The organism is Clostridiales bacterium (assembly GCA_015243575.1).
Lineage (GTDB): Bacteria > Bacillota > Clostridia > Peptostreptococcales > Anaerovoracaceae > Anoxybacterium > Anoxybacterium hadale.
Genome location: CP042469.1, coordinates 1730146 through 1787816 on the forward strand (window position 1 = coordinate 1730146; position 57671 = coordinate 1787816).

The window sequence follows — 57671 nt, forward strand, 5'->3', positions numbered from 1 at the left end:
GGTATATTCCCAATCCCGCTCCGGAATCGGATTCAGCCAGATATGTTTTGGATATTTCTTTTTAAAACGACTCAGCCATTCGATCCCCGGAATCTCGTTGTAAAGCCCCACGTAGCAATTTCCTCCCTTACTCATCAGTTCAGAGGGTGCCATAGATGCATCGCCGATGATGATGACCTTGTACTCACTGCTAAGGTTTGAAAGAACCCACTCCGTGTCGATCCACTCCCCTCTTCTGCAATGAGGTGTTGTGTATAAGTGCTCATAAACACAATTATGAAAATAATACACCTTGAGATCTTTGAAATGATTTGATTTGCTCACCGCCTGAAAGAGCTGACTGCACATGTTGCTATAGGGCATCATAGAGCCGTCAGAGTCAAATAGAAGCAGTAGTTTCACCGTATTCTTTCTCGGTCGTTCCCAAACCAGTTTCAGATTGCCTGCATTGTCGCAGGTTTCATCAATGGTTCCCTCAATATCCAGTTCGGTTTTCGCCCCATCGAGCCTTGAGGAAAACTGGCGCAGCTTACGAAACGCCATCTGGAACTGGCGGATGTCCAGAATATTATCCTGCCTGAAATCCTTGAAGTTTCTCTCACCGGCGACCTGCACCGCATTTTTATGACGGCTTTCACCCCCTACGCGGATTCCTCTTTCGTGATAACCGTTATACCCCATGGTGGAGGTTCCTCCGGTACCGATCCAGTAGTTTCCGCCGTCATGCTTCTCCTTCTGTTCTGCAATCCGCTCCTTTAGACGCCGCTGCAGCTCTTCAAGCTCCAGGACAAATTCATCGAGCATATTCTTATCATTGATGTCTTTTGTTTTAATGTCTTCACTCAGCCATTTCCATATTTCTTCAGGGATATCCTCCGGGGTAACAATTCCTTTAAAGAATTCTGCAAAGGCCAGATCAAACCGGTCATAATCCGTTTCGCTTTTCACCAGAATGCTTCTGCAAAGGTGGTAAAAATTAAGGAGGCTGGATCCGCAAAGGCCCTTATCCAGCGCTTCTATAAGAGAAAGCCATTCATTGAGGGACACAGAAAGACCCCTGGCTCTGAGTAAATAAAAGAATGAAATAAACATATTACAACCATCTCTTTAAGGAGTAACCCTTTTCCTTGATCTCATACATGGTGTCGATGTCTTGGTTCTTTTTCAGCAGAACTCCGGCATACGGAATTTCAGCTTTGATCCGGTCGATGGAAATTCCACTGATCATCAAAGCCTGCAGCCAGTCAAGAAGCTCAGAAGTGCTTGGCTTCTTTTGAATTTCTTTCATTTCCCGAATCCAGTAGAAGGTTTCCATGGCTTGCGTAAGCAGTTTCTGCTCCACATCACCAAAATGCACTCTTACAATTTCCTCCATCTTTTCCTGGTTTGGAAATTCAATATAGTGGAAGATACACCTGCGAAGGAACGCATCGGGCAGTTCTTTCTCTGCATTGGATGTTATGATGACGATGGGTCTGTGCTTGGTGCGAATGGTTTCTTTTGTCTCATTGATATAGAATTCCATCTTGTCCAGCTCCCAAAGCAAATCGTTGGGGAATTCCAGGTCTGCTTTGTCGATCTCATCGATCAGAAGCACTACCTGCTCGTCTGCAGCGAAGGCTTCCCCGAGTTTTCCAAGTTTAATATACTTTTTAATTTCAGCTACATCGCCTTCACCGAATTGACTATCATAGAGTCTCTGTACTGTATCATACACATAAAGGCCATCCTGAGCCTTAGTTGTGGACTTGATATTCCATATAATCAAATCCTTTTTCAGCGCCTCGGAAATGGATTCTGCAAGCATAGTCTTGCCCGTTCCCGGTTCTCCTTTGATCAGCAGCGGCTTTTGAAGCGCAATGGCCACATTGACCGCATGCATCAGTTCATCGGTTACGACATAATCATTACTACCTTGAAATTGGTTCATTTTATTCGACATTCTTAATTCTCCTCATTTTTTCTATCTATGTTCGGCAGACAGATACGGCGAGCATTTAGAGCACGCTGATTTTATCTTTTGCCGTTTTTAGTCGTTATAATTCTACTCTTCTACACTCTTGTTTAGAATTTCGATGATCGCTCTTGCAGCAGCCAAAGCATAGTTTTCTCGAAACTCATCTGTCATCATCAACTTAAGATCTTCTGTGTTGGAGAGGAACGCCCCTTCTATGATGATAGCCGGCATCTTAGTCTTATTCAGTACCGCATAGGCTGGTTCACTCTTTACCCTTCTGTCAACAGTACCCAAATTTGCGACCATATATTTTTGAACAAGCTCCGCCAGTTCCTTGCTGTATATATTATAATCGCTTTCGCCTGTTTTGGAATAGTAATAAGTTTCTGTTCCTTTTGCGCTGGGATTTTTATCAGTAGAATTATTATGTACTGAAACGTATAAGTCAGCATTTACCCCATTTGCCATGGCAGGACGATCATACAGGGTGACCGTTGTGTCAGTTTCTCGCAGCATGTAGGTGCTTACTCCCGCCGCTTTCAGCATGCGGTTTAGTCGAAGTGCAATATCAAGATTAACATCCTTCTCATTCAGAATCTCCACACCATCACGCTTTGCCTGAGATCCGGTATCACTTCCTCCATGGCCGGAATCGATGAACACTATCTTTTTTGCGGCACGCCAGTCAACAACGTTTAGCCCATCAATGGTAACATCCCCCAAATCACCGGAATTCTGCTGCTGATTTTTATCAAAGTCTATATACATTTTTGTTCCATTGTCAGAGAAACTCACTTTCCCTGCAACCTTTTCTTTAAGTTCGACAACAACTCTGGCTGTTTCAGGAGCAAATTGGTCATAACGAACTGTTTTAATCAGATCATTGTTTTCCTTGATTTCACCATCACCATCACCCAGAGCCATATTTTTCAGATCGACGCCAAAGCGCTGCGGATTATCATACACAAAGGTATTATAGGCTTCGATTCCGTTCTCAGCCTCGATGATAACGCGATAATAATCAGATTTTTCTTGTATTTTAACAGAGGTAATTTTATTAAATTCACGAGTTACAGGAGACTGTATCGAGACTGTACGGGTCAAATCATCCCAACCAATTCCGCAATTCAATGACTCTGCCACAAAACGAAGAGGAATCATGGTTCTATCGTTTATGATCAACGCAGGTACATCCATTGCAGCTTGATTGCCATTCACAAAAGCGGCTTCCCGATCAATGTCCAGCTGTACAGAAGAAGAGCCCAAGGCAACTGCTGCAATCCGCGCTTGATCATTCCAGGTAACCTGTGCCCCCATGCTTTCAAAAACCGCCCGAAGCGGAATTAAGGTTCTCTCTTTAATGATGACCGGAGGCACATCCGAGTTTACAGACTTCCCATCGATTTGAAGCGCTACCGGAAATTCTTTGCAAATTGCAATTCCTTCATCGATATCCTTCTGCGAAATATTAGTATTTTCCCCATAAACCGCTGTTCCCATCATTAGGATTACCATCAGCGGCAAAAACATTAATCTCAGTTTTCGTCTCATAGCCCCCCACCCTTTTCATGCGTATAACAATTGCAAAGCGTCAATTTTCGACTTATTTATTATAATATATTTCACTATGCAAATGGAATTTTTTATTTTTTGTAATAGAAATGTAAAAGACAGTCGATTTAATGACTCTTGACCTTTTCAAGAAAAAAACATAAAATGAGCGGGCAAGGATAAAAACACAGCTCCGGTTGGTAGTCCGGACGCGGCATTTTTGCTGTCAGTAACCTGCCTCCTTTGGTTGTCCCTTCTTTGCATTATGCCGCAGTTCTGCAAAGGATCTGCCGCATGCCGCTATAAAGGAGGGAAAAACAATGTCCAAAATCAGAGCACAGCTAACAGTTTATTTCGAAGACCCTTTTTGGGTTGGAATTTACGAACGGTCAGAAGACAATAAGATGCAAGCATGCAGAATCCTTTTCGGATCTGAACCCAAGGACTATGAGATTTATGCATTTTTTAACCGGAATTGGAACCAGCTTTGCTTCAGTCCGCCAGTACCGGGGTCAGACTTTGAAGATCACCGAGTCAACCCAAAACGATTGCAGCGCCAAATCGCAAGGCAGCTTACCATACCGGGAGTCGGTACAAAGGCACAGCAAGCGATAAAAGCACTGCAGGAAAATCAGAAAGCGGAACGAAAATTGAAAGCAAGGATGAAAAAAGAGCAGGAAACAGACCGTAAGTATGCGCTGCGAAAAGAGAAACAAAAACAAAAGCACAAGGGCAGATAACTGCCCTTGTTTCCTGTTATCGCTGTTCTTTTACTCTTATTAATTCTTTGTCCTACCTTAAAATCTGGAGCTTATGTTGATTTATTTCACCTATTTTGTTTCAGCTGATCCAGAAGCTGATAAAATTTCTTCTCTGAGAGGATTTCATTGGTCATGAAGCTGCCGTTATAAAATAAGCTGTATGTTGTAAAAGGAGTGGGCGCGTTCTGCGCTTCCTCTGTGCTCTCAATTTTAATCATATTTATCGCCCATCCCCTTTCTGCCGCACATTCCTTGATCAGACATGCATACTTTTCCGCATGGGGGCATTGGTTCGTAAAATAAAGCACCAATCCCAAGCGATCGGTTTTTCCATGTTTTGCACAATCCCGAAATGCCGGCTTGCTGCTGTCGTTTTCGTCGAAATTCTGATAAAGCAGTTCGAAATAGGGCTCTGCCCTGTCCGCTACCTGGAAGCCTTTATACTTCAGATACTTGGGATCGGAAAGAAACGGCATCTTCTTTGCAGATGAGAGAATTACAATTCCTCTGGCGCCCATCTTTTTCGCATCATCAAAACACTGTTTCAGCAGCCTGTCTGCCCAGCCCTGACCCTTAAACTGTCCAGATACCCAAAAGCAATTGATGAAAAAATATTCATTGGCATGGATGGGACACCAAGCCTTCTCTGCAGGGAGGTACTCCACAAATACCTTTCCTCTCACGTTCAGTTTCTGAAAGATCAGGCCATCATCAAACCGCTTTTTGAGCCATTCCTTCTTTAAGGAAGTGCTTCGATCGCCTTTCATCTCTGATATGGCACAGCAAATGTGTTCCGTATCAATATTATCCCTATTAACTTCTATAATCTCCATTGTTATTTTCCCCGTTTCCTTTCAAAATCACTTCAGTTTCCTAACACCAGTCCCGATTCCGTGTCAAAGCCTTTCCAGCTCTGTTCAAATCATATGATACACTATGAAACACGACATCGTCATGTCATATTTTGTATGTTTCATAATGTTAGAACCACAGGCGTTATAGAACCAGTTGTGCATAGGTTTTACGGAGGACTCCAATGAAAAAAGCGTCCGAAGGGTCTCGGGTTTGGTTTGAGACAGTCAGTGTTACGATCAAACTGACTGTCCCAAACACAATTCCGAGCGCCCTTTCAGACACCTTTATTATGGCATTTCAAGAAACGCTGATATACTTCGCGCGCACATCAAATTGACCAATTTAAGCCAGTGCTTTTCCCAGTTCCCTGCAGGATTCCTTTGCATCTTCATCCGGCTCTTCGTTGGCCATGACACAATCATAAGCCAGATTCGCTCCTTCATCTGTGCAGGTTTTCTCCCAATTTCGCATCCACTCACCATCTCCCCAGCCGTAGGATCCAAACAGTGCGATCTTCTTTCCCTTCAGCTTCGGCTGGCAGGATTCAAACATCGGATCAAATTCCGCTTCCTCCAGTACCTCTGCTCCCATGGAAGGGCAGCCAAATGCCACCGCATCAAACTGATCCATCATACCTGCGGAAAAATCTGCGGGAGTATAGACCGAAACCTCTGCCCCTGCAGCTTCAGCTCCTGCTGCTACCTCTTGGGCCATAATCTTGGTATTGCCAGTTCCACTCCAATAAACGACTGCTACTTTACTCATACGAAACACCTCATTTCAATTTTTTCCTTATATCAGGCAGCTACTGTGAGCTGCACGATTGACCTTCCTACAGAGAATAACTGCGCATAAATATCCTTGCATTTCTGGAATTTACGGAATAGTCTTTCTGCTTCTCCTTCATTGTGATAAACCTTCCAGCAACCTGTGAATTTGCTGTTTTTACCGCTATTTTTGATAAACCCCACCACATCCTCAAGCGGATAGCCTGCAAAGATCCCTATTTCATGAGGAAACTCCCCTTTATCACTGAAACGGCTTTTTAAGCGGTGGATGCAGTATTCCACAGACTGATTGGTATAGCCATACTCCGCAAGAAACTCGGCGACCCCAGCTTTCTCAAGCTGTGCTTGCAGCAAGCGCTTCCGATAAACCAAAATCAATGCACTGCTGCCTGTTTCTCTCAATATCGTGAAATACAGCCCCTTGCAATTTAGCTTACTGTTCAAAAGCTCCAGCTGCTGGTTTAATTCTAAAGAGGAAGAAATAAAGCAGCGAAATAGATTAGCGGCTTTCAATCCCGCCAGCGTAGGTGAACAGTGTTCGACAAGAATATGATCTAACATTTTCCTCCTCCTTCCATTGTTAGTTGCAACTAACCATCGTTTTAAAAAAAAGTGGGTATCACCCTGATTCTTACATTGAGTTAGATGCGTCTAACCCTTTATTGAAATATACCACACCCTCTTTATGTTGTCAACGACTCGAAGATAAAAAATGCAATGGTTTTGAAATGATTCTGTAAATTGAAACAGATTGACTATTCTATTCAATAATGGGTACTATTAAATGAGTACTATATCAATAAAAAGTATGATTAGGAGGTTATTACAATGAGTTTTCATTATTACATGCCTACACGCATCCTCTTTGGGAAGGGAAAACTGAATGAGCTTCACAAGCAGCTGCTTCCGGGGAATAAAGCTCTGATCGTTATTTCCGCAGGACAGTCAATAAAAAAGAACGGATATTTAGCACGCGTCGAGGAGCAGCTAAACAAGGCAGGTATCGCTCACGTGCTTTTTGACAAAATTCTGCCGAACCCTGTGAAAGACCACGTAATGGAAGGAGCTGCACTTGCAAGAGACCAAAAATGCGATTTCATTGTTGGTCTTGGAGGAGGAAGCAGTATTGATTCAGCCAAATCCATCGCGGTTATGGCAACAAATGACGGTGACTATTGGGATTATATCTCAGGTGGCACCGGAAAAGGAAAGCCGGTTCCGAATTCGCCTCTGCCAATCGTCGCCATCACCACAACAGCAGGTACTGGAACCGAAGCCGATCCCTGGACCGTTATCACCAATGGAAATGAGAAAATCGGCTTTGGCTATGACAGAACGTTCCCTGTTCTTTCTGTGGTAGACCCTGATCTGATGCTCACTATTCCTGCTGATCTCACAGCCTATCAAGGATTTGATGCTCTGTTCCATAGCACAGAAGGATATCTGAACAAGACAGCTAATGAAATGAGCGATCTCTTTGCGCTCAAGGCGATTTCTCTGATCAGCAAGAGTCTTGCCAAAGCAGTAGCCGACGGCAGCGACGAAAATGCCCGTGGAGAGGTTGCTCTGGCCAATACCCTGTCCGGTATCGTCGAGTCCACATCAGGCTGCATATCAGAGCACTCCATCGAACACGCGCTGAGCGCATACCATCCCAAGCTGCCCCATGGTGCGGGCCTCATCATGATCAGCATCGCTTATTACATGTTTCTGGTGCAGTCAGGAAGCTGCGACCAGCGTCTCATTGACATGGCCAAAGCACTCGGCAAAAGCAATGCCCATCATCCTATCGATTTCGTTGTAGCCCTCAGAGAACTGCAAAAGGACTGTGGTGTTGCAGATCTCAAGCTTTCCGATTATGGAATTCAAAGAGAAGAAATTCCTGTTATTGCAAAGAATGCCATGGAAACTATGGGCGGTCTTTATCAGGTCGATCCATGTACCATCACCCTTGATGATACCATTAAAATTTTGGAAGAGTCTTATAAATAGAGGGGGACTAACTTTCCAGTTCGTTTATTTGAAATGTTTTCAGGTTATGCACAAAATCCTGGATAATCACTTTTACACTTGTCTGATCCTGATTCTGTTGTATAAATCGATGGCGTCCATGAAAAACTAATGCTATTGCAATGAAATAGTCTGCGGTCAGCAAAGCTCTGTATTTTGCAGGCTATGAACAGAAAGGATAAAGCCATGGACAACAACAAGAATAGAGTCAAAGACAGGGAAAAAAGTAATCCCGAGCTTCGAAAGATGCAGCCGAAAGATTTTAGTGATGCGGGGATCATTGATGGTAAAAAGACTGGAGTCCATAAGGGGAAACATGAGAAATAACCTGCACAGATATAATTCTACTGATATAAAAGCTTTAAGGAGGTTCCCATGGATGGATATCGAAATCTGATTTGCCCTGTCTGTCACAATAACCGCCTGATCGTGAAATATGAAGCTTCCCATGTTTACTCCTATATTATCGATGCTGATGCTCCCGGCCGAAAGAACAAAGAGGAATTTTTGCCTTATCGTTACGACAAAAGAGAGCTGACGGATTCAGATCAGTACGTGGAATGCCAAAATTGCGGAGCCAAATTCCCCTGTAAGATTACGGTATGGAACAAGGAAACAGGTCTTCAGGAGCTGCAAGCTGCCATCAATAGAAATAAATAAAGGATATCAACGGCGAAAAAAGCAATAAAACAATTCTCTCCCGCATATATTCTAGCATTAAGCGGAAGGAGCGGGACATTGAAACGAGTACTGTTTATCAACGCGTTGATTATCATAATCACATCCCTGCTGTTCAATACGGTAGGGATTTCTTTCAGGGTTTTTATGTCAAACCAGATCGGTACTGAAGGGATGGGGCTTCTTCAGCTTATCATGTCAATCTACATGATCGCAACGCTCTTTGTTGTAACGGGAATCAATGTCAGCGTTACAAGGCTCGTTGCAGAAGAAGGCGGAAGGTATTCTTTTGCTGTTTCCAGAGCCCTTTTGATGAGAGCATTCTCTGTCAGTTTCCTATTTAGTATCCCTGCATTTCTTTTTTTATTTTTTGGTGCAGAGTTGATCGGTACCAAGCTTTTAAATGATACGCGGACCATCTTTTCTCTGAAGCTCCTCGCAGCAGGAATGCCATTCATGGGAATTTCCTCCTGCATCAAAGGATATTTTTACGCACAAAGCAAACTGGTCAGACCCGCTGGCTCACAGGCCATCGAAATTGTGATCCAAATTGCGGTGGTCGTGAGTATTCTTGACTATTTCATGCAGGGAGGCTTGGAATATGCCTGCGCTGCAATTGTACTTGGAATCGCAATTGCCGAAATTGTCTCTTGTATGTTTCTTCTGACCCTCTACTGGCTGGAAAAAAGAAAGAAAGATCCGGAAGTTTCTGATATATTTTTTCAAAAGCGCATTATCAGGAAAATGCTTTCCATTGCCTTCCCCGTGTCTGTCAGTTCCCTGCTGCGCGGCATATTAAAAGCGATTGAAAACATTATGATACCCATTGCTTTTGTTAATTATGGACACACGAAAAAACTTGCCCTGGAGGAGTATGGGCAAATTCAGGGCATGGTAATGCCGGTTCTTCTGTTTCCGGCCTCTTTCCTGATTGCTTTTTCTTCTTTGCTCATCCCTGAAATTTCTGAGGCGAACGCCTGCAAGCACAAGCGAAGAGTGCGGTATTCAGTGACAAGAGCAATTCAGATCACACTTTTTATGTCCATATTTACAGCTGGTTTTTTTATTGCCTTCGGAGATCGCCTTGGTATTCTGATCTATGACAGCTACGAGTGCGGCAGAATGATGAAATTACTAGCACCTTTGATTCCCTTTATCTATATTGATTTTGTAGCGGATGACCTTCTAAAGGGACTCAACCATCAAATGAGTACGCTGGTCTACAGCATCTACGATGCAGTGGTAAAAATTGCACTGATCTATTTTCTAATTCCGGCAGAAGGCTTGAATGGTTTCATTATCGTTCTTTACATCAGCTGCGCTTTTAGTACGTTCCTCGTGGTAAGAAAACTGCTTTTGACAACAGAAATTAAAATGAAATATCTAGACTGGATCTTTAAGCCTGCTTTATCGGTAGCGGCGGCGGCTTACTCCGCTATTTTTTTTCTAAAACCTACCGGACTGTTTCTATCTGATTCGCTCTTTGTGGTTTTTACGGGGATTCTAATGGGGCTTTTCTATTTTCTATTCTTGATCAAACTGGGCTGTATCACAAAGGAAGACCTGATTTGGATGAGAGGGATGCTGAGTTATACCAGCAATCTCAGGCCGCCTGGATAATATCATCATGGGCATCGCATCTGCTAACATTTAAGCTCAATCAATCAGCGAATAAATAACACTTTTGTATCATTATTTCGATTTTAAGTATTATTTTCTCGTTATTTCATTCTTTGATCATAGTTTCTAGTCAAAAATCATTAATTTTCAGCGATTTCATACGATAATAAATAAGGATGCTAAAATTAATCAATTGAGTTCGCCGTTCCAGCATCCGATTTGGCCCGAAAAAGGAGATCGCTTATGACTGTCTCATCGAAAAAAAAGACGAAACCACAGCAGAAAAACCAACCGAAAAAAAATCAAAAAGCAATGCAGAAAGACAAGCTGAAATTACAGCCAAAAAATATGATATTTGCACTGGATATTGGGACCCGCAGCATTATTGGTATTGCAGGTATCGTTGAGAACGAGAAGCTACGAGTCATTGCTATGGAAAAAGAAGAACATACTGAGCGTTCCATGGTTGATGGTCAGATAGAAGATATAGAACAGGTTGCAAAGGTAGCCGCTATCGTGAAAGCACGTTTAGAGAATAAGCTTCGCATTAAGTTAAAAAGAGTATGCGTTGCTGCAGCCGGCCGAGCACTGAAAACTCAGAGTGCAACCTATGAGCTGGAATTTAATCGACCACAACGGCTGGATGAGGAGATCATAAGCCGTCTTGAAGCAGGTGCGATCGGAGAAGCCGAAGCTGCTTTTTCTGATGATCCTGAGGTAGAAGCTGGCCGCCAGTTCTATTTAGTAGGTCATACAGCAGTTCAATATTATATGGACGGTTACCCCACTTCCAGCTTGCTCGAACACAAAGCGCGGCGGGTACAGGTCGACGTTATTGCCACTTTCCTTCCCAGAGAAGTTGTGGATAGCCTTTATTCCACCATGCATAAAATTGATCTGGAAGTTGCGAGCCTTACATTGGAGCCCATTGCTGCCATGAACGTGGTGATTCCCAAAAATCTTCGCCTCCTAAACCTGGCTTTGGTGGATATCGGAGCGGGAACCTCAGACATTGCCATTTGCAAAGACGGAGGCGTCGTAGGCTATACCATCGTCACCATTGCCGGGGACGAGATCACAGAAACTCTGATGAAAAAGTATCTCCTTGATTTCAACACAGCAGAGTCGGTCAAAATACAGCTTGGTACTCAGCAAACTGTTTGCTTTACCGATATCCTAGGCTTCGAGCAGACCATTACACAAGAAGATATGGCAGATTGTATCGAAGAATCCGCATCCATTCTCTGTCGTGAAATTTGTGAGCAGATACGCGAAGTAAATGGTGCTCCAACTTCGGCTGTGTTCTTGGCCGGGGGAGGCAGCAAACTGTCAAGTATACAAGCCGGTATTGCCAAGTATATGGACATGGATGCAAAGCGCGTTGCCATTGCTGGCAACAACTTTCAAACCTACGCTTTTTCAGACACCTACGAGTTGAATGACCCAGAGTATGCCACTCCACTTGGTATCGCAATTTCGGCTGGTCTCAACCTCCTTACAGACAGTTTTCATGTCATGTTAAATGGAGTCCGAGCAAAGCTCTTTCGAAATAGAACCATGACTATTTTAGACATACTCATGATGAATGGCTTTTCCTATCAGGACATCATACCTCAAACAGGCAGAAAGCTGATGATTCAGATCAACGGGGAGCAGACAGTATACCACGGCACTCCCGGAGAGCCCGCAAAGCTGATGAAAAATGGTAAGGAAGCAAGAATTTCTGATTTCGTCGAAACTGGAGACCGCATTGACTTTACACCTGCAACAAAGGGCCAACACGCCCGTCGCTACCTCAAAGATCTGCTGTCTGAGGGTCTTAGCCAGACGGTTACAGTTAATGGCAGTATTGTTTCAAGGGATACGCTCCTTAAAATGGGCGATATGGTATTGATTGAAACAAATCAGCAGCCGGAAGCCGTCGTTTTCGATCTCGTAAGTGTGTCTGGTTCGAAAACCAATCCAGATGAAATATTCGAGCCCAGCATCGACTGTGACGCAGACTATGAATCGGAAATGAACCTAGCTCCGATTGAAACCGACGGGGCTGCTCACTCTATTGATTTCCTATTGAATCACCAGCCTGTCAGTGTTCCGAAAAAAACAGACGGTTCCCCCTATTATCTGATGGATCTGCTGGAACGCTCTGGACTTGATCTTGAGCATCCCACCGGAGATGTCGTTCTTCGTGTCAATGGAGAAAGCAGCTCGTTTCTGCAGGATTTAAAACCTGGTGATTCCATCGAAATATATTATAAAGTCTGATTGAGATACGACTTCAGCCCTCGATTCCGAGCCAGAATCAAGGGCTGTTTTTTATATTTTTGAAGACTTCATTCCCATTCTATACGAGACTTCAAAACATTTTCCAATGCACTTTTCCGGGACTATATGAAACCGACCCGAACAGTTGCCTAAAAAGTTTAAATTTTATTGATTTTCCATATGATTACAGCACTTCCATGGGGGTCAGGAAATATTCGTTAAATAATTGCATAATATTGGAGTAAGTGCTACACTGAAAAGGTCTAAACGTAGAATAATGTGTCTGTAAGGGGGAGCCGATGTCGGAAGAATTATGTTTGAATCCAATGGAAACTGAGAACCAAAATGAGAACCAAAAGTTTGAGCAGCTTCCTGATAAACGCGTTGCGTTCGCTGGTATGCGATATTCACTGACGCATCAGCAAAAAGGCATCTGGTATATGGAGAAATTGTATCCCGATACCAGCATAGGAGTTATTGCCGCTACGCTGCGCGTACGGGGCTCTGTGGATCTCGATTTGATTGCGGCTGCAATTAATCTCTTTATCGAAAAAAACGATGCAATCCGATCCCGGATCACCGAAGAAAACGGCGAACCGGTACAGTACATTTCACCTTATGAGCCAGTTCTTTTTGAACGATATGAATTTTCTTCCAACGAGGAACTTTACAGGTGGGATGAGATTCAATCCGCCCTGCCCTTTCAGTTGGTGGACGCGCCCCTTTTCTATTTTGCCTTGGTCCGCGTTAGCGATAGCGATGCTGGCTTTTATATCCGTATGCACCATCTGATCTCAGATGCTTGGACCATGGTTTTGCTGGTCAACCAAGTCTTTGAATATTACGCAGCGCTTTCGGAAGGACGTGAGGTTGATCCGTCTTTGCTGCCTTCTTATACTGCTTACATAGAAAATGAGAAGAAGTATCTCGCTTCCAAAAGGTTTGAGAGCGATAAGATCTATTGGGAAGAGAAATTTGAAAACTGGCAGGAGGTCTGTACCCTGAAAAGCAGAAAGACCAGCGGTATCTCCTCCAAAGCAAAGCGCAGGACATTGGTGCTGCCCCAAAAGCTTTCCGCCAAAATTTATGAGTACTGCCGAAGCAAAGGTGTTTCCGAGTTCAGTCTTTTTATTGCTGCCGTTTCAATGTATCTGAACCGGGTAGCCGGTAAGGAAAACGTTGTACTCGGTACGACGCTGCTGAACCGGACCAATGCAGCGGAAAAAAACACTGCTGGGATGTTCGCCAGTCTTGGTGTTCCCCTATCCATTCCCATTCGTTACGACATGAATTTTGACGGTTTTGTTGAGCTGGTATCAAAGGAGATTTTATCTGCCCTACGGCATCAAAAATATCCCTACGATATGCTGCTTCGTCACGTAAGAGAAAAGAAAAAGACTGCTGACAGCTTATTTGATATTGTTTTAACGTTTCAAAACTCTAAATTTGATAAAGGGTTATTCTCGGGAAATTATATTTCCCGCTGGCACTTTACCGGCCACCAGATCGAATCCCTCATCATCAATTTGAATGCACGGGAACATGACGGACAGCTTATAGTAGACTACGACTACCTGGTGGATCTTTTCTGCGCCACAGAGATCGATTTCATCCACCAGCATATCATTAATCTTCTTTGGCATGCACTGGATAACCCTTTGAAGGAAATTGAGCGTCTCAATATGCTTTCAGAAAAGGAACGAAAAAAAATTCTTTATAATTTCAACGAAACAAGTGCGGAATATCCAATGGATAAAACCATGCCGGAGTTGCTGGATGAGCAAACGAAAAAAACACCAGACAACATCGCGGTATCCTGCGGTGAAACTTCTATTACCTACCGTGAACTAAAGGATCGTTCAAACAGGCTGGCAGTCCGTCTACAAGAGCTTGGTGTCGGCCGTGACTCAGTAGTTGGGCTGGCATTCTATCGCAGTATTGAGATGGTAGTGGCTGTGTGGGGTGTGATGAAGGCTGGAGGAGCATATCTTCCCATCGATCCATCCAATCCGCCAGAGCGAGCAGAGCATATGCTTACCGAATGCGAAGCCAAGATTGTTCTCACCCACGATGCAGCCCGCTTTGCAACCTCTTGTTCCTGCAGCATACTGAATCTGGACGAGCCGCAAAGCTACGCTAAAATCGGAGCCGAGCCCAAAAGCCATCCGAATCCCGGTGATATGGCCTATGTCATCTACACGTCCGGCTCCACCGGAAAACCAAAGGGGGCTATGCTAGAGCATAGAGGGCTTGTCAATCGCCTTTGGTGGATGCAGAGGCGCTATCCGCTTACTCAGGAAAGTGTGATTCTACAAAAGACACCCTATACCTTCGATGTCTCTGTTTGGGAACTGATGTGGTGGGCATTGACAGGCGCGCAGGTAACCATGCTCTCACCCGGAGGGGAAAAAGACCCCGCCGTCATCATTGATGCGATCAAAAACAAGCAGGTTACGACTATGCATTTCGTACCTTCCATGCTGAGCGCTTTTTTGCAGTACCTTGAAAGCAGCAGCCGCACAGAGGAGCTATCCACTCTTCGGCAGGTATTTGCCAGCGGGGAAGCCCTTGGGCTGGAACAGGTTCGCAGGTTCAACCGATTGCTGAATCGCCCTTATGGTACGGAATTATATAACTTATACGGCCCAACTGAGGCAACGGTAGACGTCTCTTATTTCGACTGCTCACCGGACGTAACGCTGAATTGTGTGCCTATCGGACGGCCCATTGACAATACACGTCTTTATATCCTTGACCCCCACCTGAATCTTCTGCCGATCGGAATTCCCGGGGAGCTTTATATCGGCGGTGTGGGACTTGCCAGAGGATATATCGGTCAGCCGGAGCTTACGCAAGAACGTTTCTTACCGGACCCCTATATGCCCGGGGAGCGTATCTATAAAACCGGAGATCTAGCCAGATGGTTTTCCCAGGGAGATATTGAATACCTTGGAAGGCTGGATCATCAACTAAAAATCAGGGGCTTCCGCGTAGAGCTTGGAGAAATCGAAAATCGGCTGATGCAGCATAAGGCCATCCGTGACGTTGTGGTAACAGGAATAGACTATGCAGGGCAAAAGCATCTATGCGCATATTATGCGGCGGAACGTGAGCTTTCGAGCCGTGACCTGCGTGCACATATTCAAAAAAAACTACCGGAATACATGGTTCCCTCCTTTTTTGTTCAATTGGATTCCATTCCGGTCTCTGCAAACGGCAAAGCGGATCGAAAAGCTTTGCCCCTGCCCTTGCTTGCCAATGAGAAGCGCAGCTACACTCCGCCTGGTAATAACATTGAAACCAGGCTCTGCCAAGTTGCAGAAGATATTTTAAAACTTGAACGGGTTGGCATTGAGGACAACCTGTTTGAGCTGGGTGCAGACTCACTCACTGTAATCGCCATCCTCTCGCAAATTTATGACGAAGGCTGGGGGCTGACGGCTTCCGATTTTTACACCTGCTCCAATATTCGGGAACTTGCAGCCAAAGCCTCCGGACTTATCCGCCCTGATGAGGATCTGCTGGAAATTGAAACGCCGTCGTTCCCTTTGGAAGAATACGAAACCGATATGGCGTATGATGCTCTGACAGCGGCAGAGTCCATATCGTTAGGAGGTATATTGCTGACGGGTTCTACTGGTTTTCTTGGTGCTCATCTGCTTTATGAGCTTCTGACCCAGACTTCCTCGACGATTCATTGTTTGATTCGTGCAAAGGATGATCAGCAAGCTGCTGAAAGACTTGAAAGTACAATGAAATTCTACTTTGGAGAAGATGAAACGCTGCTCCTTAGAAGCCGCGTACACGCAATCCAAGGCGACGTTTCCCTGCCGAGCTTCGGGCTTGGAACGGAAGCTTATCAGCTTCTGGGAAAGGCTGTGAATACTGTGATCCATAGTGCTGCTATAGTGAAATATTTCGGCCCCTACGAACAGATCAGAAAGATCAATGTTGAAGGTACCCAGGAGGTCATTCATTTCTGCAAAAGCTTCAATTGTGTCCTAGGGCATGTGTCAACGGATGCTATCACCGGGAATTATCTGGTCGATCAAAACGTAACCGGCTTATTTACTGAACGTGATTTTTATATCGGACAGAACTATAAAGGAAACATCTATGTTCGCAGCAAATTTGAGGCTGAAAACCGAGTGCTTCGGGCGATTCGAGAAGACAAGCTCAAAGCGATTATTTTCCGTATGGGCAATCTGACAGGCCGGTATTTGGATGGGCATTTTCAGCCCAATATGGCGGAAAACGCATTTTATGCAACGCTAAAAGAGGTTGTGACCTCCGGAGTGGTCTCCGAGAAAATTCTCATGCAAGAGCTGGAATTCTCTCCGGTGGACAGCTCTGCACAGGCAATTTTGCGGCTCCTTTGCAATCCCAAAAGCGAAGGCCGCATCTACCACTTGATGAACCCGAAAACCTTAACGTTAAAAGAACTCATATCCGTTTTTGCCTCACTTGGCATTTTCATTCGTACTCAGAGTTCTGGGAAACGAACCGGGAAAGATGACGTACAGCTAACGGAGGAGTCTGCGTCTGTATATCTCATGCGAGGGGAATTGGCCTATGGCGCCCCCATTCAAATTACAGCGGACTATACAGTCGGATCTCTGCAAAGACTTGGATTTGCTTGGCCTGAAATCGAACAGGGCTATCTTGGCAGGATCCTTGAACATATGAAGAAAAACGAATTTATAGCATAAAACAAGAGGTGACCGTGCCGTGCATATGAACCAAAATATCTTTATTTATGGCATGCTGATATTCTCATTATTTCTGGTGGTGTTCATTTCGGGTATCATTGCCCGGATGAAACGAAAACAGCAGATTCACTATGCATTTTTAATGACAAATGCTTGTATGATCTTATGGACCTCCATCCGGTTGATTCAAAAGATTCTGTATGATACACAGGGTGTATTCTATCCTACGCTGGAGCACTTATCTTATATTCCCGTGTGCATTGTCCCTGTATTCTTGTTGATGATCGGGATTGTATTTGCCAAAACCAGAGTTCGGTGGAATTGGAACTATCTTTTGATTTTGATTGTTCCTTGTATTTCCATTATCATTGCATTAACCAACAGCCTTCATCATTTGTTTATTGTAAAATATGGCTTTATCAGCACGGAATTTGTTTACGGATCTTATTATCTATTCCACGAATTCTACTCCTACGGCTGTATTCTCGTGGGACTTTGGTTTTTGCTTTCCTTCTCCGTGAAGAATTCGGGCTTTTTTTCTAAGCAATCGCTGCTGATTATCATCGGAGTCTCCTTTCCGCTTGTGGTTGTGATATTGAGCACGCAAAAGATCGTAACGATGCAGGTATTTTACGAGAATATCTCATTTTCAGTAACGATGCTGTTTTTTGCAATCGCAATTTTTAAATTCAAGTTGATGAATGTGATTCCCATCGCACTGCAAAAAATAGTTGATCTCATCTCTGACAGCTATATTGTCGTTAACGAGGAAGATGAAATTATCGACTATAACCGTACGTTTCTTGAGACCTTCAGAGATATGGTAACGATCAAAAGAAAAGCTCCCTTGCTCCGTGTGCTTACCTCAGCCTCTGTTTCTTTCAACCATGAGGAGATCATGGAGGGTCTGGCTATTGTAAAGGCGCAGCGGATCCATATGGCATTAGAGGAACATATTTGCGGTAAAAACTTTGATAAACATTTCGGAATTGAGATGATCCCTATTTTCTCTGATAAAAAGTATCTGGGCTCCATTCTCCTTTTCAAAGATGTTACCGAATACAAAAGGCACATCGAGATCATCAAGCGGAATCAGGAAATCCTTTTGGAACAGGAGCGCATGGCTTCCCTAGGCCACATGATTGGCGGGATTGCGCATAACCTGAAAACTCCAATCATGTCTTTATCCGGCGGAATTGAAGCCCTGCATGATTTAGTGACCGAATACCGGGAATCCATTTCTGATCCCCAGGTTACGACCGAGGATCATTTGGAAATTGCGAGGGAAATGGAAGAATGGCTTGAAAAAATGAAGCCCTACTGCAGATACATGTCGGATGTCATCAGTGCAGTCAAGGGACAGGCTGTTCAAATGACCGATTCCAGTACCGATAAATTCACTGTCGAAGAACTTTTAAAGCGCATTGAAGTGCTCATGCATCACGAGCTCAAAATCACACATTGTAATCTATTGATTCAGTCCTCTATTGATCCTAACACAGAGATCAAAGGAGAGCTGAACAACTTGGTACAGATTTTTGACAACATCATCAGCAATTCTATTCAGTCCTACGAAGGGCAGCCCGGCAATGTGGAACTTCTGGTCAGCAAAAACGACGAAGAGATACATTTTGTATTCAAGGATTTCGGCAAGGGAATTCCTGATGATATTCAGCCGCGTCTTTTTAGAGAGATGGTAACCACCAAGGGAAAAGATGGAACTGGGCTGGGTTTATACATGTCCTCTTCCACAATCAAAGGCCGTTTCGGCGGCAACATGTGGTTTTCCTCTAAAGAAGGTGAAGGAACAAGCTTTTATATTACAATTCCCAGTCTTACCAGTCAAATTAGAAACGGGGGGTATTCATGAGGCACGAATTATTAGTACGACAGAAATTATTCCTTGAAATGGGTGCGCTGCCCAATCGCGAAGCGCATTCCCCTCGTTCTGAAAGGATGGATCGCATATGAGACGAGAGAGGTTCCAGATATCCTCAAATTATAAAATCCTGCTGGTGGATGATGAACCAGGCATTGTAGACTCACTGTCAGTGGTCTTGAAAAGAAGCGGATATCATTACACCGGGCTGACCAATCCACTGGAAGCCATTGAGCTTGTCCGAAAGGAGCATTTCGACCTTCTGATTCTCGATTTCCTGATGAGTCCTATTCACGGTGACGAAGTGGTACGCCAAATCAGAGAATTCAATAGAGAAATTTACATCCTTCTGCTCACCGGACATAAAGATCTGGCTCCTCCTCTGGAAACCATCAGAGCATTGGACATACAGGGATACTGCGAGAAAAGCGACCGATTTGACCAGCTTCTGCTCCTTGTTGAATCAGGGATAAAATCCATCGCTCAAATGCGGCTGATCAAAAAATTTCAAGAAGGTCTCAATAAGATTCTGCAGGCTGTTCCGAAAATTTATCAGCTTCAGCCCATCGGCAGCATTCTGGAAGAAATTCTCACTGAAATTCTTCCACTTATGAACAGCAAGAACGCGTTCATTCTCGTGGATGACGTTACCCAATTCAGTCCGGGGAACAACAGTATTTTCAAGGGGATTGGCATTTATCACACCGACATCCACGACTTTATGGAAATGCTGAATCCTTCTCTGATGGAGCATATCGGTCATGCAAGGCTTAACAAAAGTTCTGTGAAGCTGCAAGGCGGTGTGGTGGTTCCTCTGATCAATGAATATCATCAGGATATCGGCATCATTTATGTAGAGAGTGACGATCTTGAGGATGGTCTGAAGCTTCTTGAAATCTACTCAAATCAGGCAGCTTCTTCTATCAACAATGCGTTCCTCCACTCCTTAGTCAATATTAAGAATGACGAGCTGAATAAAACCTATGACCAGCTCCGTGAGCGTTATATGGATACCATTGAGGCGCTTCGAATGGTAGTAGATGCGAAAGATACTTACACCAGAGGCCACTCAGACAGGGTAGCCTACTACGCATCCAAAATTGGTGAGTCCTTTGGTATGAGCAAAGAAGAATTGGAACTGCTTAAGGTCAGCGGCCTCTTTCATGATGTAGGAAAAATCGGGACCTCAGATGATATTCTTTTCAAGAAAGAAAAGCTTACCGATCGAGAATTAATTGAAATCAGAAAGCATCCGCTCAAGGGAGCTCACATCCTTTCCGCGATCTCTATGTTTAAGGAAGTAGCTCCTATCGTGAAATGTCATCACGAGAGGGTTGATGGCAGCGGATATCCGGAAGGCCTTAAAGGCGATCAGATTCCTTTCATGTCACGTATTATCGCAGTGGCTGATGCATTCGATGCGATGATGTCTGACAGGCGTTACCGTTCAAAGCTTCCCTTTGAGGAAGCACAAAATCAGTTGGTCCTGGGTTCGGGGACTCAGTTTGATCAAGACGTTGTAGTCCAATTCAATCATGTCCTGGATAAATTTCCTGATATGATTAAAGAGCTAACTGAGACGTATGAATAAATGCAAAACAGGCCATTTCCTCAGGATTGCAATCCTGTAGAAACGGCCTGTTTTACTCCATCATGGGTTGTCATTCTCCCTCAGATAGATCATATCTAAGTCAAAATAATAGTTGATGCGGTCTCCAACAGGATCCACGTTGATCTGAATATTATTGAAGATCAAAAGCACCTCTGCATCTACACTTGCAAACAAAACGCTCATGTCTTCAAGAGAGGCTTCCGCTTGCCCTGACTGGCGTCCCGGCGGATATTTCTTGGTGATTCGATCTATATAGCCATTCATATCCTCTTCAAGGATGATGCGTCCATCCAGGCTGATCTTCAGGGTGGGCACTCCGTCTGAAGGACGAATTTCCCAATCGATGATATAGTTACCTTTGTCTCCTTTAAATTCGGCCTTGTCTCCCTGCAAATGAATCCCCCATTGATAATTGGTAACATCCATCGCATCCGGCTTCAAATACAATGAGGTTCCCAGGTAATCCACGGATCCGTCATCCCACTTCGGCCATACAGGTTCAAAGCCGAGTTTTGCTTTGAAGGCAGTACGATCACTCAAATTGTCGTCAAACCATGCAGGAAGTTTGGCATCCTCCGCACCAGCAAGAAAGTAAACCGCGTCGGTCATGGATTCGCGTACAGACAATTCGGGGTCTGATGCGGCCTGAATCAATTTTCCATCTTTCAGCATTCCCTCACTGCTAAGCAATGTTTCAAGGCGGTCTATCTGGGCAAAAACTGGCATGCCCTGATACCCTACCGCCGGCAGGACTGAAAAAACGGAAGCTGCGCAGATCGTTGCGGCGATAAGGCGATGAGCCTTTGTTTTTAGAAGGATTAGGAGAATCGCCGCTATTGCCGAAATCACCCAAACCAGGATAAACCAATACTCGGAGACTTTGAGTCCAGTTTTCTCTAATTGTATCACGATGGCGCCAGCTTCGAAAGCCAGGATGATCAAAGCTGCGAAAGGATAAAAACGTCGATAGAATTTGGCCACTCCAAACTCATGATGTGTCACCATGATATGAAGCCACAGTCCTACCGCGGAATATGCCGTTGCAATTCCTGCGAGTTCATGAAATGCTGGCCATTCACCCGTCAATAGGATACGTCCTGACCACAAAAAGAGCACTACGGTTAAGGCCAATATGATGGGGACAAGAATATAACCCAGCAAAATTTCAATAAAACGCGGCTGTCTCTGAACTACCTCGCGATGTTCATCAAAAACCCCTTTCCGAAAATCAGGAAAATGTCCTAAAAAGATCGTAAAGGCAAGAAAACCGGCAATTGTTCCAATATACATATAGACTTTTCCGCTCATCCCCTGATAAAGCAATGTCTGCACTGCACCTGCAACCCCAGAAGCACCTGCCATGATCACAATCCCATAAAGGACAGCGATGAAAAAGGCTTTATGCGTCATGAAAAAGGACTGTGCAAAATCAGTCTGTTCTTTTGGTTCGCCTGCTGCGATGATAAAGGCCAGAAAGCTAATCAAAATGGCGGCACTAACCCGTGCTACAGCCAGCGTTGAAATTACTTCATAGCGTGCTGAAGCATCAGGATTGGATGCTCCCCAAAAGAAAAGCATCAGAAACACAATAATGGCAACTGCCGAGCCGAGCAGATTTGCGGCCACAAATGCACGCTGATTGGAAAAGCGGGTCTGCGCTATGGTTATTGCAGCCATACTGAACACAGCTCCCAGAGCAAAGGCCCAATGCAGACAATTAAATAGAAAATTGTAAGGTTCTTGTGCAGGCCAATCAAGCTGTATTCTGATCATTGTGACAATAGAAAAAGCCAGGGCACTCAGAATAGCAGCAGGAAATGTCTCAAAAGCTCTGACCGCCCCTCCGAAAATATTCAATATCGATCGTGTTAAAGTATTCATAATCTCACTACCTTTCCTATTGGATTTCTTATTTTATTTGTAACCATTATTTCTTGTTGTACTCACTTTTTTACGAATCCAGCATAGGCTTCTTGTATGCCTTACCATAAATCAATCCGTATATTTCCTTCAAAATGAGGATTTACTCTTCAGTTCGTATACATAACTAACCAAATAAGTAGCATTACTATACTGACAAATCCATTGCAAGGAAGGTAAAACAAGTATGATAAATGATGAAAGATCCATCGTCCTACTAAAAAGGTTGTCTGAAGAATCAGGGGTTTCCGGTTATGAGATGCCGATAAGAAAGCTATTGACAGAATATCTTGAACCCCTCTCCGATGAGCTGCTGGAGGATCATCTGGGAAGTCTGGCCGCCAAGATTACTGGCCAAGAGCAGGAGCTGAAAATTATGCTGGCCGCTCATATGGATGAAGTAGGATTGATGGTCACAAAAATTTCAGACGAAGGCTTCATTAAATTTCTGAAGCTTGGAGGATGGTGGGATCCGGTACTGTTGAACCAGAAGGTTCAGATATACAATTCTGCGCGTAAAGTCACCGGAATTATCGGAGCGAAAGCGCCCCATATATTAACGCCTGAGGAAAAGAAACAGCCGGTCACAATCAATTCTCTGTTCATTGACATAGGCGCGAGCAGTAAAGATGAGGTCGAAGCACTTGGCATTCGCTCCGGTGATCCGGTTGTCCCCTTCAGCACGTTTGAAATGTGTGAAAACTTTAGATGTTTTCGGGGGAAAGCATTGGATGATCGCATTGGTTGCTCCATGCTGGTTGAGATTTTCAGGGAGCTACGTGATACCCCTGTCCCCGGAACAGTCTATGGCGTTATGACGGTGCAGGAGGAAGTCGGCATTAGAGGTGCCGGGACCAGTGTATCTGTTGTAAAGCCTGATCTGGCAATTGTTCTTGACGTTACAGTTGCTACTGATACTCCGAATATCTCTCCGGGAGACGTTGTATCAAAGACCGCACTGGGAAAAGGTCCGGTGATTTGCTTTTATGACGCCAGTATGATTCCTCACATTCCTTTCAGAGACTTTGTAGTGAAAACTGCCGAAGAAAATCAGATCCCGTATCAGATCGAATTAATGCCCGGTGGAGGAACCGATGCGGGCAAAATTCATCTGTATCGTCAGGGCGTTCCATCCATCGTGATCGGGGTTCCTGTCAGGTATATCCATGATCATTATGGGATTGCTGATTTGGATGATTACCAAAATGCGCTGAAGCTGGTTCTGGCGTTATTGAATCAGATCAATTCAGTGACATTTCATGCCATTATAAATAGCCATTCATAAGTGATCATTGAGGCAGTAAATTGTAAAAAAGAGCCCGTGTATATCAGATAATAATAGAATAGATACACATATTTTCTTCTGGAAATGATTATAATTCTATAACGATCTAGTACCTTGGCAGACTTAAGCTTTGCTTTTAAGCTTGCCAAGGTACTAGAAAGATCCCAGCCTCAAGGTTGATTCCTCTTCTTCAATTGAATCCAAAATATTTTATGGAGTAATCATGTATTCTATCATATCTTCACCTATTTGGACTGGTCTTTCCGGAATTCTGACGGGCTTTGCCGGGATTTCCATTGGTATTGCAATATCTCATTTCACGAAACAAAGGGGAAGACGGTTTCGAGGTACTGCATTAGGTTTTATCGGTGGTCTCATGCTAGCCATCGTAACATTTGATTTACTTCCTGAGTCTTATGAACAGGGAAACGTCTTTCTCACGGCTGCGGGGATTATTTTAGGATTGGCTCTGGCAGTATTTCTAGACGGAGCGCTGCATCACGACAATATACTGATTGGAAACCGGTACAGCGGGCGATTTGCGAAGGCAGCAATACTTATGGCGATCGGAATTGGTATTCATAACATTCCAAGCGGAATTGCCCTAGGGTCTTTATTTTTAGCCTCCCCGATCAAGGCCTTTCATCTTGCAGTGGCATTGGTGATCCACGGAATACCTGAAGGTCTCGCTGTCGGGCTCTTTTTGAAAGAAAGCAAAGCTAAATCAAGTACTCTAATGATGATATCACTCCTTACCTCATTACCCATGGGACTTGGTTCCTTGCTAGGAAGGATTGTTGGTACAATTTCACCTACAGTTACATCTGTAAGTCTAGCCTTTGCGGGTGGAATGATTTTGTACATTATCTGCAGAGAAACGCTCCCCGGTGCTACAGATACCTGGAGAGGCAGAATGTCCGCCATCGGCAACATAACAGGCTTTGTTGCGGGGATGCTGTTTGTATCATTTCTTCATTAGGCCGAGTTTAAGTTAAATCGATTCATGAAGAAGAATATCATACCCATTGGTAAGTCTGACAAAATCAAACCGATAGCTTTTTCCGTTTCCGGACGCGTAAATACTGATCATATTGCCGTTTTGCTCGGTTCTATCAATTTTATCAATCAGCTTTAGATTATCGCCGTAAACGATTTTATCTGATCGTTTTGCAGACAAGTTTAATAAATTTGGCAATGCAAAGTAACAAATTGTGCCAAGTAAAACAATGCAAATGCCAGAGAAAGTGCCTTATTTTTCGTTTTCATTCCCATAACCGTCCCCTCCACACTACAATATATGAAGCGGTTATAGTTTTAATTTATAATGAATTCCAATGCCATCACTGCATCGCTATCACATTAACCGTCGTTTCAGGAGCTTATTTACGGTCAGACAGATAACCATCGTAATCAGCATATCCGGCAATGTATTGCCAAGAATCGTATCTACCTGCATCAGCATTTGGTAGATGATAAAGCCTGCAAGCCATATTACCAGATTGACTGGATTTGCTCCGGAAGCCGTACAGTCTTTCTTCAGCAGGAAATAGTCGGTGATCATAATTGCTATCATTGGAGCAAAAACTGAGCCAATCAGGTACAGGAAGTCCATAATGTTATCCATCGGATAGATCACAGCCCCAATGGTTCCGATGATGGTTACAATGACGCCGACCCATTTTGCCTTCAGTTTCCCTGTGAGCGATTCAGCTGATACTCCTGCAGAAAATGCATCCATAAAGGTTGTGGTAACTGTTGAAAAAACGATGATCAATAAGCCTGCTATGCCTAATCCGGCATTGACCATAATCTGTCCGATACCGAATTCTCCCGTATAGAGCGCCATCCCCATACCGATCGCATACATCCAGCAGCTTGTCAGACCGTATACCACGGTGCTTACCGCCGTAGCCGCCAAAGGTCTTTCAGCCTCTCTAGTATAATCACTGATCAGAGGAAGCCACGACAAAGGCATTGCTGCCGCTAATTCCACTGCTAGACCAAAGCTTAAGGAATCATCCGACAGAAAACCTGCCGTATTCCCCGCGAAGATCCCCCTGCAAAGTACTAGTGTCAGGAGGAAAAGTGCCGTCATTGCTATGACGTTGAACTTCCTAAGGTTTGTAATGCCGATCAGGATCCATATAACAATCAATGCGCCGACAACAACGCACCATACCCAGGGACCGGTTTCCATGATTCCATTAGCCGCCAGAGACGCATCATAAATCATGATGGCTGTCCAGCCTACAAGCTGCAGAACGTTCAATACGGCGAACAAGATACCCCCCTTCTGGCCGAAGCTCATTTTTACCGTTTCCATCGAGCTTCGCCTTGTCCTTGCTCCAATGAGACCCGCCAAAAACAGCATCATACAGCCGATCAAATGACCTGTAAGGTTGGCTAGCATTCCCTTTGTAAAGCCCAGAGGGGCAAAATAAGTTCCCGTCATGATCTCAGCCATGGATACGGCGGCACCAAACCAGATCAACCCGTTGCTGAGCACGGAGGTTTTCTTTACATTCATAATGCCGCCTTCCTATCTTCTACATTGATGGCAAAGGCATGATTTAACGGACCGCTGCCTTTTCCCAAGTCCAGCATTGCCTCAAGAGCACCTGAGATATATGATTTCGCTTTCTCAATCGCTGTAATCAGATCATAACCTTTTGCCAGGTTGGATGCAATTGCGCTGGACAGCGTGCAGCCGGTGCCGTGGGTATTGGGATTATCTATCCGCTTCCCTTGGAGCCACTGATAGCTGCCTTCAGTATATAACAGGTCATTGGCATCATTGATGCTGTGGCCTCCTTTACACAATACCGCAACGCCGTATTGACTGCTGATTCGTCCAGCTGCAGTAATCATATCATCCGTTGTTTTTATCTCAATCCCTGACAGCACCTCTGCCTCTGGAATGTTGGGCGTGAGTAAGGCTGCAAGGGGAATAAGAGCCTCTTTGAGAGCATCTACGGCGTCTTCACTGATCAGTCTTGAACCGCTGGTCGAGATCATAACAGGATCGATCACAATGTTTCTGACCTGATACGTCTTTAATTTATCTGCAATGGTTTTAATAAGACCGACGGAGGAAACCATTCCTATTTTTACTGCATCCGGAAAAATATCAGTCAGCACAGCCTCGAGCTGTGCTTCAAGAAATTCCGGAGGAACCTCCATGATACCTGTGACGCCGGTCGTATTCTGAGCAGTCAATGCGGTTATCGCACTCATTGCATAAACGCCATGAGTGGTCATCGTCTTGATATCTGCTTGGATGCCGGCGCCTCCGCAGGAATCACTGCCTGCGATTGTTAATGCTGTTTTCATAATTTTCTCCCTTTCCATCGAAACGATGGATTTCCTTCGCATTAATTTTGTAAAGGAAGTGCGCACGAAATGAATCGGCACTTCCATAAGCGACAAAAAGTGGTGCCCCCGATTTGCCGCTGGAATAAATGATTTCTTGTTATCTGTGATTTACAATCTCTATGAATGCAGTAAAATCAGTCAAATCATAGAGATAAACATCGCTGATTTCCCTAATTTCTTTTTGCACATTCATGCTGGAAGCATCATATACGCCTGCGATTCGGAAGCCAGCATTTTTTGCCGTCTTGATTGCGTGGTATGCATCTTCAAATACCCATGTATCAGAGATCTCAGTATCCATGTACTGCTTTGCCGCAAGATAGATATCGGGCTTTGATTTTCCCGTTCCTATCTCCGAGCAGGTGAAAATCCGGTCAAAAAAACCGTTAATGTCTAGCCTGTCCATAGCCTTTTCGATCAAACTTCGGTCACTTGAGGTGGCAGCGGTCATCTTAATATCGCATTTTGTCATTTCACCAAGAAACTGTTTCACACCAGGCTTAAGCTTAACCTGGTGGTCGTAAAAGTCCTGAATGGTACTGTTGATTCCGTTGATGATTTCCTCCGCAGTAAATTGCAGCTGATACCTTTCCTTCAGATATGCCGCTCCCTGAACCATACTCATTGAAAACATCACCTTTCCTAGATCAAGCTCGGCTTTTATTCCCAGTTTCCTCAGGTATCGCTCACCCGCATTATTCCAGATCTGCATTGAGTCGAGCAAGGTTCCGTCCACATCGAATATTGCCCCGGTTATCATGCCTTCACCATCCTACAGGTGAACTCTTTCAATTCTGCAGCCGCCTTTTCAATATCCGGCTGGGCAAACAAAGCACTGACTACTGCAACACCGCTGATACCACTCCCTTTCAGCTCCATAACGTTATCTATGCTGATGCCGCCGATTGCGACAACCGGAATCTTTACCGCCTCACAGATTGATTTCAGTGTTTCATGGCTTACGTCATCCGCATCCGCTTTTGTCCCGGTATGAAATACTGCTCCGACGCCGAGGTAATCTGCCCCGTTCTGCTCTGCAAATATGGCCTGTTCTACAGTCTGTGCCGATACTCCCAGGATTTTATCCGGGCCAAGCTTCTCCCTGACGCTGCCGGCCTCCATATCGCTCTGTCCCACATGAACACCGTCGGCGTCGGCCTCTATTGCAATCTCTACGTCATCATTGACTACAAACGGAACCGAGTATTCCCTGCAAAGCGCTTGGAGCTCTTTTGCTTCGGCAAGGAAGACTTCCTTGTTCAGTTCTTTTTCTCTGAGCTGTATGAAGGTCGCGCCGCCTTTCAATGCCCTTTCCACTTGGCTGTGCAGGGTCTCTCCGTTCAGCCAGGAACGGTCCGTAACAGCATACAATAATAAATCCTCTTTACCGCACTTCATACCTTGCTCCTTGTTCAAGCGTCGCCCCATCCATTTGATAAATGGCGTCAATGATTCTATTTCGGTAGGTAGAATTACCATCACCCGGCAGCATATTATTCCAGCCGATTTCACCGGCAAGCCCCATCGCGCATACTGCAGCTGCCGCAGCATCCAGTACATGATCTGGATTTGCAGTAATAAATGCCGTGATCAGAGCGGATAGCTGGCAGCCGGTTCCTGTGATCTTACCCATTTCAGGACGACCATTACGGATCACATAGCAGCGCTCGCCCTCAGCAACCAGATCGATTGCTCCTGTAACAACAATCACGCTTCCGGTCTGTTTTGCAAGCTCTTTCACAAATGCAACCGCTCCGTCCAGAGACTGTTCGGTTACCGCTTCCGCCAAGTCAGCATCTACGCCTTTTGTTCTGCCGCTGCCTGACGCAAGGGTCTTAATCTCGGAAATATTTCCTCTGATCACATCAAACTGAATCTCCTTCATCAGCCCGGCCGCAGTCTCAGTACGAAGCCTGCTCGCGCCTGCCCCTACCGGATCGAGTAAAACCTTATGGCCCAATTCATTGGCCTTTTTTCCCGCCAGGAACATCGATGAAATTGTGTTTTTGTTCAATGTACCGATATTGATATTCAGTCCTCCGCAGATGGAGGTAATCTCTTCTACCTCATCCTCTTCATCGGACATGATGGGACTCCCTCCGCATGCCAGCAGCACATTTGCCACATCATTCACAGTCACATAGTTCGTAATGCAATGAACTAGTGGGGAATTCAAACGAACATTAGCCAGATAAGTATTTAACATAATCTCTCCTTTCACCAAAACCATAAATACATGCTAAGGCAGCACTGATCTAACCGATCTGATGTACACACTCAATGAATCAGCGCTTCCCTGATCTGGATGCAACAAAAAAGCTGTGTATGCACATAGGATGCATATACACAGCTTCGTAACGTTATATATATCCCTACGTTGGCATTATCCAAATCAGGTTATGGGTTAAAGCACACAGCTTACTCTCAGCCCACTTATTGTGAGCACCCCTTGTATTTATGACAATCAGATTTGTCTTATATGTTGTATCTTTGATTATACTCAATAGAGAGAAAAAAGCAACCACAATAAATATAAATTGCATAGGATAGCGGAAGCCCCCCACATTTCTATACGCATTCCTTCTTCCTTCCTGCATCTCTTCATGGTTATCCTTATTCACTCATCACATTCATGAAACCCCAGAGTTTCAAAGATCTGACCATCTATGCTGACTATTTCAACAATAGGGATTACAGTGCCATCGGTCATGACGATAACCCGTTCATATTTATCTATCTTTTTAACTGTACAGACAGCTGAAACATAGGCTCCGCCATTCTTCTTCATATCCGGCTGAAAGTAGGTAACTTCAATTTCGTGCTCCTCATCGAGACGGTCTGCTAGGATCTGCAGCCTATCACTCAAGACATCCTTCATATTTTCGTCCAGTTCTACTCTTACATTAGTAAGTCTGGCAGTTTCTTTGACGGAAGCACTATGGCCTGTCAGTGCTGCAAAAGGAGAAAACTGAGCTGCCCGGTCAATACCCGCCATATGCGGGCGTGCCTTAGAGACATGGTGGGGCAGATGGATGATGTCATCGTATTCCTTTGTCATGCCTTATGCCCTCCAATCTGTTTGTTCCGATCTAACGTGGTGGCGCCTTCCTCCAGGTTCATGCCCTTGAGAACAGCATTCTTGCCGTATTTCTTTTTTATCTCGAGCAATGCCTTCTGCATCTTTTTCTCCCGCTCCAGCTCAGCTTCTTCCCTCTCCTCTTTCATTTTTGCAGCCGCGTAGTCCGTAAAGAGATCAAGCTGTTCTGGGCTGTCTGATTTTCGTACAGATGCTTCATCAACTACATGATTCGCTGCGATGTTGACTCTCCTTACCAGAAGATTCTTATCAACGATGCGCTCAAACAGTTCAGTAACAGCATCTATTATCAGCTTTGTAGATGAGATCTGCCGCCCAAGATTAGTGGTACCATGAGCGGATTTCGGAATGGAGCGTCCATAATGATCTGTCGTAATTGGTCCACTGTATAATTTCCTTATCATCGGGTCTATCAGATTTTCAATATCATATCCCACGGTCAGAACAATCTGATCAGTAACAAGCCTTTTATCCACCAGATCAAGCACCAGCAGATCCGTCATCTCCCGAACAATCAGCCTCGCTTTGTCATAGGGATAAGCGCATTGAAGTACCTGACCTGATCCAATGCTATTTGTGCTTGGCTTATATTTTTTAATGTCGAACATGGTGCATGGTTCCCATCCCCATGCATGATCGATCAGCAATTCGGCATTGACACCGAACATCTTATACAGCAGATCCTCGTTGTAGTAATCTGTAGGTTTACCGATGGAACATCTTGCTATATCGCCCATAGTAAAGAGACCTTTTTCTTCAAGCTTTTTGGCATATCCCTTACCAATACGCCAAAAGTCCCTCAGCGGCTGATGAGACCACAGCAGGCGGCGATAGCTCATTTCGTCTAATTCGGCGATCTGCACGCCATTCTGATCTACCGGAGTATGTTTTGCCTGTATATCCATAGCGATCTTGCAGAGATACAGGTTTGTGCCGATTCCTGCTGATGCTGTAACGCCCGTGCTCTTAAGGACATCCAAAATCATTTTCGTAGCGAGCTCACGAGCTGAAAGATTGTAATGATTCAGATAATCAGTAACATCAATGAATACCTCATCAATTGAGTAAACATGAATATCTTCCGGTGCGATATACTTCAAGTAGACATCGTAAATCCGTGTACTGAACTCTATATAGAGAGCCATTCTCGGTGGAGCGGCAATGTAGTCAAGCGAAAGGCCCGGAGAGGATTTCAATTCCGTATCGCTGAAGGATGTGCCCATAAAGGTTCGTCCTGGGGCCAAACGTAGCCGTGCTGCATTTACTTCTCTGACCTTCTGAATGACTTCAAATAATCTTGCCCTGCCGGAAATGCCATATGCTTTGAGAGAGGGTGAGACAGCGAGACAGATGGTTTTTTCGGTGCGGCTTGCATCAGCGACAACAAGGTTCGTTGTCAGTGGATCAAGCTCTCGTTCCATACACTCGACCGAAGCGTAGAAAGATTTCAAATCAATTGCCATATAGGTTCTATTCTTCATTCTATTCTCCGATCATCCTAAAATCTGCACATTTGCCCGAACAACGCCGCAAGCTTGCCAAAAGCGATATCTTCATGAGAGTCGATTTCTTTGCTGCTGCGTGAGCCTTCAAAATCGCTCCTTTGCTGCTGTCATTTCGCTTTAACAACACTATACCAGAACGCATGTTCTTTTTCAATCGAAAAAATATTCATAGTTAGACCGGTGTTAATTGCAAAAGTAAACGCAGTCGCCTAGATCCAGCACATCTGCATTTACTCTCGCATTATTTCGCTTTTTCACATAACTCTGAAGAAATGATTTCATTACTAATAATTCTATTTTTTAGTTCTATAACCTTTTGCTCTATAATCTTAACAGTCCTTATAAATTCTTCATCGCCTTTTCCTGTCGGATCATCGAGGCCCCAATCTTCCCGATGTCTACTGGGCAGCCAAGGACATTCTACATTACATCCCATGGTAATTACGATATCAACTTCAGGAATATCAGTAAGCAGCTTTGAATGCTGAGTTTCCTCCATATCAAGTCCGTAAATTTCTTTCATCATCCTCACTGCATCCTGGTTGATCTGAGGCTTGGTCTCCGTGCCTGCAGAATAGCTTTCAAATACGTCAGAGGCATAATGCCTTCCAAGCGCTTCAGCAATCTGGCTTCTGCAGGAATTGTGAACACAGATAAAAGCTACTTTTATTTTAGTTTGAATATTGATTGACAATGTGTCTTGCATATTATTCACCCCATATTTCAGCAGCATCCGTTGCTATTTTCCGAACAGTCACAACTTGGCTCCGTACCAGTCAATAAACCATTGATAACAGCTGCTGCGCATCCCACGCCTATTTTCACTTCTATGGCATCAAATGGGCAATTCTTATCACAAGCTCCACATTCCATGCACGCATCTCGATCCAGGATCGTAGCTTTTTCCATCTCCATAGCGAAGACCCCGTGCGGACAAACATCAAGACACATACCACAGCCCTTGCATTTATCTAAATCAAGCTTCAATGTAGCAACATTTTTCAAATACTTATGCTTCAATTTACTTTCTCTCCCTTCATAGTAAGGATAAAAGATTCCCTGTAAACAGCAGGATGATTCCTAAGCCAATAGTTCCAGCAATCAATGGTATTGAGATTTTCATCTCTTTTATTACTCCTGAGAATGAAGTGTAAGTGGAACATCCGGTAAAGTTCATAGCCTTATATGCTGATATGGAAGGTAGTATCAGCAAGTAGGCAATACTGGTCAGAGTACCATAATCAATCCCTTGAAAGAATCCATTCAGAGCAACAATGCTGATTGCCCAAAGCGAGCCTAATAACCAACCTTTCTGCGAAAAGGCTCTTCCCGGAATCCATGGAAGCAACATTGGCGTCAGTACGCAACCGAAAAGTATCGCTCCAATATAAGCGCAAACATCCATGCCGGTAAATCTCGATAGACCAACTAAATTCAATAAAAACATCACGCCGAAAATAATGAAGGAAGGTTTTATCGAACCGACTATTTCAACCGGGGTCAGAACAGTTCTGTCAATAAAATTAAATCGAACCGTCCGCATTCCTTTGTCAGCTTGCATGCCGTTGTTCAAAAATGCAGGCACATCTTCAGCTCTGACAGGACCATAAACGACCTTGAAGCCAGATCTCTTTTGAACTTCATGCGCAGATACTCCTACCGCACCTAACTGCGGCAATATTAAAGATCTGTGCTCAACCGCATTGGAAAGGCCAACAGCTTCAATACGCTTTATTAATTCTTCTGTCCCAAAAGTGCTTTTTCCTGCAGCACACCATACGTTAATGCCTTTCGTATCAAGTACGAGTATCCATGCGGAAATGCCTGAGAGTTCTTTTCTCAGTGAATCAAAGCTCATCTTGTAGTTTGCAGTAACCAATACGGGTGAATTCATATCTGGCTGTCCGACATAATACAGGCCGGGATCAACCTTGTAATTCATTCGTTTGATTCCCCATCTTACCTTCCACGAACCTAGTACATCTTGAAACGAAAGTTTCGTGGATACCTCTACAGTCACTGGTAGGCTGCCGCAGCAGCAGGATGTGTTATCTCCGTCTCCGGAGCAACACGCTGAGTTATCTTCAGAACCGCGAATGTCTACTATTTTTTTATTTGATCGAACAATCTTTTTCATTTTATCAGGTCACCTGCACTTCTTGCAGACACAATCCTCCTTTTCTCTGGTTATGTTGGTGAAAAATGCAAGTAGTTCATCAGTTCTTTCTTTATTCAGAGTATATCTCATCCATGCACCATCACGGCGCGCATTGACCAGCCCACTGTCAGACAAAATTTTCATATGATAACTGAGCGTGGATTGCGATATACTGAACGCTTCTAATATGTCGCAAGCACACATTTCCCCGCAGGACAGCATATCTATGATTTTTAAACGAGTTTCATCCGATAAGGCTTTGAAGACAGGAGCATATTCTGCATAGGATTGAATCATAACATTACCTCCTTGTTATTCATCAATATCAATGATATTGATATTTGTCGATATTGTCATTATATTCAGGATATCGATAAGTGTCAATGTGATTCCAGAATTTTATATAATAGACTTCTCGCTATCCAAAGGGAAGGAAATTTCTATCTCAGGTTCCAACAATGCGATCTAACCATAAAAAATAGCCATCACGAGGATGGCTATTTTTTATGGTACGCCCGGCAGGAGTCGAACCTGTGACCTTCAGAGTCGGAGTCTGACGCTCTATCCAGCTGAGCTACGGGCGCATATAACTGCGTACGTTCCAGTCAGCATGCCTTTCATCTGTTTAATCAAAATCTAAGCAGCAAAACTAAAATGTACAAGAAATATACTACAGCATTTCAGCCGTGAAGTAAAGCAATTTCCAAACTTTTATCAGGACAGGCGATAAATACTGGAGTACAAAGACAAAAGGATTGTGTCAGACGCTATCCCCACGCCCTAACCCCTCTTCAGCACATGCAAAGGCAACCGCGTTTATCTTTAACAGAATAGGTTATACATCATATTTATATCCTTATGTGGTTATACTCATACCATATAACCTTATATAGTTATATTTTTAATTTATATTTCTAAAAGGTTATAAAATATTGATTTCAACACAAATCCATTATATACTTTCACCAAAGGGAAGGTGGTATCATGTTCTTTCAATATGACTTCAAACCGTACATTGCAATTATCGGTGATATTGTGGCATCCAAAAAACTGAAAGATCGTTCTGAAATCCAAAAAAAGCTGAACGGAGTTCTCAGCGAAATCAATGATAGTTACGCTGATCGTATTTCAGCCAGATTCATGATCACACTAGGCGATGAATTTCAGGGTTTACTGGCTGATGGCGAATCTGTTATAGATATCATTCAGAGAATTCAAATCAGGATGTATCCGGTAAAGCTTCGGATTGGAATTGGAATTGGTAAAATTGAAACGGAAATCAATCATCTTATCCCCTATGGTGCAGACGGCTCAGCATATCACCATGCCAGAAGGATGATAGAGCAACTTAAAAACACCGAAAATAAGAACAAATCCTATGATGCAGACATCATGATTGCCGCGGACGGAGGGAATTCAGACTTAGTGATCCTTTTGAATACAATTTTGTCATTATGCACTGCCATCAGGCAAAGATGGACAGAACGTCAGAGAGAAGTTGCTTACGATTGTTTTCTCAATGGGGACAACCAGACTGCGGCGGCGCAGCGTCTAAAGATCAGTCAACCAGCGGTGCAGAAACTCTTATCCAAGGCGGATTATTATACTTATAAAAAATCAATGGATGTTGTATCACAGTCATTGCAGAAGATTAAGGCGGATTCCCATGTTTAAATTGTATTTTATATACCTGCTGCTGGCTCATGTCCTTGGAGATTATTATTTTCAAAATGAAAGGCTGGCCGAAGAGAAAATAAATTCGCTTTACAAACAAGGGATACACGGTTCCATCTACACAGTGACTGGAATCGTATGTATCCTCCCCGTTTTTCAGATCAAGCTTCTGATTGCGGTACTTGTATTATCCATAAGCCATTTCCTTATAGATCTCGCTAAATTTTACTATATGACGCTAATGGACAAGGCGCCCTTGCCACCACAAGTACAGCGGTCTTTGTATCTGGCAGACCAGGCCTTACATATTGTCTGTATCTTCGCAGCATCTTTTTTCTTAACGATAAGCGGCGTCGAACTCGAACCTCTTCCCATCATTTGGAAGTTCTTTGAAGTAATAGAAGTGTGGCCATTTGCGGTGCTTTCCTGGGTTACGATGCTTCTTCTTATGTGGAAGCCTGCTAACATCACCATCAAGCAATTGCTTTGCCTGTATAAACCCAGCGAAGAAAACAGCTGCTTCCTGGAGGTGCCCTCTGAAACAGAACAGGATCGGAAAGAAGTAGAAGAAAGCAGTAAAAAAATCGGAGGATTTATTGGCTTTCTGGAACGATTAATCCTATTAATTTTATTATCCATCAATCAGTATTCAGCCATGGGATTGGTTCTGACAGCAAAATCTATTGCTAGATATAACAAGATCATTGAAAACAAAGAATTTGCAGAATACTATTTGTTGGGAACACTGCTTAGTACCGTGATGGTAATCGGTGCTTACCTGATCATCTTTTAGCGTTGACCGATTCATGGGAACCCATTCTGCAATCGGCGGGTTGAAAGCCATCCCGCCTGAAACAATAACTTACCGCACTTCCTTATTCTATAATATAAGCTCTCACAATCTCTCCGTAATAGGCGGTATGAAAGTCTTTATTTGCCCCATGATAGGAACTATCAACATCCTGGGGATAAAATGCGTTCCTGTGGTCTACAACAATTGCATCTTTCTCTTGTTTCTGCTTATATACCACCTTGCATTCAAGGGTCAGCGGCAGCTCCCTGATGGCTGGAACGGAAATGCTGTCCGCCGCTTCCAAGGTTAAGTTTAACTCCTTCATTTTGTCTGTATCTCTGCCAGATTTCGTTCCGCATATCCCCAGGATTTTCTTATCATAATCACCGTAGGGAATATTGATCGTAAATTCTGGATTCTGATCAAGCTGATGTTTGGTAAATCGGTTTTCCCTAACAAAGACTGTAAAGATTGGTTTGGACCATTCTATCCCCAAGGTACCCCAGGAAATGGTCATTGCGTTCACTTTATCTTCTGACTTCGTCGTCAGCAAAACACCTGTCTGCAAAGCTCTCAAAATATCATTCGCATAATCAAATACTTCTATTTCTTTCTTCATAATCTTACCCTCCTATAAAGAAACACTGTTATGGATATACCTCTGAAACATATAAAAGTATGCTCGTTATCAACAGTTCTCATCCTGCATGAAAAAATTTAATCAAGCTTACGTTTAAAAATTGAAATGAGCCATCTTGTGCTTCCATAGCTTTGGGCAGCTGCAACTGTACTAACCAGTTCCCATCCCTTCGATCCCAAATCGTTCAGTTCATTATGCAGTTCCATTTGATCAATCTTGCCGCCCAGAAAACCCTTAGCGTCAGTATACAGAGTCTTGTATTCGTACCGTTCCATAAATTCTCACCGATCCCTTTCTTTGATCTTCCTTGGGTTTTCCGTAAATCATTTCTCTGATCTAATCAAATATCATCAAAATCATAGGAAATCCATCTGGCAGAAAATGTTTTTCATATTATAACATAAAGGAGTCGATCTTTCATTAGCTTGCAAGGACTCTTTTTATCCTTTTATCTGTTATTCTTTTTTCTGCATCCCGCAGCATATAAATTGAATAGATCTTTCCTAACCCCGCTTTTTCTAAAATCTGCTTCTTCTAAGGAGGTTGCCCTATGCTAAATATAGGAGGTCTATCCGGTTGTATCGTTTTGCCCTCTTCCCCTTGCTATGACGAAGCCAGGCAGGATTATAACAGTAGGTTTAACAAATATCCAAAAGTGATCGTTTATTGCAATCATACAAAGGATGTGGTCAATGCAGTACTATGGGCACGGAGAGAGCGAGTGCCTTTTCGCCTCCGCTGCGGCGGACATAGCTATGAAGCATATTCTCTGATTAGCTGTGGTCTCATCATTGATGTCAGCGGATTACAAGCACTGATGTATCATAAAGAAAACCAAACAATTCAAATTGGTGCAGGTCATCGACTGCTTCCGCTCTATGAGGCCCTTTGGAATGAAGGTGTTACCCTTCCGGGCGGAACCTGCTCCACGGTTGGCATATCGGGACAAACGCTGGGGGGAGGTTATGGATATTTATCCAGACTCTTTGGCATGACATGTGATAATCTGCTTGAGGTAGAAATGGTGACAGCAGAAGGTACTATAATCTGTGTCAATGAGAACCATCATAGCGATCTGCTATGGGCATGCAGAGGCGGTGGCGGTGGAAGTTTCGGAGCAGTTACTTCTTTTCGTTTTCGGGTTCATCCGATAAAAACGGTAGTTCGGTTCAGAATGACATGGGAGTTCTCATCCCTGAGGGATGTTGTTCATTTCTGGCAGGCATGGGCACCCTACACTGACCCCAGGCTCACCTCTCTATTGGCACTTCCATCCCAGAATCAGGGAGATCTTCGGGCAAGTGGTGTCTTCGTGGGTCCCGAACAGGAGCTGCGCCAGATGATTGCGCCACTGAGAGAAATGCTCCCTCCGAAGTCAGTAGAACTTCATGCCCTTTCATGGCTGGAAACCGCCAGACAGCTTGCTGGCTCTCCCCTGCGACAAGAAAAGTTCAAGGGCTCATCTGCTTACGCCTATCAACCGCTTTCCAGTGCTGCAATTGATCAATTAATCCTCAATCTTCAGCATGCTCCTGGACAGGCAAATGTGGTTTCATTAGCCGCTTATGGGGGAGCGATTAGCCAAGTTCCGGTCCGTTCCACTGCATTTGTGCATCGGCAGCCATTATTTTTGATACATTATCAATCCTATTGGGTGAAAGAATCAGACGCAGATAAAAACATCAACTGGATTGAAGACTTTCGTAGTTCCATGCTCCCTTACACTTGGGGGGCATACCAAAATTACGCAGACTCCCTGATCCTTGATTGGCCTGATGCCTATTTCGGGGAAAATCTGAATCGGTTAATGGAAATTAAACGGAAATATGATCCAGACAATTTATTCTGCTTCGAGCAAAGTATCCCTCTGGGATGAGGTTTCCTCCCTTTTGCCGATAACCGTTTTTTGCTTTCTGCGCTCTGGAGAATGGCTCTCCTGCTCAGATAGCGTTTTAGCTGCATAAATCCGTGAAGTGGCTCCCCAAGGATGGTAGCCATCTCCGATATAGGAGAATCCATAATGCTCGTAATATCCGATATGATCGGTACACAAATATAGGGTTTCAAATCCCCCCTGTCCTGCATCCTCTTTTGCCTTTTCCAGCAGCATTGCACCATATCCATGGCCACGGTATGGCTCCTCGATAAAAAGAGCACAAACCCAAGGGTATAAGTCCATTCTGCTAATAAAATCATTTGTGATCAATCCTGCGCAGCCGACAATTTCGTCTCCTTTAAAAAGAAGATACCACTGCGGAAGAGGTGCATTCGCATCAATACAATGAAGAATGCAATCCTCATAGATCTTCGCGCTTTCTTCATCCGCCCATTTCTCCTGAAAATAACGAATTGCAGTGTATTTGTATTCCGACCTTTCCCGGACAGAAATAATCTCCATTTACTTAACCTCTCTAAACTCAATATTTCACCTTTGCTCCTATTATATCAAAGGTATTGCCTCGTTTGAAGAATTAAGTAGCTCTGCACTCCACTTCTATAAAAAAGAAGCTGATTTCTCATGAAATCAACCTCTTTCACTTTGTTTCATACTGACTATTTCTTCATACTTCCCTCGCCGCCCATTAAGGAAACCATTTCCTCGATATGTTCTAATGGGAACGGCGGTTCGCACAATGGTTTCATTGCAATGCTCATCAATTTCATCGGGTTGTCGTCTGACGCGACACGATTGGAAACCAGCTCGCCGCACCTGCGGCATCGGTGAATGATCGCCCATTCGCCTCCTTTTCGCACCCAAACGGCTACAGCTTCCATAATTCCACCGCAATCGGATTCTCTGTCTCCAGGCTCAATGTCTACATGAAGGCTCGAAAGACAATTCGGGCAATGATTACGATGTTTGCTGCCGTCTTCTGCCGGAAAAACCTGACGACCGCATACCTTACAATTAAATGTATCTTTGCAGGCGTGGGTTTTGTAGTACCCCTTTTCATACTGCCTGCGTTTATTTTCACGATTCATGATCAATATCCTCCAAAAGTTAGTTATATCTTCCTTTGGGAGGAGTGCGGGATTATCTGTCGCAAACCTCCCGGTTTGCAACAATCTCCTTACTATTTACTTTAATCAAAAACATTCCCCTTTCCTAATTCATTTTTTAGCAGCACCAGTTTGCTGAAAAGTTTGCCTGAAGATCCTATGATCATCAGCCCATCTTATTATATCATATATACATTTATGGAAAAAGATACACTTTTCCTTTTATTCCATCGTCTGATTGCTATACAATGATATCAATCGTCGGCACGATTGTTATTTCGCTCGCCTGATCCGCTGAACGGCTGTTTCCGGTGGCAGTTTCTCCATTATTATTTTCAGAATAGTAACGCTGCTCCAGTGAATTTATTTTGATCAGAAAACGGCTGCTTAGCACACGTTCTTGCGGTGTCGCTGTCCACGCCCATCCGTTGGGGTTATAGCCCATTACCGACGGTCCGAACTCACTTTCCTTCAGCTCAAAAGTATTCGGTTGCAAATCAGAGCCGCTTGCAATAATTGTAGTACCCGTTTTTAGTGTGATGCTAAAACGCCCTTCCGATGTGGATTTCACAAATCCATCTCTGATATTTAAAAAATCAATTAGATTTTTCGGTTCTTCTGATTTCTTACGTTGATGATTTCGAGTGCCTCCATTGATGACTTGAGATGCATCTTTCACAAGAGCCTTCCGATCAGGTGAAACTGCTGAGAGATACTGCGCATAGACCTTTTCCTTCGTCAAGCTTAAACTTTTATATTTGGCATCATCTTTCTCTGCACGCGCTTCCGCTAAAGCCTTAGCGAGATCATTCATAAGAACATCAAACTCTTGCTCTGTCGGTCGTGCCATTCCTTTGTGCGGTATTACATCCCAATTAACACGATCAAAAAGAGATAGCGAAGATAAACTGGCATGACTAAGTCTGGATGTTCTTTCAAACCCTGACACATTCATAAAATTCCCCTTTCAAAAGACATACTATGTTAAGGCGGTTTTCGTTACTTTTTAAGGCTGTAGCTAAGGGTAATAAGCTTCACCAAGCAGAACTGTAACAGCTCTGAATATGTAATCATAGTTACCACCCCCTTTTAAAAGAGAGTGATCAACCGCCTAACGGCAATCCCTACCCTGATTATACAACCTATAGGCTTTGGAAGGCAAGATTGTTACCCATAATTTTCCACATTGTTTTAGTTTCCGACCCTTGTCTTATCCATACATCAAAAATACACTCCATGATGAGTGTATTTTTGAATCGTGTACGTATTAATGATTGTCCAAATGAACGACTCCCCCTTAAGTCATTAAACATTTGCATCTGTTGCAAAAGCCTCTGATCCCATTGGCGAAATTGTCACGTAAAGGCGCAAAACATCTTCCCCGGTGTTAATAACCTGCAAGCTTTCCTGACCATCAACCTGCATTAACTCGCCTGTCTGAAGCGGAGTTTCATTCCCATCGGTGACAACCTTGGCATTACCCTCCATGACCTGCAGGAAAAGGGTTGATTCCAGATGTGTATGTCCCGGCAAGATTTCCCCTTTCGCGATATTTAAAACAAAAGCAATTACATCATCACTTTTGAAAAGCATCCGCTTGGCTATTTTTCCCTGAGGCTCATGAAAATAATCTGTAAAAGTAAACTTCTTCATAGATAATCCCTCCCTTTATTTATTTAAGCTTATGCTTTACTATACCCCAATTTAAACATATCATAACGCTCTGCTTTAATCCTTGATTAAATCACACGCCCTTTGGTCAATGACTAGTATTTTAACATTCTCTGTTTTTGCTTTGCATTAGGCCACATTTAGTAATTTGGCTATATTTTCTCCTAAAACCGCATTTGCTACAGCAGACGTCTTTGCAGATTGCAAAACAGCGTTTTTAGATAGTAGTAAATCACCAAAGGGGCGGTCTACTCCAAAGAAACATTTCTCCGGCACTTCATTGATGATGCATTGTAAAACAAAAGTCGAATAAAATGCTGATGTATCCAGATACATATTAGAAATTTCTTTAACAAGTGCAACCGTTTCAAGCCAGTTGCTTCCTCCCAAATGGCCTAAAATAACAGGAGTCTCAGAATAATCTTTTGCCAGCTCCGAAATTTCTTTTATATCCTGAAATGTCAGTGGAAAAAAAGCGTGTATCCATATAGGGAGATTTCGAAACTCTTTTGAAGCTTCAAAAATATTTTTCAGAAGATATATTTGGCCGCTGCCGAGTGTAAATTCTCCCATTCCAGACAAGTTGTTTTTCTGAATATTTTCAGCAACATATTGAAGTGTGGGTTTTAGTTCAAGCCCCGCTGGAACCGCCCCAAATCCTATATAGCGGTCAGGATATTGTTTGATTGCATCCATAAGCTCTGATACGGATTTTTGACGTGCCTCTATCATAGAGCCTTTTTTTCCTGCTAACAAGTCATTTAGAAATTCCATAGATGATCTAACTTCGGTAAAGTTTCTGTTTATTTCAGGGTGAAAGGTCGTGGAGAACAAAACGGTTTTATCAATACCCGCAGCATCCATCGCTTTTATATGTTCCTCAACCGGCAAAGTAACATGAGAGTGTCCATCAATAATCATAAATATGTCCTCTTTTCTATCGTTTGATTGATCCTTTACTCTGTATTATAATATCTTTATTCAAAAAAGGTAGAATGCACTTTTTTGTAGTATACTTACGAAAAGGAGAGTTTAGCTATGGATAAAAAAATATGCTTTGTAAGCAACAAGGAACCTTTTGAATATACATTATCAATCGTAACCGGAAAATGGAAACTAAAAATTATTTACTTCCTTGCCTGCACTGCTCCAGCGAGATACAATATGCTGAAAAAAAATATAGATACAATTACTCATAAAATGTTAAGCACCCAACTGAAAGAATTGGAATCAGAAGGCATCGTTCTTCGTAAAGAGTATCCTCAGGTGCCTCCAAAAGTTGAATACTCTCTCTCTCCCAAAGGGGAAAGCCTTATTCCAATAGTCATAGCTATGTGTGATTGGGGGAAAGAACATTCTTCACAGCCCAAAGCGTGAGGGACTTTGCGTACACTGCGTTCCCGCCGTCCTTCGCCTGTCCATACAGGCTCGGACTATCTCGCTTAAAACCATCATCGATGGTTTTCTTGACGCTCGATACCCTTTCGGGTTCGAGTCCCTCCTTACTACGAAAAAAACCTAAGACGGAAATACCCATCTTAGGTTTTTTGGTGAGGCGTGAGGGACTTTGCGTACACTGCGTGCCCGCCGTCCTTCGCCTGTCCACACAGGCTCGGACTATCTCGCTAAAACCATCATCGATGGTTTTCTTGACGCTCGATACCCTTTCGGGTTCGAGTCCCTCCTTACTACGAAAAAAACCTAAGACGGAAATACCATCTTAGGTTTTTTGGCGAGGCGTGAGGGACTCGAACCCCCGACCGACAGATTCGAAGTCTGCGACTCTATCCACTGAGCTAACGCCCCGGGTTGCTGGCACTGATTTAGAGCGCCAATATTGATTTTACTTCTAAATGGAAGAAAAGTCAACGCAAATCGACTTTTCTAAAAAATTTCTTCTTTCTTAGTCTTTCTGAATATCGGTAAAGCCTTCGCCCCGTCCCCAGACAGTATCGACGTGAATTACAGTTACAAAGGCGTTTTTATCATGCTTCGCCACATATTTTTTTATCAGAATACTTTCTCTTGGCGAGCAGATGGTGACAATTTTTTGGCGCGAGGTTTTTGTGTATTCTCCCGTTACCATCACATTCGTCACACCTCTTGAAATATCAGTCATTATGTAATTGGCTACTTCATCTCGCTTACTGGTGATGATTTCAACCTGTACGGCCTTCGTTTCAAACCCGTACATTACGAAGTCTACCGTCTTTGAAAAAATTACCTGTGTGACCAGTGCATACAGTGCTATGTTTCTGCCGAACAGATAGCCTGATCCGACAATAACGCATGCATCAATAACGAGCAGAATTTGGCTGAGTCCAACGTGGGGCATGAACTTTTTCTGTATAATTTTAGCGATGGTATCGGTTCCTCCGAAAGAGTATCCTCTGGAAAACACCAATCCCGAACAAATCCCACCCAGAACTCCGCAATAGATCGCCGCTAGAAATAGATCCTTTTCCTCCAGAATTGAAAACTGAAAGTGCTCGAATATAAAGAGGATTGTGGGAAAGGTTATCGTCAGCAATAGAATCTTTCTCGCCTCTTTCATTCCCAGCAGGATGGAGCATATAATGAGGATCGTGATGGAGAAGCAGTAATATAACACGGAAAAATTGACAGGCAAAAACCCTTGTACAATTCTCACCATACCTGTGACTCCTCCGCTGGTGAGTCCGTTGGGAATCAATATCCCGATGGTTGAGATCGCACTGATCGAGCAACCTATCAGTATAAACAGCATATCAACCCCGAGTTTCTTGAAATTTGGTTTTTCAATCTTAATTTTCATTCATCCTTACCCCCTATAGGAATTATTTGAAAGGAATTATTCCCAAAAATATCAATGCACCGAATCGCGATGGTTCCCTTTGCCGTTGTGTTCCATTCACAGCCAAGGCTGATTGAGTCGCTCCCTTTACAGAAAGAAAGCTGAGGACTGTATGTAATTCCGTTATATTCAAAGTCAATACTCCAGTAATCCAGCAATTGGAGGGAGTCCTTAGAAAGAATCTCTTTGATGACTGGCAACTGTTTCTTTTCAACTGGAATATCCAAAATCGATTCAATCTCATATCCCGTCAGTGTTACAGCAAGCTTCATTTTATCAGAATCATCTAGCGCCCGCAAATCAGTTTTTACTTTTAAGTTACCCTTCCATTCCTTCTTTTTCGACTCTCTGAGGAACGTATACCCTTGCTTTGTGCTTTCAACCATGCGCTTTTGGGTGTTCACTGCCGCCAGAGCACCAAGGTCGCAGGCAATCCACCTTCGGCCCATGCGATCCGCTGTCGCGGGCAATGTCCCTGATCCACAGAAAAAGTCTGCACAAAGATCCCCTTCCCTCGTACAGCTTTCTAAAATCCGCTCGATGAGCTGTTCTGGTTTCTGCGTCGCGTACCCAGTACGCTCAGCAGAAGTTCTTCCCACCATGTTAATCTGCCAAACGTCCTTCATGTTGACCATGGTGTACCAGCCTACCTCGTCTTTGAATTCGGCTACACCCTTGAACCGATAAGGTTTCAAATCTCTGTTGTAGGATTTCTCTTGCTGAGCTTTAAAGTAGTAATTGGAGGATTTTGCATAAAACAGCAGCGTATCATGCTTTCTTGCAAAATAATTCTTACTCACACCGCCGGATTTATAATTCCATATTACTTCATTAATAAAGTTCTTTTCACCGAAGATTTCATCCAAGATCACTTTTACATAATGAACACTATGCCAATCTAGATGCACCCATAGACATCCGTCTTCTGCCAGAAGTTCTTTCATCAGAAAAAATCGCTCTGTCAGCATTCGTAAATAAGACTCCATCCCTTCTTCCCATACATCATGGTAGGCCTTTTGCTTGATGGACGGTACTTTTCCGATTTTTTCAGAAGACAGCTTCCGTTCTGTTCCGTAGTTTGCCTTAGAATAAAAGGGAGGGTCAATATAAATTAGGTTAATTTTTTGCCCCATTGCCTTCTGTTCCAATAAATATTTCATCAACGTAAGATTGTCAGAATGAACGAGCAGATTCTCTCCGTTTCCGATCTTTTCCGTTATAGCAAAATTGCCCGCCTCAATTTCTCGGCACGCTTTTTCGCATTCTTCTATCATAATAGGCAATTTTGTCAAGAGACTCATTTCCGTTTACCAGTTTTCTCCCCGATTTTCTTCGTTGTATTCTTTGTCCTTTCGCCGGATGACTGTTCCCTACTCCTGCTCTGATCCGTACGGACACCACCTGAAGAATGATCCCGAACTTTTTTTTTGATTCTCTCGATTGCCTCTTCTCGCAGGAGCAGCTGCCCTGCTATCACGATGAGCAGATCCGAGCAAAACGGGTGTCAAATCCTCACGTCCTGCTTTTTTTAATGCCGCCAGAACCAAATCCCGGTTTTCTCTTTTATTAAAGTGCATCAATGCACGCTGCATTCGTTTTTCTTCCGGATCTCTGGGAACATATACCGTGTCTCCAGTGAAAGGGTCAAGTCCTGTATGATACATGCAGGTGGAAAGAGTTCCCGGTGTGGGATAGAAGTCCTGAACCTGATCCGGAACAAAGCCGCCTCGCTTTAAAAACAGCGCCAACTCAATCGCATCCTCCATCGTCGACCCGGGGTGGGATGAAATGAAATAAGGAATTAAATACTGTTTCAGTCCCAGTCGTTCGTTGGTCGCTTTATATTTCCTGCTGAAATCCAAAAACACTTCTTTTGAAGGTTTTCTCATTTTGGCCAGGACTCTGTTTGAAATGTGCTCCGGTGCCACCTTTAGCGTGCCGCTAACATGGTGTTTGCACAGTTCTTCCAGAAATACATCATCTCTCCCTGCCAGGAGATAGTCATATCGAAGCCCGGAACGAATAAAAACCTTCTTGACCCTATCAAGGCTCCGAACCTCTCTGAGAAGCTCCAGATATTCGCTGTGATCAATGTCCATCAAGCTGCAAGGTCTTGGATACATACAGTCCTTATCACGGCAAACACCTGCCTTTTCCTGCTTCTGGCAGGCCGCTTTTCTAAAGTTCGCGGTAGGGCCTCCTACATCATGAATATATCCCTTAAAATCCTTCCGTTCTGTCAGCTTTACAGCTTCCCTTACGATAGACTCCCTGCTTCTGCCTCGAACTTCCCTGCCCTGATGATATGTCAAAGCACAAAAACTGCAGCCTCCGAAGCAGCCACGGTTTGCTGTGATACTGAACTTTACTTCTTCAATGGCCGGAATTCCCCCATCCTTATCATAGGCAGGATGCCAGATCCCTTCATACGGTAATTCGTAAACATCGTCAAGCTCCACTGTGGTCAGCGGTTCCTGCGGTGGATTTTGAATTACATAGACCGTTTTATCATATTTTTCTACCAGTCGCTTTCCGTTGATCCAGTCATTGTTTCGATATTGGAGTAAAAAGCTCTTGGCATAATATTTTTTCGCATCATCGCCTTCTGTGATTTCCCGATAGGATGGAAGAAGAATCGTATCCTTATCCCCAAAATGCTCCTGTTCAAAAGCGCCTTCCAACACGCCTTCTTTCAGGAGCGTATTGGTTTCTCGAAAGACAGTTCCCTTGATCCAACTGATGTCCTTAATCTCAATGCCGGAATCAAGCGCTTCTGCGATCTCAACTACAGCGTGCTCTCCCATGCCATAGATCAAGAGGTCTGCTCTGGAATCCATAAGAATCGATCTGCGCACACTATCGTCCCAATAGTCATAGTGTGCAAAACGCCTGAGGCTTGCCTCAATGCCGCCGATGATCACGGGAACATCTTTATATGCCTCTCTTGCTCTTCCACTGTATACGATGACCGATCGATCGGGCCTCAGTCCGGCTTTCCCCCCAGGAGAATAGCTGTCGGTCTTTCTTCTGTGCTTAAATACAGAGAAATGATTGACCATTGAGTCTACATTTCCTCCGTTGATGAGAAAGCCAAGCCTGGGTTTTCCAAACCGTTTGAAGTCATCGACTTTTCTCCAATCCGGCTGAGCAAGGATCGCCACCTTATATCCGCGGCTTTCCAGAACTCTGCCAATAATTGCAGTACCAAAAGAGGGATGGTCAACATAGGCATCGCCCGTTACCAGGACAAAGTCAGGCTGATGCCACCCCTGCTCTTGCATTTCTTTCATAGTCATTGGTAAAAATGACATAAATTCTCCTGTTTCTATTATCTGCTTCCCTTGTCATATGGTACACCAACAGCTTTTGGAGCCTGAGAAGACTTGGAGCTGAAGGCAAGTACGATGAGGGTTGCAATAAAGGGTATCATTTTGTAGACATCACTGGGAATACTGGAGGTAGCAAGCAGCGGAATCACAGAGTATGCCGATGCGATGGTCTTCATCAGTCCGAAGAACAATGCCGCGAAAAGCACTCTAAGAGGCTTCCACTGACCAAAGATCATTACTGCCAGAGCCAGGAATCCGTATCCAGAAACAGTGGCGTTAAAATTCGTGGAAGTTGGAATTACGAATACCAAACCTCCTAAACCTGCTAAGCCTCCGGATATCATAACGCCCGCATAACGCATCTTGTAGACGCTAATCCCTACGGAATCGGCAGAATGAGGGTGTTCCCCGCATGCCCGCAAACGCAAACCAAATTTTGTTTTATAAAGTACGATCACGGACAGAATCAGGATTATAAATCCAAGATAAGTCGTGATGTAAGTATTCTTAAAGAATAGACCACCGAGAATGGGGATATCACCCAAGATCGGTACTGACGAAATACGGAACGTGTTGTTGAAATTGATCTGCTGTACTCCGTTGGTCTGTATCATTCTGGCGATAAAAATTGCAAAGGCTGGTGCAAACATATTCAATGCCGTACCGCTGATAATCTGATCTGCTTTCAAATTTATGGCTGCGTAAGCATGCAGCAAAGAGAAGATCATCCCGGTTGCGACTGCAATCAATATTGCGATGATTAACAGCGGCTGCCCTTTCATACTTCCCTGCATCATATTGATAAAGAAGATGCTGGTAAAAGCTCCCATGATCATCATTCCGTCAAGAGCAATGTTCGTTACACCGCTTCGCTCAGTAAAAACTCCTCCCAGCGCTACAATGAGCAGCGGGATGGAGAAAAACATCGTTTGCTGGAACACCAAAAATAAAATATCCATTATTGATCTCCCTCCTCTGCAGATTCTGCCTGAGTAGAATCAGTTGTTTCAGTAACGTTATCAAGTCCATTATCTGCAGCACGAGCAGTGTCTTCCTGCGCTTGATACTGAGCATCGGCAGTCGCTCTGGAATCAGCTGCGTTTTGTTTCGTTTTTCTCTCTTTCGAGAATTTAATAATTCTCGGCAAAATCGAGCGGAAAATCAATGCAAAAGCACTGAAGTAAATGATACATGCGATGATGATATCAATGACTTCCGGGACAAAATCCAATGTCTGCAGATAGTTTCCGCCTTGGGTGATATAGGAGATAAAAATCGCGGAGAAAATGATTCCAATTGGATTGGAAAGTCCCAGCAAGGCTACCGGAATTCCATTGAATCCTTCTGCAGCGAGTACGTCGACAACCTTGATCCTTCTGCCGTTTGCACCGGATAAATAGAGCAGTCCTCCTCCAAGGCCTGCAAGCATACCCGCGATTACCATCGATAGCACAATATTGCGCTTTTCGTTTATGCCCGCATATTTGCTGGCATCCGGGTTTAATCCACAGGCTTTCAGTTCATAGCCAAAGGTTGTTTTATTTAATACAATGTACATAAGTATTGCGATGACGATTGCGATCCAGATACCGCAGTTAACTGTCGAAAGGTCCTTTGCCGAACCCAGATGATTATAAAATACATAATCCATGCCGCCTTTTGGCAGTACCGCAGAAGGTTCTACGTTCATGGATAAATTTTTCTTGGAGTCAAAGACATAAAGCTTCACCAGATGATTTGCCATGTACATCCCGATATAATTCATCATAATCGTCGATATTACTTCATGGACATTGAGGTAAGCCTTTAGAAGACCTGGAATAAGCGCCCACAAGCCGCCGATTAAGGCCGCACCGACCAGTGCAGCGATCCAGTGCCATGGCGCTGGTAGGAAGGTCCATTTTGCACCTATGTAGACTGCTGCGAAAGCGCCCATAATAAACTGCCCTGCTGCACCGATGTTGAATAAGCCAGTTTTAAAAGCAAAGCCCACAGACAAACCCGTCAGAATCAACGGTGTGGCAAAATACAGTACCTGACCCATTCCTTTCGCACCGGTACTGAACCCGCCTTTTAAAATAATAACAAATCCATCCACCGCCTGTGAAGGATTACTGAAGAGCAATACTACAAACCCGAACAGCAAACCGATCAAAATTGAAAAGATAGAAGAGTATGCATTGTTAAACGCATTACTGATCAATAAGTTCTTCAATCGTTTCATACTGTCACCTCGCTTCTTTTCGAGCCAGCCATATAAAGGCCAAGCTCCTGTACAGTAATATCAGCCGGATTTAGATCTCCGACGATCTCGCCCTCATAAATCACGAGGATACGGTCACTTACGTTCATAACTTCATCTAGTTCGAGAGAAACCAATAATACTGCTTTTCCCTCATCCCGCTGTGCCACTAGTTGCTTATGGATATATTCGATTGCTCCTACATCCAATCCTCTGGTGGGCTGAACAGCAATGAGAATCTCAGGATCAAGGTCGATTTCCCTTGCAACGATTGCCTTCTGCTGGTTTCCACCAGACATGCTACGCACAGCCGTTTTCGTTCCCTGACCGCTTCTGATATCAAACTCACCGATTAACTTCTCTGCATAGGTTTCAGCGACATCAAACTGTATGAAACCCTTCTTTTGGAATTCTGGAGTAAAATATTTTTTCAGCATCAGATTTTCTGTTAAGTTATAGTCAAGAACCAATCCGTCTTTGTGACGGTCTTCAGGGATATGGCTCATTCCTGCATTATTTCTGCTCCTGACACTGTATTTCGTAATGTCCTGGCCATTTAGCAGGATTTGACCGCTCTCGATGGGCATCAAACCCGTCAGCGCATAAACAAGCTCTGACTGTCCGTTTCCATCAATCCCAGCGATGCAAACAATTTCACCCTTCCTGACAGCAAAGGAAACGTTATTGACCGCTTTTTTCGTACCATGTTTTGCACCTACAATCAAATTGAGGACTGTGAATACTTCTGATTCCGGCTTTGATACGCTTTTTTCCACAGCAAAACTGATCTTGCGGCCTACCATCATTTCAGACATTTCTTCTTTGGTGGTTTCTGCAACATCTATGGTGCCGATATATTTCCCTTTTCTCAGAACCGTGCAGCGATCAGCTACTGCTTTTATCTCATTTAATTTATGCGTTATAAAGAGAATTGACTTTCCCTCATCCGTAAGGTTTTTCATGATCTTCATCAATTCATCAATTTCTTGAGGCGTCAGGACAGCAGTAGGTTCATCAAAGATTAGAATCTCGTTATCCCGGTACAGCATTTTCAGAATCTCTACTCGCTGCTGCATACCAACAGTAATGTCCTCAATAATCGCATCAGGATCAACCATGAGTCCATAACGGTCAGATAGATCAATGACCTTCTTTCTTGCCTCGTCCATCTTTAAAAAACCATGCTTTGTTGTCTCTACACCCAAAATGATATTTTGTAGTACCGTAAAATTATGAACAAGCTTAAAATGCTGGTGAACCATACCAATGCCAAGTGCATTCGCATCATTTGGATTGTGAATTTTAACTTCCTTGCCTTCCTTTTTGATCACACCTTTTTCCGGCTGGTAAAGACCAAAGAGAACACTCATAAGAGTGGATTTTCCTGCTCCGTTTTCACCCAGCAATGCATGAATTTCACCCTTTTTTAATTGGAGGGTGATATCGTCATTTGCAATAATACCGGGGAATTCCTTGGTGATATGTAACATTTCAATGATGTAATCCATATCTTCTCTCCTTGTTTAATTTGCATTTCTACCTTGCGGCAACGTCACTGCGTCACTACGTGACTCCGACTCGCTCGCTCCCTGCTGTCCGTTTTGCCATCCAAGCAAGCTTGGGGCAAAAAGGCAACGTCACTGCGTGACTCCGACTCGCTCGCTCCCTGCTGTCCGTTTTGCCATCCAAGCAAGCTTGGGGCAAAAAGGCAACGTCACTGCGTGACTCCGACTCGCTCGCTCTCTGCTGTCCGTTTTGCCATCCAAGCAAGCTTGGGGCAAAAAGGCAACGTCACTGCGTGACTCCGACTCGCTCGCTCCCTGCTGTCCGTTTTGCCATCCAAGCAAGCTTGGGGCAAAAAGGCAACGTCACTGCGTGACTCCGACTCGCTCGCTCCCTGCTGTCCGTTTTGCCATCCAAGCAAGCTTGGGGCAAAAAGGCAACGTCACTACGTGACTCCGACTCGCTCGCTCCCTGCCGTCCGTTTTGCCATCCAAGCAAGCTTGGGGCAAAAAGGCAACGTCACTACGTGACTCCGACTCGCTCGCTCCCTGCTGTCCGTTTTGCCATCCAAGCAAGCTTGGGGCAAAAAGGCAACGTCACAGAATTTTAATGTATGGAACTATTATATCCGATTCCGCACAAAAAATAAACGACTAATATTCCGCTCCACTAGATCAAAAAGCAGGTGATTAAAATCACCTGCTTTATTGTTTCTTCAGTGAACTGTAGAATTATTCAACAACAGTTACCTTTACGATCTTAGTTCCGAGCTCTGTAGCTGCTTCAACATCGGTATCCTTCTTCAATGTGATTTCGTTGGCAGCCAGTTTTGCGTAAACTGCATCATAATCTGCCTGTGAGAAGGTATTGAATTTGGATGTTTCCATTGGAAGCTGTACGCCGTCCATGTCAGCTGCATATACGAGTGATTCTCCACCTGGGAACTTTCCATCATAGTATTCGCCAAGAAGTGACTGAACTGCAGGAGCCAGACCCTTCATAGCAGAAGTGATAACGGTATCGGATTCAGAGCTCTGGTCAACGTCTACGCCGATCACCTTAGCGCCTGCTGCTTCAGCAGCGGACATAACGGAGTTTCCTACAGAACCGCCGCAGCCGAAGATGACTTCAGTTCCTTCTGCATACCAGGAAGCAGCAAGAGTCTGAGCTTCTGGAGATGCATCAAAGTTTCCAGTATAGTGGTATTTCATATCAATATTAGCAATTCCCATTTCTGCCGCAGCAGCCTCAGCGCCTTGAACAAAGCCGTATCCGAAACGAACTACCGCCGGAACTGCCATTCCACCCATGAATCCAAGCTTTGTATAGCCGTCTTTTACAGCCGCATATCCTGCAAGGTATCCGGACTGTTCTTCAGCAAAAACAACACCTACAGCATTGTCATTGGTTCTGAATTCTGTATAGTCGGCATTATGAGGATTTCCATCAATCAGAATGAACGTAACATCTTCATATAAATCCTGCGCTAAGTAGATAGGTTCTTCGAACAGGAATCCAGGAGTAACGATTACCTTGGCACCGCCTTCAACAGCAAGCTGAATCGCTGCAAGATAAGCATCTGTGCTCTGTTCTGTGGGCTTGTAGTACTTATGCGTGATTCCTTTATCCTTTGCGTAAGCAACAACACCTTCCCAAGTACCTTGGTTAAATGATTTATCGTCTATGGAACCAATATCGGTAATCATAGCGATTTCATAAGTTTCTTTTGCTGGGGGGGTAGTTTCTTTATCTCCGCCACCACCACACGCAACAAGTCCAAATACGAGTATGAAAGCTAACATCAATGCTAATACTCTTTTCAACATTTTTTCTCCTCCTTGAATTATAGAAAATAATCTGTCCTAATTATAACGTATCCCACTTCATAACAAAAGCATTTTTTACAAAATTGTTACAATTCGGTTACAATAAAACGTTTTTAATAAATTTCAGGGCGCCTGTGTTTTAATAACGGAAGCTGGCTTCTGATATCCTCTGCATAGTCGGGATCAATTTCTGCAAGGACAATTGATTCTCTTGAATCTGTTTTCCCGCAAAATTCTCCCCACGGATTGACGACGCAGGAATGACCATAGGCATGATAGGATCCTGCCAAATCTCTTGCAGGAGACACCGCCGCAAAATAGAGCTGATTGTCAACGGCTCTTGCCCTCATAGTCAGATCCCAGTGAGCTGGTCCTGTAGTCATATTAAATGCTCCCGGTAAAATCACAAGCTTGACTCCATCCAGAGTCATACTGCTGAAGAGTTCTGGGAATCTTACATCGTAGCAGATAGCAGTTCCAACCTTGCAGAACTCAGTGTCAAAAACAGTGCTCTTGTTTCCTGGAGATAAGGTTTCCGACTCCATAAATCGAATCCCTCCCTTGATATCAATATCGAAGAGATGTATTTTTCTGTGCTTTCCGATCAATTCTCCTTCCCTGTTAAAAGAGTAACTTGTGTTGTAAACCTTTCCGTCATCCAGCTCAGGGATAGATCCGCCGATAAGGTAAATTCCCAGCTCCTTTGCAATATCGGATAGAAATTCCAGCGTCTGACCTTCACCTTCTTCCGCATATTCCCGGAAATACTTATTTGAGTAAGGGCAATTAAACATTTCTGGCAGCGCTGCCATAGCCGCCCCCTTATCAGCTGCTTGGCGCAGCATAGAACCTGCTTTGGAGAGATTAAGCTTCTTGTTATCGGTTACCATCATCTGGCAAAGTGCTAATTGAAAGGTCATCACAACTCCTCCTTGAATAAACGCTAATGAAAGGCTTTGAGTCTTATTATATAAGAAAACTACCAAATTATCTATTGATCCTTTCATAAATTTCTATGGATCGAGCTTATCTATGATACAATGATTCTAGAAAATCATGATTTAAGTAAATAACAATAATAAGGAGGGGAAAATCGTGGCCATCACGTCAGAAGAATACAAAAAAATAGAAATGCTGAATCTTGATAAGCACATTCAGCTTGTTGATGGTTATATCGCAACAGGCTTAGATATAGATGATATCACCATACATTACGCTGTCGATCAAGAGAGAATTCTCATCGTTCTACATAGCTATGGCTTTTCTGCAGGACCGGTACATGGAGATGAAACAGACTCAAAGAAAATGTATAAGGGCCTCCCTTTTCAATACATTGAAGCATACGTAAAAGAATATTACCCCGGTTTTATTGAGGAAGCGAATGAAAAACACAACACTGATATAACCAGCGTCAATCATATAACAATCGAACAGTTTCTTAATGAGAATCACCCCGATTGGTGTTCCCGGATCTCAAAAACAAAGTCATCACTGTTTGGAATCTCTACAGCAGAATTAAACGGTGCAAGCTATTATAAATCCCAGACCGAGCGGCAAAGCAGTGAGGGAAAGAGTGACGGTTTTTTTAACTTTATAACAAAACACATCAAAAAATAAGGAAAAAGCGGGCCTTGCGGTCCGCTAATTTTTTAACACTCATGGTTATGGTCTGATAAACATCTGTACCCAGTATGTGTTTCCATTACTGTCTGTTACATAACCAACTCCGATTTCAGTATAACTGGAATTCAGGATGTTGGCACGATGACCTTCGGAATTCATCCAGCCGTTCATAACTGCGGAAGGTGTCTTCTGACCTTTGGCAATATTTTCGCCAGCAGCTGTGTATGTGATTCCAAACTGTTTCATCATATCAAATGGTGATCCGTATGTAGGTGATGTATGGGAGAAGTAATTCTTGTCTCTGAGATCCTCTGCCTTTGTCTCTGCTACTGAAGCAAGTTTTGTGTTGACTTTCAGAGCGGATAGACCAGCTGCAGCTCTCTCTTTGTTTACCAAATCAACAACCTGCTGTTCATAGTCTCCTATTGCTGCATTATCGGTGTTGGTATTGGTATTTGTGTTAGTGTTTGAATCCGTATCCGCCGGCTTGGTAGGGGTAGTTGTATCTGGAGTCGTCGGCTTAGTTGGGGTAGTTGTATCTGGGGTTGTTGGCTTTGTTGGGGTGGCAGGGGTGCTTGGCTTTGAAGGTGTTATTACAGAAACGTTCTTACCGTACTGCTTTATCAACTCCTGCAGCTGGGCGCTGTCTAATTTTCCGCAAGACAGCTGGCTATAGTTTGATTTTACTTTGCTGATCGTGTCTTGAGACAATTGATTGTATATTTTACTGAGATTCGTATTTGAAGTGATGTTTTGACTTAAACTGCAATTTTGTTCCGCTGCAAATGCCTGGCCTGGTACTGCCACAGCAATCAGCATTCCGAGAGTTAACGTAACTTTGACAAATTGGTTTTTCATATTTGTCCTCCTTTTCGTTTTCACTTTTGCCGGCCTATCTGCAATAGCGTCTATCCGGCATATCTTTTAAACTAGATTGGATTCAATAATGCTTCCCCATGTCCTAAAGTATAGGATTATGTTTCCGAGAAAAAAACCCCTCAATTTTTTCCAGCATATAAAAATGAGGGGGTTACCCCTCATTCCTTTCCAGTAATCAAATCCATCAAATGCTTTGTAATTCGTGCAGTTAGCCCCCAAATCACCCGTTCGCCGAAATGGTAAATTGGTACCGTAGATTTCCCTTTTCTCCAATTATAACCATTGGTTAAATTGATCTTTTCATAAGGAAAATCTGCTCCAATGTTGGGGATCACGTCGTAATAATAGATTTCCGGCTCATTTTCTGCAAGAAAAGAAACAGGAACTAGAAACACTTCTTTGACTTCATCTTCATTAACGGACATTTCGGCAATGACAGAATAATCGATAAGCCCAAGAAAACTATACAGCGTAAAGTTGCTGTATGTATGAAGGTAATCCAATTCAGCAATTACATGAATATGCTCTGCGGCGATATTCAATTCCTCCGCGGTTTCTCTGATGGCACATTCTTCAGCAGTTTCATCTGCTTCGATCCTACCCCCTGGAAAGCAGACCTCGCCGGGCTGCTTTTTCAGACTTTCAGCCCTAACTTCATATAGGATATGAAGCTCACCGTCCTTTTCAACCAATGGAACGAGCACTGAATAATATTGATAAACGCCCAGTGATTTTGGAATTCTATTCGAAAATATCGTTTCAAAATCTCCTATAGTATATTTCTTCATATCTTGTTTTCCTTTACCGAATTCACATATGTTTTCTCTACTTCATCGTCCGGCAGACTCTGACCGTTCCTATGAGCTATCTGCGTTTTCAAATTGATATAGGATCCAATTAGAATCAAGAAAATTCCTATGATACCATTGAACCGAATACTCTCATGAAGTGCAACGACTGCAATGATCGGTGCCAGCGCAGGCTTCATAAAAAAAACAATTGAAGCAGTCGCGGCGTTTGAAACTTCCATTGCTAGAAAATAAAACAAATATCCGACTCCCGTCACCATTGCACCGATATAAAATACCAAAAGAATATTATCGGTGGTAATACCACTTACAACGGGCTTTCTCAAAATAAGAAGTATGGGAAACATTACCGCTGCTCCCATCAGAAAGCTGATGCTGGTCTGCGTCAATCCCCGCAGCCGCTTCACGCTGGTTCTGGCCATTGCACTGTAGAGTCCAAAGGTCACAGCGGAAGCCACACTATAAAATACGCCGAGAGGTGTATTTCCCTGATCCATATGAAGTGGATTGATCATAAATAAAATCCCAAGCAATCCAATTCCAAGCGCTGCCAGCTTCACCCTGTTCAATTTTTCTTCGGTCATAAAATGCGCGAACAGCATTGTAAACATCGGGTTGATACAGAAGATGACAGCTGCGGTAGAAGCTTTGGAATTTTCAACACCAAATTGGAAGAAAATCATACTGATGCAGATGCAGACGATACCCATTGCAAGCATGTGCAGATAATCTTTTCCGGTAAATACTGTGTGATATTTTTTAATTTCTCGGAAAGCAAAAGGAAAAAGAAAGGCCCCTCCAATTAGGAATCTTATCATGGTTAGCTG

The 57671-nt window shown here is 43.7% G+C and carries 52 protein-coding genes, 2 tRNA genes and 1 riboswitch (2 of these 55 only partly in view); of the genes, 15 read left to right on the forward strand and 39 right to left on the reverse strand.

The annotated features are described in order from the left end of the window. The 3 genes from FRZ06_07570 to FRZ06_07580 all read right to left on the reverse strand — a co-directional run. Positions 1 to 1092, reverse strand: partial view of a VWA domain-containing protein gene (locus FRZ06_07570; protein ID QOX63214.1) — the 5' portion only. 105 nt of this gene lie to the left of the window's left edge; the window shows 1092 of its 1197 coding nt (coding positions 1–1092); the start codon lies at positions 1090 to 1092; the stop codon falls past the left edge of the window. Between the two features lies 1 nt (position 1093). Beyond that, complete coding sequence (locus FRZ06_07575; GenBank protein ID QOX63215.1) at positions 1094 to 1942, reverse strand: MoxR family ATPase; 849 nt, start codon at positions 1940 to 1942, stop codon at positions 1094 to 1096. 102 nt (positions 1943 to 2044) lie between these two features. Further along, positions 2045 to 3508 (reverse strand): AMIN domain-containing protein, encoded by a 1464-nt coding sequence (locus FRZ06_07580; GenBank protein QOX63216.1) that lies wholly within the window; start codon positions 3506 to 3508, stop codon positions 2045 to 2047. Positions 3509 to 3828: 320 nt separating this feature from the next. Here FRZ06_07580 and FRZ06_07585 point away from each other — a divergent pair, with 320 nt between their 5' ends. Next, a complete protein-coding gene (locus FRZ06_07585) occupies positions 3829 to 4248 on the forward strand; it encodes a DUF2992 family protein (protein ID QOX63217.1) in 420 nt (139 codons plus the stop codon). A gap of 86 nt (positions 4249 to 4334) precedes the next feature. Here FRZ06_07585 and FRZ06_07590 read toward each other — a convergent pair whose 3' ends face one another. From FRZ06_07590 to FRZ06_07600, 3 genes are all read right to left on the reverse strand, one after another. Next, positions 4335 to 5102, reverse strand: a complete 768-nt coding sequence (locus FRZ06_07590; protein QOX63218.1) for a GNAT family N-acetyltransferase — start codon at positions 5100 to 5102, stop codon at positions 4335 to 4337. A gap of 364 nt (positions 5103 to 5466) precedes the next feature. After that, entirely contained in the window at positions 5467 to 5889 is a 423-nt protein-coding gene (locus tag FRZ06_07595; protein ID QOX63219.1) for a flavodoxin, read from the reverse strand. 32 nt (positions 5890 to 5921) lie between these two features. After that, a complete protein-coding gene (locus FRZ06_07600; protein QOX63220.1) occupies positions 5922 to 6473 on the reverse strand; it encodes a DUF3793 family protein in 552 nt (183 codons plus the stop codon). A 267-nt stretch (positions 6474 to 6740) separates the two neighbouring features. On the opposite strand from FRZ06_07600, the gene FRZ06_07605 reads away from it, so the two are divergent. The 7 genes from FRZ06_07605 to FRZ06_07635 all read left to right on the forward strand — a co-directional run bounded on the left by FRZ06_07605 (position 6741) and on the right by FRZ06_07635 (position 20664). Beyond that, positions 6741 to 7904: an iron-containing alcohol dehydrogenase gene (locus FRZ06_07605; GenBank protein ID QOX63221.1), complete on the forward strand. Its 1164-nt coding sequence runs from the start codon at positions 6741 to 6743 to the stop codon at positions 7902 to 7904. 393 nt (positions 7905 to 8297) lie between these two features. Further along, the gene (locus FRZ06_07610) at positions 8298 to 8582 is read left to right on the forward strand and encodes a hypothetical protein (protein QOX63222.1); all 285 of its coding nucleotides are present in this window, start codon (positions 8298 to 8300) and stop codon (positions 8580 to 8582) included. A gap of 78 nt (positions 8583 to 8660) precedes the next feature. Then, positions 8661 to 10220, forward strand: a complete 1560-nt coding sequence (locus tag FRZ06_07615) for an oligosaccharide flippase family protein (protein QOX63223.1) — start codon at positions 8661 to 8663, stop codon at positions 10218 to 10220. A 312-nt stretch (positions 10221 to 10532) separates the two neighbouring features. Further along, a complete protein-coding gene (locus FRZ06_07620) occupies positions 10533 to 12485 on the forward strand; it encodes a cell division protein FtsA (GenBank protein QOX65873.1) in 1953 nt (650 codons plus the stop codon). A 299-nt stretch (positions 12486 to 12784) separates the two neighbouring features. Then, positions 12785 to 17194 (forward strand): amino acid adenylation domain-containing protein, encoded by a 4410-nt coding sequence (locus FRZ06_07625; GenBank protein ID QOX63224.1) that lies wholly within the window; start codon positions 12785 to 12787, stop codon positions 17192 to 17194. A gap of 25 nt (positions 17195 to 17219) precedes the next feature. Then, positions 17220 to 19064, forward strand: coding sequence for a hypothetical protein (locus FRZ06_07630; protein QOX63225.1), 1845 nt, complete (start codon positions 17220 to 17222; stop codon positions 19062 to 19064). 97 nt (positions 19065 to 19161) lie between these two features. Next, the gene (locus FRZ06_07635) at positions 19162 to 20664 is read left to right on the forward strand and encodes a DUF3369 domain-containing protein (GenBank protein QOX63226.1); all 1503 of its coding nucleotides are present in this window, start codon (positions 19162 to 19164) and stop codon (positions 20662 to 20664) included. Positions 20665 to 20724: 60 nt separating this feature from the next. Here FRZ06_07635 and FRZ06_07640 read toward each other — a convergent pair whose 3' ends face one another. Further along, positions 20725 to 22566, reverse strand: a complete 1842-nt coding sequence (locus FRZ06_07640; GenBank protein ID QOX63227.1) for a DUF4153 domain-containing protein — start codon at positions 22564 to 22566, stop codon at positions 20725 to 20727. Between the two features lie 226 nt (positions 22567 to 22792). Between FRZ06_07640 and FRZ06_07645 the strand changes: the two genes are divergently transcribed. Then, positions 22793 to 23890 (forward strand): M42 family metallopeptidase, encoded by a 1098-nt coding sequence (locus FRZ06_07645; GenBank protein QOX63228.1) that lies wholly within the window; start codon positions 22793 to 22795, stop codon positions 23888 to 23890. A gap of 223 nt (positions 23891 to 24113) precedes the next feature. Continuing rightward, complete coding sequence (locus FRZ06_07650; protein ID QOX63229.1) at positions 24114 to 24869, forward strand: hypothetical protein; 756 nt, start codon at positions 24114 to 24116, stop codon at positions 24867 to 24869. A 12-nt stretch (positions 24870 to 24881) separates the two neighbouring features. Here the strand turns inward: FRZ06_07650 and FRZ06_07655 are convergent, their stop codons facing one another. The 13 genes from FRZ06_07655 to FRZ06_07715 all read right to left on the reverse strand — a co-directional run bounded on the left by FRZ06_07655 (position 24882) and on the right by FRZ06_07715 (position 34606). Continuing rightward, positions 24882 to 25085: a hypothetical protein gene (locus FRZ06_07655; GenBank protein ID QOX63230.1), complete on the reverse strand. Its 204-nt coding sequence runs from the start codon at positions 25083 to 25085 to the stop codon at positions 24882 to 24884. Between the two features lie 159 nt (positions 25086 to 25244). After that, the gene (gene cytX / locus FRZ06_07660) at positions 25245 to 26417 is read right to left on the reverse strand and encodes a putative hydroxymethylpyrimidine transporter CytX (GenBank protein QOX63231.1); all 1173 of its coding nucleotides are present in this window, start codon (positions 26415 to 26417) and stop codon (positions 25245 to 25247) included. After that, the gene (gene thiD, locus FRZ06_07665; GenBank protein QOX63232.1) at positions 26414 to 27220 is read right to left on the reverse strand and encodes a bifunctional hydroxymethylpyrimidine kinase/phosphomethylpyrimidine kinase; all 807 of its coding nucleotides are present in this window, start codon (positions 27218 to 27220) and stop codon (positions 26414 to 26416) included. The genes cytX and thiD overlap by 4 nt, the downstream gene beginning before the upstream one ends. 139 nt (positions 27221 to 27359) lie before the next feature. Then, positions 27360 to 28022: an HAD family phosphatase gene (locus tag FRZ06_07670; GenBank protein QOX63233.1), complete on the reverse strand. Its 663-nt coding sequence runs from the start codon at positions 28020 to 28022 to the stop codon at positions 27360 to 27362. Next, positions 28019 to 28660: a thiamine phosphate synthase gene (thiE, locus tag FRZ06_07675; protein ID QOX63234.1), complete on the reverse strand. Its 642-nt coding sequence runs from the start codon at positions 28658 to 28660 to the stop codon at positions 28019 to 28021. The genes FRZ06_07670 and thiE overlap by 4 nt, the downstream gene beginning before the upstream one ends. Then, positions 28647 to 29468, reverse strand: coding sequence for a hydroxyethylthiazole kinase (thiM, locus tag FRZ06_07680; GenBank protein ID QOX63235.1), 822 nt, complete (start codon positions 29466 to 29468; stop codon positions 28647 to 28649). The genes thiE and thiM overlap by 14 nt, the downstream gene beginning before the upstream one ends. A 146-nt stretch (positions 29469 to 29614) precedes the next feature. Next, a riboswitch (TPP riboswitch) is annotated at positions 29615 to 29722 on the reverse strand. A 157-nt stretch (positions 29723 to 29879) separates the two neighbouring features. Then, entirely contained in the window at positions 29880 to 30320 is a 441-nt protein-coding gene (locus FRZ06_07685) for a YolD-like family protein (GenBank protein ID QOX63236.1), read from the reverse strand. Continuing rightward, a complete protein-coding gene (locus tag FRZ06_07690; GenBank protein ID QOX63237.1) occupies positions 30317 to 31840 on the reverse strand; it encodes a DNA methylase in 1524 nt (507 codons plus the stop codon). Before FRZ06_07690 ends, FRZ06_07685 begins: the two co-directional genes overlap by 4 nt. Positions 31841 to 32105: 265 nt before the next feature. Beyond that, positions 32106 to 32546: an arsenate reductase ArsC gene (locus tag FRZ06_07695; protein QOX65874.1), complete on the reverse strand. Its 441-nt coding sequence runs from the start codon at positions 32544 to 32546 to the stop codon at positions 32106 to 32108. Positions 32547 to 32587: 41 nt separating this feature from the next. Beyond that, positions 32588 to 32884, reverse strand: a complete 297-nt coding sequence (locus FRZ06_07700) for a 4Fe-4S dicluster domain-containing protein (GenBank protein QOX63238.1) — start codon at positions 32882 to 32884, stop codon at positions 32588 to 32590. 16 nt (positions 32885 to 32900) lie between these two features. Further along, positions 32901 to 34001 (reverse strand): acetyl-CoA synthase subunit gamma, encoded by a 1101-nt coding sequence (locus FRZ06_07705; protein QOX63239.1) that lies wholly within the window; start codon positions 33999 to 34001, stop codon positions 32901 to 32903. 9 nt (positions 34002 to 34010) lie between these two features. Next, positions 34011 to 34319: a winged helix-turn-helix transcriptional regulator gene (locus tag FRZ06_07710; GenBank protein ID QOX63240.1), complete on the reverse strand. Its 309-nt coding sequence runs from the start codon at positions 34317 to 34319 to the stop codon at positions 34011 to 34013. Positions 34320 to 34529: 210 nt separating this feature from the next. Then, a tRNA-Arg gene (locus FRZ06_07715) sits at positions 34530 to 34606 on the reverse strand. Between the two features lie 400 nt (positions 34607 to 35006). Between FRZ06_07715 and FRZ06_07720 the strand changes: the two genes are divergently transcribed. Together FRZ06_07720 and FRZ06_07725 are read left to right on the forward strand one after the other, a co-directional pair. Beyond that, positions 35007 to 35696 carry a hypothetical protein gene (locus FRZ06_07720; protein QOX63241.1) on the forward strand — a complete coding sequence of 230 codons (690 nt, stop codon included), beginning with the start codon at positions 35007 to 35009 and terminating at the stop codon, positions 35694 to 35696. Beyond that, entirely contained in the window at positions 35647 to 36489 is an 843-nt protein-coding gene (locus FRZ06_07725; protein ID QOX63242.1) for a DUF3307 domain-containing protein, read from the forward strand. The genes FRZ06_07720 and FRZ06_07725 overlap by 50 nt, the downstream gene beginning before the upstream one ends. A gap of 82 nt (positions 36490 to 36571) precedes the next feature. On the opposite strand, the gene FRZ06_07730 is transcribed toward FRZ06_07725, so the two are convergent. Both FRZ06_07730 and FRZ06_07735 read right to left on the reverse strand, forming a co-directional pair. Beyond that, positions 36572 to 37108 (reverse strand): flavin reductase family protein, encoded by a 537-nt coding sequence (locus FRZ06_07730; protein ID QOX63243.1) that lies wholly within the window; start codon positions 37106 to 37108, stop codon positions 36572 to 36574. 98 nt (positions 37109 to 37206) lie between these two features. Then, a complete protein-coding gene (locus tag FRZ06_07735) occupies positions 37207 to 37404 on the reverse strand; it encodes a DUF4177 domain-containing protein (GenBank protein QOX63244.1) in 198 nt (65 codons plus the stop codon). A 275-nt stretch (positions 37405 to 37679) separates the two neighbouring features. On the opposite strand from FRZ06_07735, the gene FRZ06_07740 reads away from it, so the two are divergent. Beyond that, entirely contained in the window at positions 37680 to 39005 is a 1326-nt protein-coding gene (locus FRZ06_07740; GenBank protein QOX63245.1) for an FAD-binding oxidoreductase, read from the forward strand. Here the strand turns inward: FRZ06_07740 and FRZ06_07745 are convergent. From FRZ06_07745 to FRZ06_07765, 5 genes are all read right to left on the reverse strand, one after another. Further along, on the reverse strand, positions 38970 to 39527 hold the full coding sequence (locus FRZ06_07745) for a GNAT family N-acetyltransferase (protein QOX63246.1): 558 nt from the start codon (positions 39525 to 39527) through the stop codon (positions 38970 to 38972). The genes FRZ06_07740 and FRZ06_07745 overlap by 36 nt on opposite strands. A 155-nt stretch (positions 39528 to 39682) precedes the next feature. Beyond that, positions 39683 to 40111 (reverse strand): RNHCP domain-containing protein, encoded by a 429-nt coding sequence (locus tag FRZ06_07750; GenBank protein QOX63247.1) that lies wholly within the window; start codon positions 40109 to 40111, stop codon positions 39683 to 39685. A 259-nt stretch (positions 40112 to 40370) separates the two neighbouring features. Then, entirely contained in the window at positions 40371 to 41084 is a 714-nt protein-coding gene (locus FRZ06_07755; protein QOX63248.1) for a hypothetical protein, read from the reverse strand. 350 nt (positions 41085 to 41434) lie between these two features. Beyond that, positions 41435 to 41782 carry a cupin domain-containing protein gene (locus FRZ06_07760; GenBank protein QOX63249.1) on the reverse strand — a complete coding sequence of 116 codons (348 nt, stop codon included), beginning with the start codon at positions 41780 to 41782 and terminating at the stop codon, positions 41435 to 41437. A 147-nt stretch (positions 41783 to 41929) separates the two neighbouring features. Continuing rightward, positions 41930 to 42721 carry an amidohydrolase family protein gene (locus FRZ06_07765; protein QOX63250.1) on the reverse strand — a complete coding sequence of 264 codons (792 nt, stop codon included), beginning with the start codon at positions 42719 to 42721 and terminating at the stop codon, positions 41930 to 41932. A 117-nt stretch (positions 42722 to 42838) separates the two neighbouring features. On the opposite strand from FRZ06_07765, the gene FRZ06_07770 reads away from it, so the two are divergent. Next, positions 42839 to 43177 carry a helix-turn-helix transcriptional regulator gene (locus FRZ06_07770; GenBank protein QOX63251.1) on the forward strand — a complete coding sequence of 113 codons (339 nt, stop codon included), beginning with the start codon at positions 42839 to 42841 and terminating at the stop codon, positions 43175 to 43177. Positions 43178 to 43530: 353 nt separating this feature from the next. On the opposite strand, the gene FRZ06_07775 is transcribed toward FRZ06_07770, so the two are convergent. From FRZ06_07775 to FRZ06_07815, 9 genes are all read right to left on the reverse strand, one after another. Further along, positions 43531 to 43606 (reverse strand) — tRNA-Arg (locus FRZ06_07775). Positions 43607 to 43703: 97 nt separating this feature from the next. Next, a complete protein-coding gene (locus tag FRZ06_07780; protein ID QOX63252.1) occupies positions 43704 to 44594 on the reverse strand; it encodes a YitT family protein in 891 nt (296 codons plus the stop codon). Next, positions 44591 to 45934, reverse strand: coding sequence for a site-specific DNA-methyltransferase (locus FRZ06_07785; GenBank protein ID QOX63253.1), 1344 nt, complete (start codon positions 45932 to 45934; stop codon positions 44591 to 44593). Before FRZ06_07785 ends, FRZ06_07780 begins: the two co-directional genes overlap by 4 nt. A 69-nt stretch (positions 45935 to 46003) precedes the next feature. Further along, positions 46004 to 47944 (reverse strand): YgiQ family radical SAM protein, encoded by a 1941-nt coding sequence (locus FRZ06_07790; GenBank protein QOX63254.1) that lies wholly within the window; start codon positions 47942 to 47944, stop codon positions 46004 to 46006. Between the two features lie 17 nt (positions 47945 to 47961). Continuing rightward, complete coding sequence (locus tag FRZ06_07795) at positions 47962 to 48921, reverse strand: ABC transporter permease (protein QOX63255.1); 960 nt, start codon at positions 48919 to 48921, stop codon at positions 47962 to 47964. After that, a complete protein-coding gene (locus FRZ06_07800; GenBank protein ID QOX63256.1) occupies positions 48921 to 50186 on the reverse strand; it encodes an ABC transporter permease in 1266 nt (421 codons plus the stop codon). The genes FRZ06_07795 and FRZ06_07800 overlap by 1 nt, the downstream gene beginning before the upstream one ends. Beyond that, positions 50183 to 51712: an ABC transporter ATP-binding protein gene (locus FRZ06_07805; GenBank protein ID QOX63257.1), complete on the reverse strand. Its 1530-nt coding sequence runs from the start codon at positions 51710 to 51712 to the stop codon at positions 50183 to 50185. The genes FRZ06_07800 and FRZ06_07805 overlap by 4 nt, the downstream gene beginning before the upstream one ends. Before the next feature lie 726 nt (positions 51713 to 52438). Beyond that, complete coding sequence (locus FRZ06_07810) at positions 52439 to 53533, reverse strand: BMP family ABC transporter substrate-binding protein (protein QOX63258.1); 1095 nt, start codon at positions 53531 to 53533, stop codon at positions 52439 to 52441. Between the two features lie 113 nt (positions 53534 to 53646). Then, on the reverse strand, positions 53647 to 54453 hold the full coding sequence (locus tag FRZ06_07815; protein QOX63259.1) for a carbon-nitrogen hydrolase family protein: 807 nt from the start codon (positions 54451 to 54453) through the stop codon (positions 53647 to 53649). Positions 54454 to 54628: 175 nt separating this feature from the next. On the opposite strand from FRZ06_07815, the gene FRZ06_07820 reads away from it, so the two are divergent. Beyond that, positions 54629 to 55150 (forward strand): hypothetical protein, encoded by a 522-nt coding sequence (locus FRZ06_07820; GenBank protein ID QOX63260.1) that lies wholly within the window; start codon positions 54629 to 54631, stop codon positions 55148 to 55150. Positions 55151 to 55195: 45 nt separating this feature from the next. Here FRZ06_07820 and FRZ06_07825 read toward each other — a convergent pair whose 3' ends face one another. From FRZ06_07825 to FRZ06_07835, 3 genes are all read right to left on the reverse strand, one after another. Then, positions 55196 to 55975, reverse strand: coding sequence for a serine protease (locus FRZ06_07825; protein QOX65875.1), 780 nt, complete (start codon positions 55973 to 55975; stop codon positions 55196 to 55198). 218 nt (positions 55976 to 56193) lie between these two features. Continuing rightward, positions 56194 to 56823 carry a CoA pyrophosphatase gene (locus tag FRZ06_07830; protein ID QOX63261.1) on the reverse strand — a complete coding sequence of 210 codons (630 nt, stop codon included), beginning with the start codon at positions 56821 to 56823 and terminating at the stop codon, positions 56194 to 56196. Continuing rightward, a protein-coding gene (locus FRZ06_07835; GenBank protein QOX63262.1) for a DMT family transporter crosses the window boundary here: on the reverse strand, positions 56820 to 57671 show its 3' portion. 96 nt of this gene lie beyond the right edge of the window; the window shows 852 of its 948 coding nt (coding positions 97–948); the start codon falls outside the window, past its right edge — the gene reads right to left on this strand; its stop codon occupies positions 56820 to 56822. The genes FRZ06_07830 and FRZ06_07835 overlap by 4 nt, the downstream gene beginning before the upstream one ends.

Coding starts and splice junctions, on each gene's coding strand:
- thiD (QOX63232.1), bottom strand. CDS start 27,220: ATGAAAACAGCATTAACAATCGCAGGCAGTGATTCCTGCGGAGGCGCC.
- FRZ06_07720 (QOX63241.1), top strand. CDS start 35,007: ATGTTCTTTCAATATGACTTCAAACCGTACATTGCAATTATCGGTGAT.
- FRZ06_07625 (QOX63224.1), top strand. CDS start 12,785: ATGTCGGAAGAATTATGTTTGAATCCAATGGAAACTGAGAACCAAAAT.
- FRZ06_07750 (QOX63247.1), bottom strand. CDS start 40,111: ATGAATCGTGAAAATAAACGCAGGCAGTATGAAAAGGGGTACTACAAA.
- FRZ06_07725 (QOX63242.1), top strand. CDS start 35,647: ATGTTGTATCACAGTCATTGCAGAAGATTAAGGCGGATTCCCATGTTT.
- FRZ06_07620 (QOX65873.1), top strand. CDS start 10,533: ATGCAGAAAGACAAGCTGAAATTACAGCCAAAAAATATGATATTTGCA.
- FRZ06_07595 (QOX63219.1), bottom strand. CDS start 5,889: ATGAGTAAAGTAGCAGTCGTTTATTGGAGTGGAACTGGCAATACCAAG.
- FRZ06_07745 (QOX63246.1), bottom strand. CDS start 39,527: ATGGAGATTATTTCTGTCCGGGAAAGGTCGGAATACAAATACACTGCA.
- FRZ06_07630 (QOX63225.1), top strand. CDS start 17,220: ATGAACCAAAATATCTTTATTTATGGCATGCTGATATTCTCATTATTT.
- FRZ06_07685 (QOX63236.1), bottom strand. CDS start 30,320: ATGACAAAGGAATACGATGACATCATCCATCTGCCCCACCATGTCTCT.
- FRZ06_07795 (QOX63255.1), bottom strand. CDS start 48,921: ATGGATATTTTATTTTTGGTGTTCCAGCAAACGATGTTTTTCTCCATC.
- FRZ06_07740 (QOX63245.1), top strand. CDS start 37,680: ATGCTAAATATAGGAGGTCTATCCGGTTGTATCGTTTTGCCCTCTTCC.
- FRZ06_07790 (QOX63254.1), bottom strand. CDS start 47,944: ATGTCATTTTTACCAATGACTATGAAAGAAATGCAAGAGCAGGGGTGG.
- FRZ06_07805 (QOX63257.1), bottom strand. CDS start 51,712: ATGGATTACATCATTGAAATGTTACATATCACCAAGGAATTCCCCGGT.
- FRZ06_07590 (QOX63218.1), bottom strand. CDS start 5,102: ATGGAGATTATAGAAGTTAATAGGGATAATATTGATACGGAACACATT.
- FRZ06_07755 (QOX63248.1), bottom strand. CDS start 41,084: ATGAATGTGTCAGGGTTTGAAAGAACATCCAGACTTAGTCATGCCAGT.
- FRZ06_07825 (QOX65875.1), bottom strand. CDS start 55,975: ATGCTGATTGCTGTGGCAGTACCAGGCCAGGCATTTGCAGCGGAACAA.
- FRZ06_07605 (QOX63221.1), top strand. CDS start 6,741: ATGAGTTTTCATTATTACATGCCTACACGCATCCTCTTTGGGAAGGGA.
- thiE (QOX63234.1), bottom strand. CDS start 28,660: ATGAAGTGCGGTAAAGAGGATTTATTATTGTATGCTGTTACGGACCGT.
- FRZ06_07610 (QOX63222.1), top strand. CDS start 8,298: ATGGATGGATATCGAAATCTGATTTGCCCTGTCTGTCACAATAACCGC.
- FRZ06_07690 (QOX63237.1), bottom strand. CDS start 31,840: ATGAAGAATAGAACCTATATGGCAATTGATTTGAAATCTTTCTACGCT.
- FRZ06_07810 (QOX63258.1), bottom strand. CDS start 53,533: ATGTTGAAAAGAGTATTAGCATTGATGTTAGCTTTCATACTCGTATTT.
- FRZ06_07830 (QOX63261.1), bottom strand. CDS start 56,823: ATGAAGAAATATACTATAGGAGATTTTGAAACGATATTTTCGAATAGA.
- FRZ06_07670 (QOX63233.1), bottom strand. CDS start 28,022: ATGATAACCGGGGCAATATTCGATGTGGACGGAACCTTGCTCGACTCA.
- FRZ06_07780 (QOX63252.1), bottom strand. CDS start 44,594: ATGAAAATTAAGATTGAAAAACCAAATTTCAAGAAACTCGGGGTTGAT.
- FRZ06_07735 (QOX63244.1), bottom strand. CDS start 37,404: ATGGAACGGTACGAATACAAGACTCTGTATACTGACGCTAAGGGTTTT.
- FRZ06_07760 (QOX63249.1), bottom strand. CDS start 41,782: ATGAAGAAGTTTACTTTTACAGATTATTTTCATGAGCCTCAGGGAAAA.
- FRZ06_07650 (QOX63229.1), top strand. CDS start 24,114: ATGTATTCTATCATATCTTCACCTATTTGGACTGGTCTTTCCGGAATT.
- FRZ06_07600 (QOX63220.1), bottom strand. CDS start 6,473: ATGTTAGATCATATTCTTGTCGAACACTGTTCACCTACGCTGGCGGGA.
- FRZ06_07730 (QOX63243.1), bottom strand. CDS start 37,108: ATGAAGAAAGAAATAGAAGTATTTGATTATGCGAATGATATTTTGAGA.
- FRZ06_07635 (QOX63226.1), top strand. CDS start 19,162: ATGAGACGAGAGAGGTTCCAGATATCCTCAAATTATAAAATCCTGCTG.
- FRZ06_07575 (QOX63215.1), bottom strand. CDS start 1,942: ATGTCGAATAAAATGAACCAATTTCAAGGTAGTAATGATTATGTCGTA.
- FRZ06_07580 (QOX63216.1), bottom strand. CDS start 3,508: ATGAGACGAAAACTGAGATTAATGTTTTTGCCGCTGATGGTAATCCTA.
- FRZ06_07765 (QOX63250.1), bottom strand. CDS start 42,721: ATGATTATTGATGGACACTCTCATGTTACTTTGCCGGTTGAGGAACAT.
- FRZ06_07710 (QOX63240.1), bottom strand. CDS start 34,319: ATGATTCAATCCTATGCAGAATATGCTCCTGTCTTCAAAGCCTTATCG.
- FRZ06_07585 (QOX63217.1), top strand. CDS start 3,829: ATGTCCAAAATCAGAGCACAGCTAACAGTTTATTTCGAAGACCCTTTT.
- FRZ06_07705 (QOX63239.1), bottom strand. CDS start 34,001: ATGAAAAAGATTGTTCGATCAAATAAAAAAATAGTAGACATTCGCGGT.
- cytX (QOX63231.1), bottom strand. CDS start 26,417: ATGAATGTAAAGAAAACCTCCGTGCTCAGCAACGGGTTGATCTGGTTT.
- FRZ06_07645 (QOX63228.1), top strand. CDS start 22,793: ATGATAAATGATGAAAGATCCATCGTCCTACTAAAAAGGTTGTCTGAA.
- FRZ06_07770 (QOX63251.1), top strand. CDS start 42,839: ATGGATAAAAAAATATGCTTTGTAAGCAACAAGGAACCTTTTGAATAT.
- FRZ06_07785 (QOX63253.1), bottom strand. CDS start 45,934: ATGAGTCTCTTGACAAAATTGCCTATTATGATAGAAGAATGCGAAAAA.
- thiM (QOX63235.1), bottom strand. CDS start 29,468: ATGTTAAATACTTATCTGGCTAATGTTCGTTTGAATTCCCCACTAGTT.
- FRZ06_07640 (QOX63227.1), bottom strand. CDS start 22,566: ATGAATACTTTAACACGATCGATATTGAATATTTTCGGAGGGGCGGTC.
- FRZ06_07800 (QOX63256.1), bottom strand. CDS start 50,186: ATGAAACGATTGAAGAACTTATTGATCAGTAATGCGTTTAACAATGCA.
- FRZ06_07815 (QOX63259.1), bottom strand. CDS start 54,453: ATGACCTTTCAATTAGCACTTTGCCAGATGATGGTAACCGATAACAAG.